Source organism: Micromonospora sp. WMMC241 (genome assembly GCF_027460165.1).
Classification (GTDB): Bacteria; Actinomycetota; Actinomycetes; order Mycobacteriales; family Micromonosporaceae; genus Micromonospora; species Micromonospora humi.
In genome coordinates this window covers 2,564,474-2,620,841 of sequence record NZ_JAPZBF010000001.1, presented here as the reverse complement: position 1 = coordinate 2,620,841, position 56,368 = coordinate 2,564,474, and the positions used below count along the sequence as shown (strand labels likewise).

The 56,368-nt window shown below is 74.8% G+C and carries 54 protein-coding genes (2 of these 54 cut by a window edge); 28 read left to right on the top strand and 26 right to left on the bottom strand.

Going from position 1 to position 56,368, the window contains the following annotated elements; translation table 11 throughout:
- The 14 genes from O7598_RS12120 to O7598_RS12055 all read left to right on the top strand — a co-directional run.
- A protein-coding gene (locus O7598_RS12120; protein ID WP_269691428.1) for a glycine zipper family protein crosses the window boundary here: on the top strand, positions 1-276 show its 3' end. 333 nt of this gene lie to the left of the window's left edge; the window shows 276 of its 609 coding nt (coding positions 334-609); the start codon falls outside the window, past its left edge; the stop codon is at positions 274-276.
- Entirely contained in the window at positions 273-956 is a 684-nt protein-coding gene (locus O7598_RS12115; RefSeq protein WP_269691427.1) for a carboxypeptidase-like regulatory domain-containing protein, read from the top strand. The genes O7598_RS12120 and O7598_RS12115 overlap by 4 nt, the downstream gene beginning before the upstream one ends.
- A gap of 16 nt (positions 957-972) precedes the next feature.
- A complete protein-coding gene (locus O7598_RS12110) occupies positions 973-2,229 on the top strand; it encodes a phage tail sheath family protein (protein WP_269691426.1) in 1,257 nt (418 codons plus the stop codon).
- Between the two features lies 1 nt (position 2,230).
- Positions 2,231-2,713: a phage tail protein gene (locus O7598_RS12105; RefSeq protein WP_091055932.1), complete on the top strand. Its 483-nt coding sequence runs from the start codon at positions 2,231-2,233 to the stop codon at positions 2,711-2,713.
- Positions 2,714-4,169: 1,456 nt separating this feature from the next.
- A complete protein-coding gene (locus O7598_RS12100) occupies positions 4,170-4,454 on the top strand; it encodes a hypothetical protein (RefSeq protein ID WP_269691425.1) in 285 nt (94 codons plus the stop codon).
- Positions 4,454-5,215: a CIS tube protein gene (locus tag O7598_RS12095; protein WP_269691424.1), complete on the top strand. Its 762-nt coding sequence runs from the start codon at positions 4,454-4,456 to the stop codon at positions 5,213-5,215. The genes O7598_RS12100 and O7598_RS12095 overlap by 1 nt, the downstream gene beginning before the upstream one ends.
- A 66-nt stretch (positions 5,216-5,281) precedes the next feature.
- Positions 5,282-6,853 (top strand): phage baseplate assembly protein V, encoded by a 1,572-nt coding sequence (locus tag O7598_RS12090; RefSeq protein WP_269691423.1) that lies wholly within the window; start codon positions 5,282-5,284, stop codon positions 6,851-6,853.
- Positions 6,853-7,191, top strand: coding sequence for a hypothetical protein (locus O7598_RS12085; protein ID WP_269691422.1), 339 nt, complete (start codon positions 6,853-6,855; stop codon positions 7,189-7,191). Before O7598_RS12090 ends, O7598_RS12085 begins: the two co-directional genes overlap by 1 nt.
- Entirely contained in the window at positions 7,188-7,637 is a 450-nt protein-coding gene (locus tag O7598_RS12080) for a GPW/gp25 family protein (RefSeq protein ID WP_269691421.1), read from the top strand. Before O7598_RS12085 ends, O7598_RS12080 begins: the two co-directional genes overlap by 4 nt.
- Positions 7,634-10,276, top strand: coding sequence for a putative baseplate assembly protein (locus O7598_RS12075; protein ID WP_269691420.1), 2,643 nt, complete (start codon positions 7,634-7,636; stop codon positions 10,274-10,276). The genes O7598_RS12080 and O7598_RS12075 overlap by 4 nt, the downstream gene beginning before the upstream one ends.
- Positions 10,257-10,937 carry a phage tail protein gene (locus O7598_RS12070; RefSeq protein ID WP_269691419.1) on the top strand — a complete coding sequence of 227 codons (681 nt, stop codon included), beginning with the start codon at positions 10,257-10,259 and terminating at the stop codon, positions 10,935-10,937. The genes O7598_RS12075 and O7598_RS12070 overlap by 20 nt, the downstream gene beginning before the upstream one ends.
- Positions 10,934-11,854 (top strand): hypothetical protein, encoded by a 921-nt coding sequence (locus O7598_RS12065; protein ID WP_269691418.1) that lies wholly within the window; start codon positions 10,934-10,936, stop codon positions 11,852-11,854. Before O7598_RS12070 ends, O7598_RS12065 begins: the two co-directional genes overlap by 4 nt.
- Positions 11,851-12,327, top strand: a complete 477-nt coding sequence (locus O7598_RS12060) for a hypothetical protein (protein WP_269691417.1) — start codon at positions 11,851-11,853, stop codon at positions 12,325-12,327. The genes O7598_RS12065 and O7598_RS12060 overlap by 4 nt, the downstream gene beginning before the upstream one ends.
- A gap of 27 nt (positions 12,328-12,354) precedes the next feature.
- Complete coding sequence (locus tag O7598_RS12055) at positions 12,355-13,119, top strand: hypothetical protein (protein ID WP_269691416.1); 765 nt, start codon at positions 12,355-12,357, stop codon at positions 13,117-13,119.
- On the opposite strand, the gene O7598_RS12050 is transcribed toward O7598_RS12055, so the two are convergent.
- The 8 genes from O7598_RS12050 to O7598_RS12015 all read right to left on the bottom strand — a co-directional run bounded on the left by O7598_RS12050 (position 13,112) and on the right by O7598_RS12015 (position 20,504).
- A complete protein-coding gene (locus O7598_RS12050; RefSeq protein ID WP_269691415.1) occupies positions 13,112-13,726 on the bottom strand; it encodes a bifunctional 4-hydroxy-2-oxoglutarate aldolase/2-dehydro-3-deoxy-phosphogluconate aldolase in 615 nt (204 codons plus the stop codon). The two genes, O7598_RS12055 and O7598_RS12050, sit on opposite strands and share 8 nt — an antisense overlap.
- Positions 13,723-14,706 (bottom strand): sugar kinase, encoded by a 984-nt coding sequence (locus O7598_RS12045; RefSeq protein ID WP_269691414.1) that lies wholly within the window; start codon positions 14,704-14,706, stop codon positions 13,723-13,725. The genes O7598_RS12050 and O7598_RS12045 overlap by 4 nt, the downstream gene beginning before the upstream one ends.
- A complete protein-coding gene (locus tag O7598_RS12040) occupies positions 14,703-15,548 on the bottom strand; it encodes a PmoA family protein (protein WP_269691413.1) in 846 nt (281 codons plus the stop codon). The genes O7598_RS12045 and O7598_RS12040 overlap by 4 nt, the downstream gene beginning before the upstream one ends.
- On the bottom strand, positions 15,545-16,153 hold the full coding sequence (locus O7598_RS12035; protein ID WP_269691412.1) for a hypothetical protein: 609 nt from the start codon (positions 16,151-16,153) through the stop codon (positions 15,545-15,547). Before O7598_RS12035 ends, O7598_RS12040 begins: the two co-directional genes overlap by 4 nt.
- A complete protein-coding gene (locus O7598_RS12030; RefSeq protein ID WP_269691411.1) occupies positions 16,150-17,013 on the bottom strand; it encodes a carbohydrate ABC transporter permease in 864 nt (287 codons plus the stop codon). The genes O7598_RS12035 and O7598_RS12030 overlap by 4 nt, the downstream gene beginning before the upstream one ends.
- On the bottom strand, positions 17,010-17,990 hold the full coding sequence (locus tag O7598_RS12025; RefSeq protein WP_269691410.1) for a carbohydrate ABC transporter permease: 981 nt from the start codon (positions 17,988-17,990) through the stop codon (positions 17,010-17,012). Before O7598_RS12025 ends, O7598_RS12030 begins: the two co-directional genes overlap by 4 nt.
- Before the next feature lie 29 nt (positions 17,991-18,019).
- Positions 18,020-19,360, bottom strand: a complete 1,341-nt coding sequence (locus tag O7598_RS12020) for an ABC transporter substrate-binding protein (RefSeq protein ID WP_269691409.1) — start codon at positions 19,358-19,360, stop codon at positions 18,020-18,022.
- A gap of 97 nt (positions 19,361-19,457) precedes the next feature.
- A complete protein-coding gene (locus O7598_RS12015; RefSeq protein ID WP_269691408.1) occupies positions 19,458-20,504 on the bottom strand; it encodes a LacI family DNA-binding transcriptional regulator in 1,047 nt (348 codons plus the stop codon).
- 238 nt (positions 20,505-20,742) lie between these two features.
- On the opposite strand from O7598_RS12015, the gene O7598_RS12010 reads away from it, so the two are divergent.
- The 9 genes from O7598_RS12010 (at position 20,743) to O7598_RS11970 (ending at position 33,674) form a co-directional block, all read left to right on the top strand.
- A complete protein-coding gene (locus O7598_RS12010; RefSeq protein WP_269691407.1) occupies positions 20,743-22,071 on the top strand; it encodes a Gfo/Idh/MocA family protein in 1,329 nt (442 codons plus the stop codon).
- Between the two features lie 17 nt (positions 22,072-22,088).
- On the top strand, positions 22,089-23,522 hold the full coding sequence (uxaC, locus tag O7598_RS12005; protein ID WP_269691406.1) for a glucuronate isomerase: 1,434 nt from the start codon (positions 22,089-22,091) through the stop codon (positions 23,520-23,522).
- Positions 23,519-24,820, top strand: a complete 1,302-nt coding sequence (locus tag O7598_RS12000) for an enolase C-terminal domain-like protein (protein WP_269691405.1) — start codon at positions 23,519-23,521, stop codon at positions 24,818-24,820. Before uxaC ends, O7598_RS12000 begins: the two co-directional genes overlap by 4 nt.
- Positions 24,811-26,301 carry a mannitol dehydrogenase family protein gene (locus tag O7598_RS11995; RefSeq protein WP_269691404.1) on the top strand — a complete coding sequence of 497 codons (1,491 nt, stop codon included), beginning with the start codon at positions 24,811-24,813 and terminating at the stop codon, positions 26,299-26,301. The genes O7598_RS12000 and O7598_RS11995 overlap by 10 nt, the downstream gene beginning before the upstream one ends.
- A complete protein-coding gene (locus O7598_RS11990) occupies positions 26,298-27,482 on the top strand; it encodes a Gfo/Idh/MocA family protein (protein WP_269691403.1) in 1,185 nt (394 codons plus the stop codon). Before O7598_RS11995 ends, O7598_RS11990 begins: the two co-directional genes overlap by 4 nt.
- Before the next feature lie 16 nt (positions 27,483-27,498).
- Entirely contained in the window at positions 27,499-28,848 is a 1,350-nt protein-coding gene (locus O7598_RS11985; RefSeq protein WP_269691402.1) for a pectate lyase family protein, read from the top strand.
- Between the two features lie 233 nt (positions 28,849-29,081).
- Complete coding sequence (locus tag O7598_RS11980) at positions 29,082-29,492, top strand: ATP-binding protein (protein ID WP_269691401.1); 411 nt, start codon at positions 29,082-29,084, stop codon at positions 29,490-29,492.
- 102 nt (positions 29,493-29,594) lie between these two features.
- The gene (locus tag O7598_RS11975; RefSeq protein WP_269691400.1) at positions 29,595-32,888 is read left to right on the top strand and encodes an ATP-binding protein; all 3,294 of its coding nucleotides are present in this window, start codon (positions 29,595-29,597) and stop codon (positions 32,886-32,888) included.
- A 57-nt stretch (positions 32,889-32,945) separates the two neighbouring features.
- Entirely contained in the window at positions 32,946-33,674 is a 729-nt protein-coding gene (locus O7598_RS11970) for an HD domain-containing protein (protein WP_269691398.1), read from the top strand.
- 438 nt (positions 33,675-34,112) lie between these two features.
- Here the strand turns inward: O7598_RS11970 and O7598_RS11965 are convergent, their stop codons facing one another.
- The 6 genes from O7598_RS11965 to O7598_RS11940 all read right to left on the bottom strand — a co-directional run bounded on the left by O7598_RS11965 (position 34,113) and on the right by O7598_RS11940 (position 40,626).
- A complete protein-coding gene (locus O7598_RS11965; RefSeq protein ID WP_269691397.1) occupies positions 34,113-34,538 on the bottom strand; it encodes a barstar family protein in 426 nt (141 codons plus the stop codon).
- Positions 34,539-34,567: 29 nt separating this feature from the next.
- Positions 34,568-35,008, bottom strand: coding sequence for a ribonuclease domain-containing protein (locus tag O7598_RS11960; protein WP_269691396.1), 441 nt, complete (start codon positions 35,006-35,008; stop codon positions 34,568-34,570).
- Between the two features lie 176 nt (positions 35,009-35,184).
- Positions 35,185-38,094: a M36 family metallopeptidase gene (locus O7598_RS11955; RefSeq protein ID WP_269691395.1), complete on the bottom strand. Its 2,910-nt coding sequence runs from the start codon at positions 38,092-38,094 to the stop codon at positions 35,185-35,187.
- Positions 38,095-38,231: 137 nt separating this feature from the next.
- A complete protein-coding gene (locus O7598_RS11950) occupies positions 38,232-38,843 on the bottom strand; it encodes a hypothetical protein (protein ID WP_269691394.1) in 612 nt (203 codons plus the stop codon).
- Entirely contained in the window at positions 38,840-39,700 is an 861-nt protein-coding gene (locus tag O7598_RS11945) for an alpha/beta fold hydrolase (protein WP_269691393.1), read from the bottom strand. The genes O7598_RS11950 and O7598_RS11945 overlap by 4 nt, the downstream gene beginning before the upstream one ends.
- Complete coding sequence (locus O7598_RS11940; RefSeq protein ID WP_269691392.1) at positions 39,700-40,626, bottom strand: oxidoreductase; 927 nt, start codon at positions 40,624-40,626, stop codon at positions 39,700-39,702. The genes O7598_RS11945 and O7598_RS11940 overlap by 1 nt, the downstream gene beginning before the upstream one ends.
- Here O7598_RS11940 and O7598_RS11935 point away from each other — a divergent pair.
- Positions 40,625-41,275, top strand: a complete 651-nt coding sequence (locus tag O7598_RS11935) for a TetR/AcrR family transcriptional regulator (RefSeq protein WP_269691391.1) — start codon at positions 40,625-40,627, stop codon at positions 41,273-41,275. The genes O7598_RS11940 and O7598_RS11935 overlap by 2 nt on opposite strands.
- 33 nt (positions 41,276-41,308) lie before the next feature.
- Here the strand turns inward: O7598_RS11935 and O7598_RS11930 are convergent, their stop codons facing one another.
- Positions 41,309-41,770: a rhodanese-like domain-containing protein gene (locus O7598_RS11930; protein WP_269691390.1), complete on the bottom strand. Its 462-nt coding sequence runs from the start codon at positions 41,768-41,770 to the stop codon at positions 41,309-41,311.
- A gap of 71 nt (positions 41,771-41,841) precedes the next feature.
- Here O7598_RS11930 and ftrA point away from each other — a divergent pair, with 71 nt between their 5' ends.
- The gene (ftrA, locus tag O7598_RS11925; RefSeq protein ID WP_269691389.1) at positions 41,842-42,840 is read left to right on the top strand and encodes a transcriptional regulator FtrA; all 999 of its coding nucleotides are present in this window, start codon (positions 41,842-41,844) and stop codon (positions 42,838-42,840) included.
- Between the two features lie 177 nt (positions 42,841-43,017).
- Here ftrA and O7598_RS11920 read toward each other — a convergent pair whose 3' ends face one another.
- Together O7598_RS11920 and O7598_RS11915 are read right to left on the bottom strand one after the other, a co-directional pair.
- Positions 43,018-43,563, bottom strand: a complete 546-nt coding sequence (locus O7598_RS11920) for a hypothetical protein (RefSeq protein ID WP_269691388.1) — start codon at positions 43,561-43,563, stop codon at positions 43,018-43,020.
- Positions 43,564-43,567: 4 nt separating this feature from the next.
- The gene (locus tag O7598_RS11915; RefSeq protein WP_269691387.1) at positions 43,568-44,206 is read right to left on the bottom strand and encodes a hypothetical protein; all 639 of its coding nucleotides are present in this window, start codon (positions 44,204-44,206) and stop codon (positions 43,568-43,570) included.
- A gap of 402 nt (positions 44,207-44,608) precedes the next feature.
- Here O7598_RS11915 and O7598_RS11910 point away from each other — a divergent pair, with 402 nt between their 5' ends.
- Positions 44,609-45,460 carry a hypothetical protein gene (locus O7598_RS11910; RefSeq protein WP_269691386.1) on the top strand — a complete coding sequence of 284 codons (852 nt, stop codon included), beginning with the start codon at positions 44,609-44,611 and terminating at the stop codon, positions 45,458-45,460.
- Between the two features lie 253 nt (positions 45,461-45,713).
- Here O7598_RS11910 and O7598_RS11905 read toward each other — a convergent pair whose 3' ends face one another.
- A complete protein-coding gene (locus O7598_RS11905) occupies positions 45,714-47,504 on the bottom strand; it encodes an ABC transporter ATP-binding protein (protein ID WP_269691385.1) in 1,791 nt (596 codons plus the stop codon).
- Between the two features lie 78 nt (positions 47,505-47,582).
- Between O7598_RS11905 and O7598_RS11900 the strand changes: the two genes are divergently transcribed.
- Positions 47,583-48,002, top strand: a complete 420-nt coding sequence (locus tag O7598_RS11900) for a MarR family winged helix-turn-helix transcriptional regulator (RefSeq protein ID WP_269691384.1) — start codon at positions 47,583-47,585, stop codon at positions 48,000-48,002.
- Positions 48,003-48,011: 9 nt separating this feature from the next.
- On the opposite strand, the gene O7598_RS11895 is transcribed toward O7598_RS11900, so the two are convergent.
- The 8 genes from O7598_RS11895 to O7598_RS11860 form a co-directional block, all read right to left on the bottom strand.
- Positions 48,012-48,626, bottom strand: coding sequence for a TetR/AcrR family transcriptional regulator (locus tag O7598_RS11895; RefSeq protein WP_269691383.1), 615 nt, complete (start codon positions 48,624-48,626; stop codon positions 48,012-48,014).
- An 88-nt stretch (positions 48,627-48,714) separates the two neighbouring features.
- Complete coding sequence (locus O7598_RS11890; protein ID WP_269691382.1) at positions 48,715-49,986, bottom strand: ABC transporter substrate-binding protein; 1,272 nt, start codon at positions 49,984-49,986, stop codon at positions 48,715-48,717.
- A 39-nt stretch (positions 49,987-50,025) separates the two neighbouring features.
- Positions 50,026-51,147, bottom strand: a complete 1,122-nt coding sequence (locus tag O7598_RS11885) for a branched-chain amino acid ABC transporter permease (RefSeq protein ID WP_269691381.1) — start codon at positions 51,145-51,147, stop codon at positions 50,026-50,028.
- Positions 51,144-52,022, bottom strand: a complete 879-nt coding sequence (locus O7598_RS11880) for a branched-chain amino acid ABC transporter permease (protein WP_269691380.1) — start codon at positions 52,020-52,022, stop codon at positions 51,144-51,146. Before O7598_RS11880 ends, O7598_RS11885 begins: the two co-directional genes overlap by 4 nt.
- Positions 52,023-52,044: 22 nt before the next feature.
- A complete protein-coding gene (locus tag O7598_RS11875) occupies positions 52,045-52,761 on the bottom strand; it encodes an ABC transporter ATP-binding protein (protein WP_269691379.1) in 717 nt (238 codons plus the stop codon).
- Positions 52,758-53,573 carry an ABC transporter ATP-binding protein gene (locus tag O7598_RS11870; RefSeq protein ID WP_269694846.1) on the bottom strand — a complete coding sequence of 272 codons (816 nt, stop codon included), beginning with the start codon at positions 53,571-53,573 and terminating at the stop codon, positions 52,758-52,760. The genes O7598_RS11875 and O7598_RS11870 overlap by 4 nt, the downstream gene beginning before the upstream one ends.
- Before the next feature lie 70 nt (positions 53,574-53,643).
- The gene (locus O7598_RS11865; RefSeq protein WP_269691378.1) at positions 53,644-54,864 is read right to left on the bottom strand and encodes an RNA polymerase sigma factor; all 1,221 of its coding nucleotides are present in this window, start codon (positions 54,862-54,864) and stop codon (positions 53,644-53,646) included.
- Positions 54,861-55,211, bottom strand: coding sequence for a YciI family protein (locus tag O7598_RS11860; RefSeq protein ID WP_269691377.1), 351 nt, complete (start codon positions 55,209-55,211; stop codon positions 54,861-54,863). The genes O7598_RS11865 and O7598_RS11860 overlap by 4 nt, the downstream gene beginning before the upstream one ends.
- Before the next feature lie 136 nt (positions 55,212-55,347).
- On the opposite strand from O7598_RS11860, the gene O7598_RS11855 reads away from it, so the two are divergent.
- Positions 55,348-56,368: the 5' portion of a flavin monoamine oxidase family protein gene (locus O7598_RS11855; RefSeq protein ID WP_269691376.1), read on the top strand. The gene runs 287 nt beyond the window's last position; only the first 1,021 of its 1,308 coding nucleotides appear in the window; it begins with the start codon at positions 55,348-55,350; its stop codon lies beyond the right edge, outside the window.

Genomic DNA, 56,368 nt, shown 5'->3' with positions numbered 1-56,368 from the left:
GCCACCACCATCGGCACCGTCTGCGCCGGGTCCAGCCCGGGCATCCAGCGGCACGAGGACGTGCACGTGTTCCAGGCCCGACTGCTCGGCCCGCTCTACCTGCCGCTGGTCGCGCTCAACTACGCACTGTTCACCATCGCCCCGGTGTGGCTGCTCTGGCACGACCACACCAACGCGCCGATCAACCGGTTCACCCGCTACTTCGAGATCGGCGTCTACCCGCACGTCTGGAACGAGGCCATCGCGTACCGGATCCAGGGGACGCCGCCGCGATGACAGGCGCGATCGAGGCGGCCGTCGCGGACGTCACGTCCTGGCTGGCCGGGGCGGCGGGTGAGCCCGTCCCGGTCGGCCCGCCACGCGACGACCCGGACGGCGGCCTCACGGTCTGGCCGCTGGACCTGCGGCCGGCCCGGCAGACCGCGACCGGCGGCGCGGCGCGCGAACCGTACCGGTTCGTGCTCCGGCTGCTGGTCAGCGGCGGCGGGCCGGCGGCGCTGCCGGCGCTGGACCGGGTGCTCGCCGCGGCCACCACCGGCACCGGCCGGCCGGAGCTGGTGCTGGACGCCGGCGACCCGGCACTGTGGCGGGCGCTCGGCGTGGCGCCCCGACCGGCGCTGCTGCTCGACGTGCCGGCGCGGATCGACCGGCCGACGCCCACCGCGCCGCCGGTGCGGCAGCCGCTACGGCTGCGGCAGCTCGACATGCGCACCCTCGACGGCCGGGTGGTCGGGCCGCAGGACCAGCCGCTCGCCGCGATGCGGGTGGAGCTGGTCGGCACCGCCCAGGCCACCGAGACCGACGCCGCCGGCCGGTTCCGGCTGGTCGGCGTGCCGCACGACCCCGACGCACCGGACCGTCCGGTGCGGATCCGGCTGGTCGGCCGGGGGCGCGTGCACACCGCCGAGCTGGACCCGGCCGGCGACGACCTGGTCGTCGTCCACGCCCCCGACTGACTCCCCAGGAGGACCGATGCCCACCTACTTCTCCCCCGGCATCTACGTCGAGGAGGTGCCCTCCGGGGCCCGCCCGATCGGGCCGGTCGGCACGAGCACCGCCGCCTTCGTCGGGGTCGCGCCGAACCGCACCGCGCACGTCGACCGGCCGCTGGCGGTCAACAGCTGGACCGAGTTCCTGCGCCTCTACGCCGACGGCGAGCACCTGGAGAGCACGCCGCTGGCCCGGGCCGTGTTCGGCTTCCTGGACAACGGCGGCACCCGCTGCTGGGTGGTCAACGTGGGCGAGGGCGGCCAGCTCACCGGCACCGGCGGGCGGCGCGGCGGGCTGCAGGTGCTGGAGGCGATCGACGAGATCTCCATCCTGGCCGCGCCCGGCTACCACGACCCGGTCTCGCACGAAGCCCTGATCAGCATGGCCGAGCGGCTGCGCACCATGGTCGCGATCTGCGACCCGCCGCCCGAGGTGGCCGACGTCTCCCGGCTCACCCGCGTCGCCACCCCCGCCAAGCCCGCGTCGGGGCCGTCGGCCGGTAAGCCCGCCTCGCCCGACAAGCCCGCCGAGGGTACGCCGAAGGACGCCGACGACGAGCCGCCCGGCACCGGCGGTGACCGGCCCCGGCAGTCCGACTTCGCCACCTTCTACTTCCCCTGGATCCGGGTCCGCGACCCGCTCGGCGGCGACCTGGTGCTCACCCCGCCGAGCGGGCACGTGGCCGGCATCTGGGCCCGCACCGACGCGCTGCGCGGGGTGCACAAGGCGCCGGCCAACGAGCCGGTGCGCGGCGCGGTCGACCTGGCGTACCGGGTGACCCGGCCGGAGCACGACGTGCTGAACCCCAAGGGCGTCAACGTGATCCGGTTCTTCGCCGGCGAGGGCATCCGGCTCTGGGGCGCCCGTACGCTCGCCGCCGAGGCCAGCGAGTGGCGCTACCTGAACGTGCGCCGGCTCTCCATCTCCATCGAGCAGGCGATCGCCAACGGCACCCGCTGGATGGTGTTCGAGCCGAACGACTTCACGCTGTGGCGCTCGATCCGGCGCGACATCGGCGCGTTCCTGACCCGGGTGTGGCGCGACGGCGCGCTGCTCGGCCGCACGCCGGAGGAGGCGTTCTTCGTCAAGTGCGACGAGGAGACCAACCCGGCCGACGTCCGCGACGCCGGGATGGTGGTCGCGCACATCGGCATCGCGGTGGTCAAGCCCGCGGAGTTCGTGGTGTTCAAGCTGAGCCAGTGGGCCGGCGGCACCGAGACCGAGACGATCGGAGGCTGACATGCCGACCACTGCGACGCCGCAGCCGGGCGCACCCGTCGACCCGTACCGGGCGTACCACTTCAAGCTGCTCATCAACGGCGTCACCAACGGGCACTTCACCGAGGTCAGCGGCTTCGAGGTGGCGATTCCGTCGCTGGCCTACCGGGAGGCCGGCAACGAGCGCATCCGGGCCGTGCCCGGGCAGGTCGAGTACGCCCCGGTGACGCTGCACTTCGGCCTGACCAACGCCCGCGAGCTGTGGGACTGGGTGAACGCGGCGGCGAAGGGCACTGTCAACCGGCGCAACGTGTCGGTGGTGCTGCTCGACCCGGCCGGCACCGCCGAGGTGCTGCGCTGGAACATGATCAACGCCTGGCCGACCCGGTGGCGGGGCGCCCACCTGAACACCCTCTCCCAGGAGATCGCGATCGAGGCGCTGACCCTGGCGTACGAGGGACTGGAGCTGGAGTCCGGCAGTGCGGCCGCCCCGGCGACCGCGTGACCGGCTGGCCCGCGCCCTGCGGGCCACCGCCGACCGCCTGACCGCCCCCGGCGCCCCCGCCCACTCCGCACCCGCCGGGAGCCGGTCCACACTCGCCGGCGAGCTACCGGCGCGCCGCCCCGGCGAGCCACCCGAGCACTGGCTCCGCCTGGTCGCCGCGCACGCCCCCGGCCTCCTGCACGACCTGCCCCACCTTTCGCCCGTTCTCGGTGACCAAGGAGTCCACGTCGACAGCGGCCACGCCGCCGACACGAACTCCTTGGTCACCGACCGGTCGGTGGCGGGCCGGCTGGCCCGGCTGTGGCGGGCGTGGCGGGGGGACGGCGCCGGCTGGAGATCTTGGTACGAAAGGGCCCTCCTGGGGGCCGATTCCTACCAAGATCTCCCGTCCGTACCGGCTGATGGGACGGGTGTCCCATTCAGCGGTTCCGGTGCCGACGCGGTGCGTTCCGACGCGGACGACGTGTCGGCGTGGATCGCCGCGGGGTTCGCCGGACCGGACGGCGCCGGCCCGCGCCCGTCCCGGACAGGACCGCGGCCGACCGGAGCCGGACCGGCGTGGTGGGGCCGGACCGCCAGGAGTCGCGCGACCGGAGCGTCGTCCCGGCGCGCGCCCGAGGTCGGACCGGCCAGCGGCGCCGGCCCGCGGACAGACGGGGGTGGTCTTCCGACCCGCCACAGCACGCCGAGGCGGGACGGAACCGGACCGGGCGGCGCGTGGGAAACCGACGGCGTCGACGGGCCGGGCGGGACGTGGGGGCCCGCCGCCGCCGGACCGGGCGGCACGTCGGGCGGACTCGACCACGCCGGCGCGTCGGGTGCGCCCGGCCGTGCCGGCACGTCGGGCGGACCCGACTATGCCGGCGGGTGGGGCGGACCCGGCCATGGCGGCGGGTCGGGCGGACCCGGCCATGGCGGCGGGTCGGGCGGACCCGGCCATGGCGGCGGGTCGGGCGGACGCGGACCGGCCGACGCGTGGGAGCGGGGCGTAGGAGGAGCGGCCGGCCCATGGGGACGGCGCGTCGGTCCCGCCGGCACATCGGGTCCCGGTGACCCGGCCGGACCGGGCGGAGTGGGGGGAACCGACGGCGCAGTCGGGCCGGGTGGCTCCACGGGGCCGGGCCCGTCCGGGGGACACGGCAGACGGGGACGGGCCGACGCGACCGGAGCGGCCGGCGGAGACGGGTCGCCGGGGATCAGCCGGGCGGGGTGGTCGTTACGGCGCACGGGACGGCTCGGCCGGGACGGTGAGCGGGCGGGCCCGCCCGACGGCAGCCGCGCCGACGCCACCGCCGGGCCGGACCGGGGAGGGTGGCCGGGCGTCCGTCCACTCTCGTTCGCCCCGGCACGGCATGGTCCGGCGGCGGCCGACGGGTCGGGCGACACCGGCCGTCACCCGGCGCGGACCGATGCCGGGCACCGGGCCGACGACCGGTCGCCCGACGGGGAGCGCCGGGTGCCGCTGTCGTCACGGCAGCAGCGGGCGACGCAGCCGGCGGCGAGCGCGGTGGACGACGGCGGCCGGCGGCGTCCGTCGAGTCCGTGGCCCACCCTGCCGGACGAGGCCGGCGTCGGGTCACGCGGCACCGGACGGGTGGGCGGGACGCGGCCGGCGGCGGAGATCGGGGCGGCACACCGGGACCCGTGGCCGGCGCTGCCCGACGAGCCGGCGCCCCGGCCGGCGGTCGCGGGCGCGACCTGGCGGGAGAACCGGCTGGACCGGGAACAGGCGGGTGGCTGATGGAACGCGTCGCCTTCCTCGTGGACGAGTCCGGCACCCGGGTCGACTGCCTGCTCAACCCGGAGACCGTGCAGGTCACCCGGCTGGCCGGGGTCCGGCCCCGGGGCGGCCCGGACGGGCCGTTGACCGGCGCCGGCCTGGCCGACGACCCGCTGGTCTTCACCGGTGGCGGGCGCACCGAGCTGGTGCTGGACCTGCTCTTCGACGTCGACTTCGTGGAGTCGCCGGCCCGCCCCGAGGACGTCCGGGCGCTGACCCGGCCGCTGTGGATGCTCGCCGAGAACTCGGCGGTGGAGCACGGCTGGCCCCGCCCGCCGCTGGTGCGGCTGGTCTGGGGCAAGACCTGGAACGTCCCGGGCGTGATCGCGGCGATCGCGGAACGGTTCGACGCGTTCACGCTCACCGGCACGCCGCGCCGCTCCTGGCTGCGGTTGCGGCTGGTCCGGGTGGCGGAGACCGCCGACGCGGCCCAGGCCGGCTTCGAGGAGGAACTGGCCACGGCGAGCACCCCCACCGTGGCACCCGGCTCCGCGGTGGTCGCCGCCGCCGACGGCGCGGCCGAGCCGGGCTGGTCCGGGGTCCGCTTCGACCTGCTCGCGCACGACGCGTTGGGGTCGCCGCTGCGCTGGCGGCTGCTCGCCGCGCACAACCGGATCACCGATCCGCTGGCGGTGCCGGCCGGCACCGCGCTGGCGGTACCGGCGATCGGCGCCACCACGCCGCCGCCCGAGGCCGCCACCACGACGGGAGGCACGCCGTGACCGCAGGCCACACCACGACGGGAGGCACGCCGTGACCGCAGGCCACACCACGACGGGAGGCACGCCGTGAGCCGGGCCGCGACGGTGACAGTGGACGGGCGGCCGTTGGCCGACCCGACCCGGCTGCGCGGGATCCGGGTCGCCGCCCGCCTGGACCGGCCGACGCAGTGCGAGCTGGCCCTGGCCACCGCGCCCGGCGCGGGCGCACTCGACCCGGCGGTACGCCCCGGCGCCGCCCTCGACGTGCGCCTGGACGGCCACCCGGACGCCCTGTTCGCCGGCGAGGTGACCGCCGTGGAGGTGGAGTACGCCGGTGACGGCGCCGCGCTGCTCCGGATCCGGGCTTACGACAAGCTGCACCGGCTGCGTAAGCGGCAGGAGCTGCGGGTGTTCGAGTCAGTGACGGCCGCCGAGCTGGCCTCGGAGCTGTGCGCCGGGCTGGGCCTGAGCGTGGCCGCCGAGACCGACGGGCCGCGCCTGGAGCGGCTGCTGCAGCACCGGCACACCGACCTGGAGCTGCTGTGCGAGGTGGCCGGCCGGGCCGGGCTGCACCTGGCCGTGGACTCCGACCGGCTGCGGCTGCTCACCCTGGACGGCCACGGCGAGCCGGTGCCGTTGACCCTCGGCGAGAACGTGCACGCGCTGCGGGTCACCGAGAACCTGGACCGGGCCGGCGCGGAGTGCGCCGCGCTGGGCTGGCATCCGCAGCGCGCCGAGGCGCTCGGCCAGCGGGCCGGCGAGGCGCGCAGCGGACGGCGGATCCCGCTGCGTCCGGAGCCGGGCGACGTCGGCGCGGACGGGGTGCGGACCGCGGTGGACCAGCCGGCGCGCAGCGACGACGAGCTGGCCGCGCTGGCCCAGGCGGGGCTGGACGCGCGGGTCGCCGCGCTGGTCACCGCCGAGGGCACCGCCGAGGGTGACCCGGCGTTGCGGCCGGGCCGGCGGATCGCGCTGGCCGGCGTCCCGGAGCCGGTGGCCGGCGTGTACGTGCTCACCGAGGTGGTGCACACCGTCGACGCGGACGGCCACCTGACCCGGTTCTCCACCGCCCCGCCGGAGCCGCCCCCGGTGGCCGCGCCCCCGCCGGCGACGGTCACGCTCGGCACGGTCACCGACGTCGACGACCCGGACGGGCTGGGCCGGGCCCGGGTGACGCTGCCCGCGTACGGGGACCTGGACGCCGGCTGGCTGGCCGTGCTCTGTCCGGGCGCGGGCCGGGGCAAGGGCATCGTCGCGCTGCCCGACCCGGACGACACGGTGCTGGTGGCGTTGCCCGGCGGCGAGCCGGCGTCGGGCGTGGTGCTCGGTTCGCTGTTCGGCGCGGTCGAGCCCTACGACGCGGGGATCGTCTCCGGGCGGTCCCGGCGGTGGTCGATGCGGACCGGCACCGGGCAGTCGATCGTGATCGACGACGACGGGCGCACGCTGCGGCTGGCCACCGACGCGGGCAGCTTCGTCGAGCTGCGCCCCGAGCTGACCACCGTGCACGCCGCCGGCGACCTGGTGCTCTCCGCGCCGGGACGGGCCATGGTGGTGCGCGCGAAGACCGTCGACTTCCTGCACGCCCCGGCGGCCGAGGACGCCGAGACCGCCGCCGCCCAGGCCCGTACCCTCGCCCGTTCCTCCGGAGGTGGCTGATGCGCTGGATCCACCGCGACTCGCTGATCACCTGCGGGCACGACGGGCGGGTGACGAACCGCCCGTCGCAGCAGTGGGTCACCGTGCGGGGCGTGCCGGCGCTGGTGCGGCCCGACCCGGAGGGACGCGACATCACCGCCTGCCCGAACTACGGCCCGACGATCAAACCCTGCCTGCACACGATGACCGTGACGGTCGGCTACAGCGCCTGGGTGCGGGTGGACCGGCAGCCGGTGGTGCTGTCGCACCTGGACGGCCTCACCGACGGCACCCCGCCGGGCACCGTGCACCACCAGGTCCGCGACCCGCGGCAGATGTTCCTGGGGGCGGACCGGTGAGGGCGTTCCGCTTCGTCGGCGCCGGCTTCGACGCCGGTCGCGCCGGTGGTCTCGCGCTGACCGCCGCCGGCGGGCTCGCCATGACCGAGGGCGACGAGACGGTACGCCAGGCGCTGTACCTGCTGCTGTCCACCACCCCGGGCGAGCGTCTGATGCGTCCCGGATACGGGTCGCGGTTGCACCGGCTGGTCTTCGCGCCGAACGACGACACCACCGCCGGGCTGGCCATCCACTACGTGCGGCAGGCGATCCGGCGCTGGGAGCCGCGGGTGGAGGTGCTCGACGTGGACGCCGGGCCGGACCCGGACGACCCGTGGCGCCTGGTGATCCGGCTGGACTACCGGGTGCGGGCCAGCCTCTCCCCCGGCCAGCTGGTGTTCTCCGTCGACCTGCTGCCGCCCGACGACGACCCCGGCGACCGGCCGGACGAGGAGGCCACGTCATGACGCTGCCGGTGCCGCACCTGGACGACCGCGCCTTCCTCGACCTGGTCATCGAGGCGCGGGAACGGATCCGCCGTTCCTGCCCGGACTGGACGGACCTGTCCGCGCACGACCCGGGGATGGCGCTGCTGGAGGCGTTCGCCTACCTGACCGAGGTGATGATCTACCGGCTGAACCAGTTGCCGGAGAAGGCGTACGTCGCGTTCCTGAACCTGCTCGGCGCGACCCGGCACCCGCCGGCGGCGGCCTGGGCGGACGTGCGCCTGACCCGCACCGGCGCGGACCGCGCCGCGGTGCGGGTGCCGGCCGGGACCCGGGTCGCCGCGGCCCGCGGCGCCGACCCCCGGCCGGTCGTCTTCGTGACCACCGAGCCGGTGGTGCTGCCCGCCGGCGAGACCGAGGTGACGGTACGCGTGCACCACTGCGAGCCGGTCGAGGCGGAGCTGCTGGGCACCGGCACCGGCCAGCCCGGGCAGACGTTCCGGGCGGCCCGCGCGCCGCTGACCCGCACCACCGAGGCGCTGGACCTGCTGCTCGGGGTGGAGGTGCCGGCCGGTTCGGTGGAGCTGGGCGCCGCCGCCCGCGAGCACGAGGGCCGCACGTACGAGATCTGGCGGCCGGTGGACAGCTTCGCCGGCCTCGGCCCGCAGGCCAAGGTCTACCTGGTGGACCGGGCGTCCGGGGTGGTCACGTTCGCCCCGGCGCTGGACCTGCGCCCGGTCGCCGGGACCGGACCGGACGCGGGGACCGGGAGCGCCCCGGCCGACGAGGGGACGGCCGGGGCGACCACGGTGGCGGCGGTGCCGCCGGCCGGGCGGCAGGTGCGGCTCTGGTACCGGTGCGGCGGCGGGCCGGCCGGGAACGTGGCCGCCGGCGTGCTGACCAGCCTGCGCGACCCGCTGCCGGGACTGAAGGTGGACAACCCGCTGCCGGCCACCGGCGGTCGGGAGCTGGAGTCGCTGGATTCGGTGCTGGCCCGCGGGCCGTACGAGTTCTTCGCGCAGCAGCGCGCGGTGACCGCGCGGGACTTCGAGATCCTCGCCACCGGCTCCGGCGCGGTGGCCCGGGCCCGCGCGTTCACCCGGGCCACGGTCTACAGCTTCGCCCGGCCGGGCGAGGTGGAGGTGGTGCTGGTGCCGTACGTGCCGGAGGCGGCCCGCCCCGGCGGCCGGCTGCCGGTGGCGGTGCTGCGCGAGCACGAGGTGGAGGAGGCCCGCCGTCGGGTCGAGGCCGACCTGGAGCGGCGGCGCGCGCTGGGCACCGCGGTGCGGGCCGGTTGGGCCCGCTACAAGGCGGTCTCGGTGCGGGCCCGGGTGGTGGTGCGCCGCGAGGAGGACGTCGACGCGGTCCGCCGCCGCATCCACGACCGGCTGCACCAGACGCTGAGCCCGCTGCCCACGCCGCTCAACCCGACCGGCTGGGCGTTCGGCGAGCCGCTGCGCGCCTCCAACGTCTACCGGATGCTGGAACACGCCGAGCCGGGCGTGCGGTACGTCGAGTCGGTGCGCTTCGTGGTCGACGAGGCGCCGGACGCGCAGGTCCGCACCGTCGCCGTGGACCAGTACCAGCCCGACACCTGGTACGCCGGGCGCGGACCGGTGCTGTTCCGCTCGACCGACGCCGGCGCGGGCTGGGAGCCGGCCGGCCGGTTCGACGACGAGACGGTGGTCCGGGTGGCGCCCGCCCCCGCCCCGGTACGCCCGGGCGTGGTGCCCCGGGCCGGCTCGGTGGCGGTGGTGACGGCCCGCGACGCCGGTGGTTCCCGGGTGCGGCTCAGCACCGACCTGGGCGAGACCTGGGCGCTGCTCACCGACCTGGAGGCCGGGGTGCGGGACCTGGCCTGGATCGACCGGGACGGCACCGGCGCGCTGCTGCTGGCCACCGACGCCGGCCTCTACGAGGTGCCGCTGCTGCCCGGCGCGGTGCCGTTGCAGATCCTGGTCGACCCGGCCGACGCCGACCGGGGCTTCTACGCGGTGCGGTCGTTCGTCTCCGAGCGCGGCGCGCCCGGGGTCGCGGTCGCCGCGCAGGCCGGCTTCGGGGTCTACCTGTCCACCGCGGCCGGGCGCCCCGGCACGTTCGGCCACGTCGGCCTGGCCAACGTGGACAACCGGGTCCTCGCCGTGCAGTACGACGGCCCGGCCACGCTGCTGTGGTGCGGCGCGGGCGAGCCGCACCCGAAGAAGCCCGGCCAGGGCTGCCACCGGACCCGGCTGTTCGAGTCGGACGTGCAGTGGCAGTCGATGGCCGCCGGCTGGATCGGCGGCACCTGCCGGGACCTGGCGTTCAGTGGCCCGCTGGCGCTGGCGGCCACGCAGAGCGGCGGGGTGGTCCGGCTGGACACCCTCGCCGGGCAGCCGCAGTGGCGGTCGGTGTCGGTCAACTGCGGCCTGCCGCTGCGGGACCGGACCCGGTTCTCACCGGTGGACGCCATCGCCGCCACCGCGCCGTCCGGGAGCGGTGACCGGCTGGTCCTGGCCGGCGGCGAGCGCGGCGTCTATCGCAGCGGCGACGGCGAGGACTGGACGGCCAGCGCCAACCAGTCCACCGCCGACGTGGTCACCGTCCCCGGCACCTGGCTGCTCTGCTCCGGCGAGCACGACATCGAGGTGGTGCGGCAGGATGCGTCGAACGGCGATTGAGCGGCTGCTGCCGGCCGCCTACCAGCGGGCCGCCGGCCCGGGCAGCGTGCTGGGCGCGCTGCTGGACGTGATGGAGGCGCTGCACGCCCCGGACGAGGCGGTGCTCGCCGACGTCGACGCGCTGTTCGGGCCGTACCGGACGCCGGACGGGTTCGTGGCGTACCTGACCCGCTGGGTGGCGATGGACCACGTGGTGGCCGCGCCGCGCGCGGACGCGCCGCTGCCGCTGCCGTTGGGCCGGCTGCGTGACCTGGTCGCGCACGGCGCGCTGCTGGCCCGCTGGCGGGGCACGCCGTACGGGATGCGTACCGCGCTGGAGCTGGCCACCGGGGTGACCGGGTTCGTGCTGGACGAGCCGACCGATCGGCCGTTCCACCTGGTGGTGCGCGTGCCGCCGGCCGCCGCGGACCGGCTGGCGCTGGTCACCCGGATCGTCGAGGCGGAGAAGCCGGCCGCGGTCACCGTCGAGGTGGTCGCCGCCGACGACGTCGCCGACCCCGCGCCGTCCCCCGCCGAACCGCCGCCCGCCGAGCCGCCGCCGCCCGCCGAACCGCCGCCGCCCGCCGAACCGCCGCCGCCGACGGCGGAGCCGGTGCGCGCGGTCGGTCGGGCGCACGTGCCCCCGCCCCCGCCCCACGATCCGCCCGAGGAGCCGTCATGACCACCGAATGGACCGTCGTCGCCGCCGCCGAGCAGTTCACTCTGGACGCCCGCAACGCCGGTGAGCTGACCTTCACCGTGTCGAACCCGGGTGCGGCGCCGGACACCGTGGTGTTCGACGTGGCACCGGGCGAGGGCAGCCAGCGCGCCTGGTTCACGGTGGCCGAGCCGCAGCGGGTGGTGCCCGGGCAGGGCTCGGTGTCGGTCCTGGTCCGCCTCGCCGTGCCGGCCGGCACCCCGCCCCGGCGCTACGACATGACCGGGTTCGCGTACTCGGCGAACACCGCCCCGGAGGAGAGTTCCCGCTCCAGTGGCCGGGTGACCTACGACGTTCGGGCGGTGGTGGCGCCGAAGCGTTCGCCGTGGCCGTGGCTGGCCGCCGCGGCGGTGCTGCTGCTGGTGGTGACCGGCGTGGTGGTGTGGCTGGTGACCCGCGGGCCGGACGCTCCGCCGACGCCGCAGGCCCGGCCGGTGACGGTGGAGGCGGAGACGCTCGTCGCCGGCGCCCAGGTCACCTCGAAGACCGCCGCCAAGGCGGAGGTGGTGGCGCAGGACAACTGCTGCGGCGTGACCTGGTCCGGCGACAAGCAGCTCTTCTTCCTCGGCAAGGCGGTCGGCGACCGGGTGACCGTGCGGGTGGACCTGCCGTCGGACGGCACCTGGCGGTTCGCCACCGTGCGCACCACCGCGCCCGACTACGCGAACACCATCTGGCTGGTCGACGGCAAGCAGGTCGGCGACACGTTCTTCGGCTTCAGCCCGACCGTGGCCGTCACCGACGAGCCGGAGGTGGCCACGCTGGAGCTGACCCGGGGCGCGCACGAGCTGACGCTGGTGGCGGTGAGCAAGACCCAGGGCACCGACTCCTACTTCGCCGGGGTGGACCTGGTCCGGTTCACCCCGGTCGGCCAACCATGAGCGGCCGGCAGAAGGTGCTGCTGATCGCGCTGGCCGTGCTGCTGGTGGTGCTCTGGGTGGTGGCCGTGGCGGGGCAGCGCGACGGCCCGGGCGACCCGTCCGCCGGGCCGGGCCCGCTGGCCCGGCTCGGGCGCGGCGCCGGGGCGGTGGACCCGGCGACGGTGACCGTGGCGTGCGTACCGCCGGCCGCCGAACCGACCGCCACCGCCGACGGGGTGGTGGTCGGCTTCGGCGCCACCTGCCGGCTGCGGGTCGCCGACCCGGGCGCGCTGCGCACGCTGGTGCTGCGCGGCGCGACGCCGTTCGAGGTGACGGCCCGCGCCCCCGGCGACGCGGACGTCACGGTCACCGACGAGGTCACCGCCGGGCCGGACGGCGCGACGGTGGCGAAGGTGGCGGTGGACCGGGAGACCGAGGTGGTCCTGCGGTGCCCGGGAGGTGGCGGGTGCACGGTCACTGTCGCCCGGTCCTGACCGGGCCCGCCGACACGGAGGCGCGACATGGGTGAGCTGCGGAAACCGTTCCTGCTGCTGGCGTTGTTCGCGATCGCGCTGGTGGTCGCCGTGGAACTGGGCGCGGCGGCGCTGACCGGCGGCGGCGACGCGGGCTCCGCGCTGCGCGGCAGCGCCGGGCAACTCGGCGTCGAGCTGGGCGACGTGGGCGCGGTGGCCGAGCCGTCCGGGCGGGGCACCGGTTACCTGGCGCTGATCGACGTGGTGGCGCTCTGGACCACCGGGCTGTTCGCGCTGAGCCTGGTGCTGCCCGACCGGGTGCAGGGCCGGGTGCAGGGCGTGGCCACGCTGGTCTTCTCGATCGTGCTGCTGCTGGTGTCGCTGGTCCTGCTGATCGTCGCGTTCGTCGAGCTGACCGTGATGGTGTCGCTGTTCCTGGCGCCGCCGTTCGGCACGCTCGCCTACCTGGCGGTGTGGGGGTTCTTCCCGGTCGACGACGCGGCCGTGCTGCTCGGGCTGGGGCTGCTGCTCAAGCTGGTCTGGGGCGGGCTGCTGCTGGCCGCCCAGCCACGTTTCGCGCGCAACAAGGGGCTGGTGCTGCTGGCGCTGACCACGCTGCTGTGCACGGTGGTGCTCCAGTTCCTGCACGGCCTGCTGCCGGTGATCCTGGTCAGCATCCTCGACGACCTCGGCGCGGTGGTGTTCGCCGTGGTGGCGTTGATCTGGGCGCTGGTGCTGCTGGTCGGGTCGATCCCGGCGATCGTCAAGGCGGTGCGCACCACGGCGACCACGTCCGGCCGCACGGTCACCTGACCGGACGGCCACCGGCGAGTTCGGCAAGGCGCGGGAGCTGGGCGGGGTCGGTGAGCGCCGAGCCGACCGCCACCACCCGGACGCCGGCGGCCAGGAAGTCCCCCGCGTTGCCGGCGTCGATGCCGCCGGTCGCCACGAACCGGGCCTCCGGCAGCGGCCCGGCGACCGCCCGGAACCAGGCCGGACCGAGGCTGACCGCCGGGAACGCCTTGAGCCAGACCAGGCCGTGGTCGAGTGCATGCTGCGCCTCGGTGGGGGTGGCCACGCCGGGCAGGTGCGGGATGCCGTAGCTGTGCGCCGCGTCGGCGACCGCCAGGTCCAGGCCGGGCGCGACGGTGAACGCCGCGCCGGCGCTCACCGCCTGGCGGACCTGGGCCGGGGTGCGTACGGTGCCGGCGCCGACGAGCCGGTCCCGCCGCCGCCCGGCCGTCGCGGCGGCGCGCAGCGCGGGCACCGCGCCCGGCGTACGGATCGGCACCTCCACCACGTCGATGCCGAGGTCCCAGGCCAGCTCCGCGAGCCGGACCGTCTCCTCCGGCGGCAGGTCGCGCAGGATCACCATCACCCGCGCGTCGCCGAACAGCGGTGCGAAGTCGTGCCCGGTCATGTGCCGCTCCCTCCGTCGTGGCGCCGTGCCGGCGCCGCCCACTCCCGGTCGCTCAACGCCAGCGCCCGGGCGATCCGCGCCGGGTCCGGCGGTGGCGCGTTGTCGCCCGACGCGGCCAGCACCGGCGCCGCGGTGAGGTGACCCAGGCGCAGACAGGATCGCAGGTCGACCCGGCGCAGCAGCCCGGCGAGGAAGCCGGCGGCGAACGCGTCCCCGGCGCCGACCGGCTCCACCACGTCCACCGGCAGCGCCGGCACGAAGACCGCCGGCCCGGTACGCGCCAGCGCGGTGGCGCCGACCGCGCCGTCCTTGACCACCACCAGTTCCGGCCCGGGCAGCAGGTCGCGCACGGCGACCGGGTCGGCGGCGCCCCACAGCGTGTCGGCCTCGTCCTGCCCGACGAGCACCACGTCGGCGCGGTCGGCCAGGTTCCGCAGCACCGGCCCGGCCCGGTCGGCGGGCCAGAGCGCCGGACGGTGGTTCACGTCGAAGGTGAGCCGGGCACCCGGTGCCGCCCGTCCGGCCAGCGCGTGCGCGAGCAGGTCCCGGCAGGAGTCGGAGAGCGCGGCGGTGATCCCGGACAGGTGCAGCAGCCGCACCCCGGCCAGCCGCGGGTCGGCGAGGTCCGCCGCGCCGAGGCGGCTCGCCGCCGACCCGGCCCGGTGGTAGTGGACCCGGGTGCCGGCCGGGCCGGGATCCTTGAGGTAGACGCCGGTCGGCGCCTCCGGGTCGACGGTGACCAGGTCGACGTCGACCCCGGCGGCGGCGATCTCGGCGACCACCCGGCGGCCGAACGGGTCGTCGCCGACCCGGCTGACCCAGGCGGCCCGGTGCCCGAGCCGGGCCAGCCCCATCGCCACGTTCGACTCGGCCCCGCCGACCCCGACCAGGAGCCGGGCGGCGTGTTGCAGCGGCCCGCCGTCGTCGGGGGTGAGCACCACCATGGTCTCCCCCACGCAGGCGACCTCCGGCCCGGTCATGAGGGGGCCTCGGCGAGGCGGGCCGGGACGGCCGCCGGGTCGAGGTGGCCGTCGACGACGAGCACCCGGTGGCGGTTGCGGCGGGGCACGCCGGCGGCGACCACCGCCGGCCGGTCGAAGGCGTACGCGACGCAGACGCCCGGGTACATGGCGGTGCGGACGAACCAGCGGTCGCGCGGACCCAGGCCGCCGAACACCAATGTGTACGCGCCGCCGCCGGGCGCGGTGCCGGTGAGCGCCAGCCACGGCGCGGCCGAGCCGTTGACCGCCTCCTCGCCGGTCGCCTCGCCGGTGAAGACGTGGGGTTCGGCGTCGGCGACCGCCCGCCAGAAGAAGCCGCCGTACCCGGCGCCGCCGGGGCGGCCGTTGGTGGCCGGGCTGCCCAGGTGGACGTCGGCGCCGGTGGCCGACGCGAGCGTGCTGGACAGCGTCAGCCACCACCCGTCGTCGCCGGCCGGGGCGGCGGTGAGCCGACGGCGTTCGCGCAGCAGCGGCCGGCCGTCCCGGTCATGCCACCGCAGGTCGTGGTCGAGCCGGTCGGCGGCCCGTTCCCGCCAGGCGGTGTGGGCGATGACGCCGTGGTCGTCGCGCCAGGTGTAGCCGCTGCCGCGCACGTAGGTGCGACCGCCCCAGAGGTTCGCGCCGTCGACGTCCGGCACGGCCAGCGACGCGCCGAGGTGCCAGACGTGGTCGGCGGGGAGCGCGTCGGTGACCGGGACGCCGGCGCGGGTCCGCACCGGGTGCAGGTAGGGCCGAGGGCCGTGCCGGGGGTCCAGGTCCGGCCGGAGGACGTAGCGGGCCACCTCGACGCCGGCCACCGTCAACCGCTCCGCGTCGGTCATGACGGCTCCGGCACGGCAGACCGGCGGCGGGCGTCGAGCGCGTGCAGGGCCGCCAGGGCGTACCCGCCGAGGATCGGCACCGCCACCGGTGTCACCAGCGCGGCGAGCAGCGTGGCCAGCGCACAGGTCCCGGCGGCGGCGGCCCAGACGCCGGGGTGCCGCGCGCAGGTGCCGGCCGCGTGCCGGGCGGCGGACCGCCAGCCCCGGCCGCCGGTGCGGCCGACCGCGACGGCGACCAGGCCCGCGTACCCGAGCACTGCCGCGACCACGACGGCGGTGACCGCGAGCGCGGGCCTGCCGCCGGGCACCCGGCCGCCGGCCAGCGCGAGCAGGTCGGCGGCGAGCAGCGCGACGACGGCGAGCGCGACGACGCTGACCGCCGCACCCGCCGGCAGCGCCCGGCCGAACCGGGCCAGGCTGGTCCGGGCCGGTGGCCAACTCCCGGTGACCGCCCGGTCGTGCAGCGCGGCGGCGGCGGTGGCGACCGCCGGGGCGAGCGTGAGCAGCGGCAGCGCGGCCACCGCCACGACGAGGCCGAGCAGCGCCAGGTCGGCCGCCTCGGCCACGGTGTCCCGCCAGTCCCGACGGGGGCGCTCGGCGGTCATCCCTTCAACCCGCTGGTGTTGATGCCCTCGACGAGCATCCGCTGGAAGGCGAGGAAGAACAGGAACACCGGCAGCAGCGACAGCACCGACATGGCGAACATCGGGCCGACCGCGCTCTGGCTGGTCGAGTCGATGAACAGGGTCAGCGCCACCGGGACGGTGTAGTCCTCCAGGGTGGACAGGAAGACCAGCTGCCGGAAGAAGTCGTTCCAGGTCCAGATGAACGAGAAGATCGCGGTGGTGACCAGCGCGGGGCGGCTCAGCGGCAGGATCACGTGCCGGAAGACGCCGTACGGGGTGGCGCCGTCGATCTTGGCGGCCTCGTCCAGCTCGCGCGGGATGCCGCGCATGAACTGCACCATGAGGAAGACGAAGAACGCCTCGGTGGCCAGGAAGTGCGGGATGAGCAGCGGCAGGTACGGCCAGTCGCCGCCGACCAGGCCGAGGCTGCGGAACAGGATGTACTGCGGGACGATCAGCACGTGCCCGGGCAGCAGCAGGGTGCCGATCATGACGATGAACCACACCTTGCGCAGCCGGAACCGCAACCGCCCGAGGGCGTACGCGGCCAGCAGGCAGGACACCGCGTTGCCGACCACGGTGAGCAGGCTGACCATGGCGCTGTTGAGGAAGAACCGGCCGAAGCTGATGTCGAAGTTGGTCCAGCCGTCGACGTAGTTGCCGGGGGTGAAGTCCTCCGGCAGCAGGCCGATGTTGTTGACGATCTCGGCCTGCGACTTGACCGAGGTGCCGAGCATCCAGACCAACGGGTAGAGCACCACCGCCACGATCGCCACGAGCACCAGCAGGCGCAGCGCCTGCCGGTTGCCCGGCCGCCGGCGGGCGGTTAGGGCCGTCATGAGTCGTCTCCGTCCGAGTAGTGCACCCAGAACCGGCCGGTGCTGAAGAACACGGCGGTGACCAGCGCGATGGCGAGCAGGAACACCCAGGCCATCGCCGAGGCGTAGCCCATCTCCAGATCGGTGAACCCGGAGATGTAGAGCTTCAGCGTGTACATCAGGGTGGAGTCGACCGGGCCGCCGGTGCCGTTGCTGAGCACGAACGCGGCGGTGAAGCCCTGGAAGCCGTGGATGGTCTCCAGCACCAGGTTGAAGAAGATCACCGGGGAGAGCATGGGCAGGGTGACCGCCCGGAACCGCCGCCAGGCGCCGGCGCCGTCCACGGCCGCCGCCTCGTACAGCTCGGTGGGCACCTGCTTGAGCCCGGCCAGGAAGATCACCATGGGCGCGCCGAACTGCCAGATCGCCAGCACCATCAGCGTCTGCAGGGCCCAGTCCGGGTCGGCGACCCAGGGCAGCCCCTCGACGCCGAAGAGGGCGAGGAACGAGTTGAACGCGCCGTCGCGGTTGAACATGTTGACCCAGACGATGGCCAGCGCCACGCTGCCGCCGAGCAGCGACGGCAGGTAGAACAGGCCGCGGAACAGCCCGACGCCGCGCCAGGTGCGGTTGAGCAGCAACGCCACGCCGAGCGCGGCGGCCAGCTTCAGCGGCACGGCGACCAGCGCGAACGTCAGCGTGACGCGCACCGCGTGCCAGTACGACGGGTCGGCGGTGAACATCCGCTCGTAGTTGGCCAGCCCGACCCAGCGCACCTCGGACAGCGGGGTGAGGATGTCGTAGTCGGTGAAGCTCAGCCAGAGCGAGAGCAGCATCGGGAGCGCCGTGATGCCCATCAGTCCGATGAGCCAGGGCGAGAGGAAGACGTACCCCGCCAGACCCTCGCCGTACCGGGCCCGGCCGGCCCCGCGCCGCGTGGGGCGGGGGCCGACCGGTCCGGTCCGGGGGGTCCGGCCGGGCGCCGTGGTGAGGGCCACGGGCCGGTTCCTTTCTTCTCGTCGTCGGGTCAGGCGATCGCGGCTTTGCAGGCGGTGACGAACTGCTCCGCCGCCTGCGCCGGGGTGGCCCGGCCGTACTGGGCGTTCTCGGCGGCCTTGGTCAGCTCGGCCTTGACCTTGCTGTGGCCCTTGATCGGGACCTGTGGGGACGGGCCGAACTTCTGCGCCAGGTCGGACTCGACCTGGATGGACTGCTTCATGGCCGGGTCGGTGGCGGTCTCACTGACCTTCGCCCGCAGGTCCATGTTGGACGGCAGGCCCCGGTCGGTGCCGAGCAGCGCGACCGCCTCCGGGTCGTTGTTCAGAAAGTTGATCACGTCGACCGCGGTGTCGCGGTGCTTGCTGCCCTTGAACACCGACCAGTACATCGAGGCGCGGGCCCACTGGGCGCTCGGGTCGCCCGGGTACGCCACCACGCCCAATTCGTCCTTGGTGTTCTTCTTCAGGTCGGGCATCTGGTTGGCCCAGACCCAGGAGGTGGCCGCCTTGCCGGTGACCACGAGCTGCTTGGTGATGTCGGTGGCGTTGCCCTGGTGGATGACGTCCGCGGTCGGGGTCGCGCCCCGGTCGCGGGCGCCCTTCCACAGCTCGAACCACTTCGTCACGTCCTCGACGGTGAAGCCGAGTTCCTTGCCCTCGTAGAGGTCCTTGCCCTGCTGGCGCAGCCAGACCCAGAGCGCCTTGTAGTCGGCGCTGGGGTCCTGGGTGCCGGGCACCCTCGTCTTCTTCGCCACCTGCTCGGCCCAGGCGATGTGCTCCTCCCAGCTCATCCCGGTGGTCGGCTCCGGCAGCCCGTTCTTGACCAGCAGCGTCTTGTTGTAGACCAGCCCCTGGGTGTTCTCCCCGGCGGCCACGCCGGCGAGCTTGCCGTCGACCACGCCGTACTCCAGCAGGCTCTTGGGGAACTTCGACACGTCGAGCTTGCCGGAGTCGCGGTAGCTGCCCAGGTCGAGGGTGGTGCTGCGGCCGGCGTACTCGGCCAGGTAGTTGTCGTCGATCTGGAACAGGTCGGGCGGGTTGCCGCCGGCGGTGAGCGTGGCGAGCTTGTCGAAGTAGCCCTGGTTGGCCTGCCAGGTCTTCTCGAACGTCACATCCGGGTGCTTCTTGGTGTAGAGCGCCAGGGCGTCCTCGGTGAGTTTGGCCCGCGCGTCGCCGCCCCACCAGAAGATGGAGAGCTTGACCGGGCCGCCGTCGCCGGCGTCGTCGTCGCCGCAGCCGGCCGCGCCCAGGGCGAGCGGCGCGACGAGCGCGACCGCGGCCAGGCCGCGCACGAATCGACGTCGGGTCAGAAGGGTACGGTGATTCCGCCCGGCGGGTGCGCCGGCGGTGGGGGGCGTTGCGGGGTGCATCTGCGCTCACTCCTCGGCTGTGGGAGGCGACGACGTCACCGGTGGCCGTCCACGGGCCGCCCGGGTCCGCACCGCTATGCGGACCCGGGCCACCTCGTCAGGCCCCGGCGCCGTTTCGACCGGGCTCGGGAACGGGCCCGGTCGAGTCGCGGACGACCAGTACGGTCTGGAGCATTACCTGTGCGGTGGTGCGACGGTCGCCGGCCGCCGCGCCCCGGCCCCGGGCGCCGCGCGGCGCGTCGGAGTCGTGTTGCAGCAGCATGTCGACGGCCGTCCGGCCGGCGGCCGCGGTAGGCGTGGCCACCGTCGTCAACTTGGGGCGGGTGAGCCGGCTCAGCGCGATGTCGTCGACGCCGATCACGCTGACGTCCCGCGGCACCCGCAGCCCGAGCGCGTCGAGCCCTTCGATCAGGCCGAGCGCCATCAGGTCGTTGTAGGCGAGCACGGCGGTGACGCCGCTGCGGCGTACCGCCTCGGCCGTCGCGCCGCCGCCGGTCTCGGTGGGTTGGTTGGGCCCGAGCACGGTCAGGTCGGCGCCGCCGGCCCGGGCGGCGGCCGCCGCGGCCCGGCGCATCTCCCGGTTGGTCCAGGAGCCGCGCGGGCCGCCGAGCAGCGCGATCCGCCGGTGGCCGAGGCCGAGCAGGTGCTCGATCGCGGACCGCGCACCCTGCCCGACGTCCATCATCACGCAGGGCAGGCCGGCGACCTGGCGGTTTATCACCACCACCGGGACCTCACGGCTGACCTGTTCGATCAGGCTGTTGCTCATCCGGGGGCTGCACAGCAGCACGCCGTCGACCTGCTTGGCGAGCGCGTGGACCAGGTCCTCCTCGGCGAGCGGGTCCTCGTTGGTGTCGGCCACGAACACGTGGTAGTCGCGGTGCCGGGCCTGCCCCTCGGCCGCCTTGATCAGCGGCGGGAAGAACGGGTTGGCGATGTCGGCCACGATCAGGCCGATGTTGTGCGTCCGGCCGGTGATCAGGGCCCGGGCGGCCCGGTTGGGCCGGTAGCCGAGGTCCTCCGCGCAGGCCAGCACCCGGACCCGGGTCTCCGGGTTGACCAGGTGCGGGGCCGAGAACGTGCGGGAGACGGTGGAGATGTGCACGCCGGAGGCCCGGGCGACGTCCCGGATGGTGGCTGGCACGGTGGGCTCCCTCGTCCGATGTGGTGGGGGTCACGTGGGTGCCGCCAATTAATGCAAACGGTTGCTCCCATGTCAACGGTCCATTGTTACGTCTCGATTGCGTTACCGCTCCTGACGGGCGCATAAAAGCGCGCCAATGTGGATTCATGGGACGGGTTGTCCATCGACCGTTGACGACGTGTCAGCTGGCGTGGTTTCTTCGCTGCAAACCTTTGCAGGACTGCGGGAGGCCGACGTCATGTCACCACCGGCCCGGAAACGGGTCCGCCACGCCCTGGTCGGCGCCGGGGCACGCGCCGAGATGTTCGTCCGGGCGCTCGCGCTCGACCACGCCGACACCGCCGAGCTGGTCGCCCTGGCCGACGTCAACCGGACGAGGATGGACGCGCACAACCGCTGGCTGGCCGACCTCGGCCACCCGCCGGTGCCCACCTACGCCGCCGCCGACTTCACTCGGATGCTGGCGCAGGAGCGCGTCGACGTGGTGCTGGTGACGAGCGTCGACGTCACCCACGACGAGTACGTGGTGGCCGCGCTGCGCGCCGGCTGCGACGTGGTCACCGAGAAGCCGATGACCGTCGACGCGGAGCGCTGCCGGCGCATCCTGGACGCGGTCGAGGAGACCGGCGGGCGGGTCACCGTCGCGTTCAACTACCGCTACAACCCGCTGCACGAGCAGCTGCGGCGGCTGCTCGCCGACGGCGCGGTGGGCGAGATCGGCTCGGTGCACTTCGAGTGGCTGCTCGACGTGCGCCACGGCGCCGACTACTTCCGCCGCTGGCACCGTGACAAGGCCACCTCGGGCGGCCTGCTGGTGCACAAGGCCAGCCACCACTTCGACCTGGTCAACTGGTGGCTCGACGCCCGGCCGGTCGAGGTCTACGCGGCCGGACGACTGTTCTTCTACGGCGCGGACGGCCGCCGGCACGGCTACGCCCGCGACTACGACCGGGCACACGGCGCCCCCGCCGCCGCCGACGACCCGTTCGCGCTGCGGCTGGCCGAGCACCCTCGGCTGCGCGAGCTGTACCTCGACGCGGAGGCCGAGGACGGCTACCACCGCGACCGCAACGTCTTCGCCCCCGGCGTGACCATCGAGGACGACCTCGCGGTGCTGGCCCGCTACTCCACCGGCGCCACCATGACCTACCACCTCACCGCCTACGCCCCCTGGGAGGGCTACCGGGTGATGGTCAACGGCAGCCGGGGCCGCCTCGAACTGGAGGTCACCGAGAGCGACCACGTCAGCCCTGGCGGCGCGTCCGCGCTCAAGGGCGCGGCGCTGCACGGCGACGAGGCGGCCGTGGAGCGGGGCGCGGCCCGGCTCACGCTGCGGCCGTTCTGGGCGCCGCCGGTGGAGATCGGAGTGGACGGCTGGACCCGGCGCGGGCACGGCGGCGCGGACGCCCGGATGACCCGGGTGCTGCTCGGCGGCGAGACCGACCCGATGGGCCGCGCCGCCACCGCCCACGACGGGGCGCTCGCGCTGCTCACCGGCCTGGCCGCGAACCGCTCGCTGGAGACCGGCGCACCCGTCCGGGTCGCCGACCTGCTCACCCTGCCCTGACCGAGGAGCCCTCCCCCGTGCCGATCATCTCCCCCAGCGACCTGCTCCTGCCCGCCGAGCCCGGCCAGCGCGCGCTGGCACGCGAGCTGTACGCGCGCGCCGCCGAGCAGTCGATCATCTCCCCGCACGGGCACGTCGACCCGGCGCTGCTGGCCGAGGACCGCCCGTTCCCCGACCCGGCCCGGCTGCTGATCGTGCCCGACCACTACCTGACCCGGATGCTGCTCAGCCAGGGCGTCCCCCCGGCCGACCTGGGCGTGCCGAGCGTCGACGGCAGCCCGGTCGAGACCGACGGGCGCGCCATCTGGCGGCGGTTCGCCGCGCACTGGCACCTGTTCCGGGGCACCCCGTCGCGGCTGTGGCTGGAGCAGACGTTCCGCAACGTGTTCGACGTGGACACGCCGCTCTCCCCCGCCACCGCCGACACCGTCTACGACGCGCTCGCGGCCCGCCTCGCCGAGCCGGCGTTCCGCCCCCGGGAGCTGTTCACCCGCTTCGGCATCGAGGTGCTCGCCACCACCGAGTCGCCCCTGGACGACCTGGGCCGGCACGCGAAGCTCGCCGCCGACGGCTGGGGCGGCCCGGGCGGGCGGGTGGTCACCACGTTCCGCCCGGACGACGTGGTGGACATGGAGTTCGACGGCTGGGCGGCCAACGTGGACCGGCTCGCCGAGGTCTCCGGCGAGGACACCGGCACGTACGCCGGCTACCTGGCCGCGCTGCGGCGGCGGCGGGAGGCGTTCGCCGCCGCCGGCGCCACCTCCTCGGACCACGGCCACCCCACCGCCCGTACCCTCGACCTGGACCCGGCGGAGGCCGCCGCGCTCTACGACCGGGGGCGGCGCGGCCTCGCCGACGCGGGCGACGCGGAGGCGTTCCGGGCGCACATGCTGCTGGAGTTCGCCCGGATGTCGCTCGACGACGGCCTGGTGATGCAGCTGCACCCCGGCGCGGTACGCAACCACAACCGCTGGCTGCACGCCCGGCACGGGCGCGACGTCGGCGGCGACGTGCCGCAGGCCACCGACTACGTGCACGGGCTCGCCCCGCTGCTGGACGCACACGGCAACGATCCCCGGCTGACCCTGGTGCTCTACACGCTCGACGAGGACACCTTCACCCGGGAGCTGGCGCCCCTCGCCGGCGGCTACGCCGCGTTGCGCCTCGGCGCGCCCTGGTGGTTCCTCGACTCGCCGGAGGTGCTGCGCCGGTTCCGGGAGGCGGTCACCGAGACCGCCGGCTTCTACAACACCGCCGGGTTCGTCGACGACACTCGCGCGTTCTGTTCCATCCCGGTACGCCACGACGTGGCCCGCCGGGTCGACGCCGGTTTCCTGGCCCGCCTCGTCGCCGAGCACCGGCTGGACGCGGACGAGGCCGCCGAGACCATCGTCGACCTGGCCTACCGACTGCCCAAGCAGGTCTTCAAGTTCGGAGGTGAGCCGGCATGACCAGGATCGTCGACGTCGCGGTGCACGACGTGCGCTTCCCCACCGCCGCCAGCGGCGACGGCTCGGACGCGATCAACCGCGGCGACTACTCGGCCACCTACGTGGAGCTGACCACCGACGGCGGGCCGACCGGCGCCGGTTTCACCTTCACCAACGGCCGGGGCAACGAGATCACCTGCGCGGCGGTCCGCGCGCTCGCCCACCACGTACGCGGGCGCGCGGTCGCCGAGATCGCCGCCGAGCCGGTGGCGTTCTGGCGCTCGCTCACCGCCGACGTGCAGCTGCGCTGGCTCGGCCCGGAGAAGGGGGTCATCCACATGGCCACCGGCGCGCTGGTCAACGCGGTCTGGGACCTGCGCGCCAAGCTCGCCGGCAAGCCGATGTGGCGCTTCCTCGCCGAGATGCCCACCGACGAGCTGGTCGCCACCGTCGACTTCCACCACATCACCGATGCGCTCACCCCGGACGAGGCGGCGGCCATCCTGGACAAGGGACGCGACGGTCTCGCCGAGCGGCTCGCCGGGCTGGAGCGCGACGGCTTCCCCTCGTACACCACCTCGGTGGGCTGGCTCGGCTACCCCGACGAGCAGGTGCGGGCGCTGACCCGCGACGCGTACGCGGCCGGGTGGCGCGCGGTGAAGATGAAGGTCGGCGGGCGACTCGACGACGACCTGCGGCGGGCCCGGATCATCCGGGCCGAGATCGGCCCGGACGCGTTGCTGATGATGGACGCCAACCAGGTGTGGGACGTCGACGAGGCGATCGCCGCGATGGCGGCGCTGGTCGAGGTCGACCCCTACTGGATCGAGGAGCCGACGCACGCCGACGACGTGCTCGGGCACGCCCGGATCGCCCGCGCGGTGACCGAGCTGTCCGGCGGCCGGTGCCGGGTCGCCACCGGCGAGGTGGCCGCCAACCGGGTCGTCTTCAAGCAGCTGTTGCAGGCCGAGGCGATCGGCGTGATGCAGGTCGACGCGTGCCGGGTCGGCGGCGTCGACGAGGTGCTCGCCGAGCTGCTGCTGGCCGCGAAGTTCGGGGTGCCGGTCTGCCCGCACGCCGGCGGCGTCGGCCTGTGCGAGTACGTGCAGCACCTGGCCGTCTTCGACCACCTGCGGGTGAGCACCGGGCTGGACGGCCGGATGGTCGAGTACGTGGACCACCTGCACGAGCACTTCGTCGACCCGGTCCGCACCCGGGGCGGGCGCTACCTGCTGCCCACCGCGCCCGGCTACAGCGCCGCGATGCGGCCGGAGTCGATCGCCGAGTTCCGCTTCCCGGAGGGACCGGCATGGCGCTGACCGTCGACACCGGCCGGCTCGGCCTGGCCACGCTGCGCCGGCTGCCCGAGGAGAGCCGGCCGCTGGTGCGCCCCGGCACCGTGCCGGCCGGCATCGTCCACCTGGGGCTCGGCGCGTTCCACCGGGCCCACCAGGCGGTGCACACCGAGGCCGCGGTCGGTGCGGCCGGCGGCGACTGGGGCATCGTCGGCGTCGCGCCGCGCAGCACCGACGTGGTGCAGGCGCTGGCCGCGCAGGACGCGTTGTTCAGCGTGACCACGCTCGCCGCCGGGGGCACGTCGACCCGGGTGGTCGGCGCGCTGGCCGGGGTACGGCACGCCGCGAGCGACCCGGACGCGGTGGTCCGCCTGCTCGCCGACCCGGCGATCCGGGTGGTCACGCTGACCGTGACCGAGAAGGCGTACCAGCTCGACCCGGTCACCGGCGCGCTGGCCGCCGACGCGGAGCTGACCGCCGACCTGACCACCGACCGGCCGCCGCGTACCGTGCCCGGGCTGCTGGTACGCGGGCTGCTCGCCCGCGCCGCCGCCGACGCCGGGCCGCTGGCGCTGGTCAGCTGCGACAACCTGCCGGCCAACGGACGCCGGCTGCGCAGCCTGGTGGACCAGTGCCTGGCGCTGGCGCGTACGCCCGACGCGACGCTCGACCGGGTGGCGGCGCTGGTCTCCTGCCCCGGCACCATGGTCGACCGGATCGTGCCGGCCAGCACCGACGAGACCCGGGAGGGCGCCCGGCGGGCGCTCGGCGTGACCGATCTGGCGGCGGTCGCGGCCGAGCCGTGGTCGCAGTGGGTGATCGAGGACGACTTCCCCGGCGGCCGTCCCGCCTGGGAGCGGGCCGGCGCGGTCCTCACCGACGACGCCGGCCCGTGGGAGCGGTTGAAACTGCGCGCGCTCAACGGGGTGCACTCGGCCACCGCCTACCTGGGCGCCCTCGCGGGCGCGGAGACGGTCGTCGACGCGCTGGCGCTGCCGCGCCTGGACGCGGTGCTGCGCCGGCTGGTCGCCGAGGAGATCGCGCCGAGCTTCACCCCGCCGCCGGGTGTCTCCGTGCCCGACTACGGGGAGCAGGTGCTCGCCCGGTTCGCCAACCCGGCCATCCGGTACCGCACGGCGCAGGTCGCCTCGGACGGCTCGCAGAAGCTGCCGCAGCGGGTGCTGCACACGGTCGCCGACCTGCGCTCGGCCGGCCGGTCGGCGCGGTGGAGCGCGCTGGTGGTGGCGGCCTGGCTGCGGTTCCTGCTCGGCTACGCCGACGACGGCCGCCCGCTGCCGCTGGACGACCCGCTCGCCGACCGGCTGCGCGCGGCGCTGGCCGAGGGCCGACACACCCCGGCCGGCGTGGTCGACGCGGTGTTCGCGGTCCGCGAGGTCTTCCCCGCCGAGCTGGCCGCCGACGAGGAGTTCCGCGCGGACGTGACCGGCTGGCTGACCGCGCTGGAACGCCACGGCGTCCGCGCCACCCTGGCGGCCGCCCGGTGACCGGCGGCGTGCCGCCCCGGGTGGCGCTGGTCGGGGCGAACGGGCACGGACGCTGGCACCGGCGGGTGATCGCCGCGCTGCACGCCGCCGGCCGGCTGCGCCTGGTCGCCCTGGTCGACGTACGCCCGCCGGAGCCCGAGCCGGACACGCCGACGCCGCCCGGGACGGCGGTCTTCACCGACCACCGGGCGATGCTCGCCGCGTCAGGCCCCGACGTGGTGGTGATCTGCACGCCGCCGCACACCCACCTGCCGATCGCCCGGGACGCGCTCGCCGCCGGCGCCGACCTGCTGCTGGAGAAGCCGCCGGTGCTCGACCTGGCCGAGCACCGGGAACTGCTGGCCGCGTCCGCCGCCGCCGGGCGGGCGGTGCAGGTCAACTTCCAGGCGCTCGGCTCGGCGGCGCTGGCCGAGCTGACCGGCGCGCTGACCGCCGGCCGGCTCGGTCCGGTCACCGGCGTCGCCACGGTCGCCGCCTGGCAACGCCCCGATGCCTACTACACCCGGTCCCCCTGGGCCGGGCGGCGCTCGGTGGACGGCCGGCGGGCGCTCGACGGCGCGCTGGCCAACCCGCTCGCCCACGCGCTGATGCAGTGCCTGGCGGTGGCCGAGGCGGTGACGGGCGCGCCGGTGCGGCCGGCCCGGATCGAGATCGAGCGCTACCGGGTGCGCCCGATCGAGGTGGACGACACCGCCATCCTGCGGCTCACCCCGCACACCGGCCCGCCGGTGCTGGCCGCGCTCACCCTGGCCGCCGAGGAGCACGTCCCCGGCGACGTGCTGGTCACCGGCGAGCGGGGGCGGGCGGTGCTGGAGTACCCGACCGACCGGCTACGCCTGCCCTCGGACGACCGCCCGCGCGTCGTACCCGGCCGGCAGGGGCTGCTGGCGAACCTGCTCGACCACCGGGCCGCCGGGGCGCCACTGATCGCGCCGCTGGCGCGTACCGGGCCGTTCACCGTGGTGCTGGACGCGCTGCGGGACGCGCCGGAGCCGACGTTGCTCGGCGGCGACCTGGTGCGCGTGGTGGGCGACGGCCCGGAGCGGGTGCGGGTGATCCGGGGCGTCGACGAGGTGCTGCGGGCGGCGGCCGAGACCGGGGCGCTGCCGTCCGAGGCCGGGGTGCCGTGGGCGACCCGGCCGTACGACGTGGACCTGCCGACACCACCCACCACCACCTGACAGGACGGAACGAGTCATGCGTAGACGAACAGTCGGCGCCGCGGTCCTCGCCGCCGCGCTCACGCTCACCATCGCCGCGCCCGCGCCGGCCGCCCCCGCCGGGCAGCACCCGTCCCGGGCGGCAGAGCTGATCGGCCGCCAACCTTTGGCGGCGAACGACGGCTGGGCCGCCGAGGGTGCCGGCACCACCGGCGGCGCGGCCGCCGCCGCGGACCGGGTGCGCGTGGTGCGTACCCGCGCCGAGCTGGTCGCCGCGCTCGGCGGCGACAACGCCACGAACGCCACCGACGCCACCCCGAAGATCGTGTACGTGGCCGGCACGATCGACGGCTTCGAAGGATCCGACGGCACGCCGCTGGACTGCGCCGACCTGGCCGACCCGGAGTACTCGCTGGCGGCCTACCTGGCCGCGTACGACCCGGCGGTCTGGGGACGGGTGAACCCGGCCGGCCCGCTGGAGGCGGCCCGGGTCCGTTCGGTGACCGCCCAGACCGCCCAGACCCAGATCAACGTCGGGTCCAACACCACGATCGTCGGGCTGCGCGGCGCCCGGCTCACCGGGCTGACCCTGATGATCGACCGGGTCGCCAACGTGATCGTGCGCAACCTGGAGTTCGCCGACGCCCGGGACTGCTTCCCCGCCTGGTCCCCCACCGACGGCGACACCGGCAACTGGAACTCCCAGTACGACCAGATCTCGGTGCGGCGCAGCGAGCACGTCTGGGTGGACCACAACACGTTCACCGACGGCGACAACCCGGACCGCGCCCAGCCCGTCTACTTCGGCCGCCCCTGGCAGGTGCACGACGGCTCGCTCGACGTCACGCACACCGCCAGCCTGGTCACCGCGTCCTGGAACCGGTTCGTCGGCCGGGACAAGCTGATGCTGATCGGCTCCTCCAACACGGTCGGCCCGGACGTCGGCCGGCTGAAGGTCACCGTGCACCACAACCTCTTCGACGGCGACCTCCAGCGCCTGCCGCGGGTGCGCTTCGGTCAGGTGGACGTGCACGAGAACCACTACCGGCTCGGCGGCGCCGGCTTCGAGTACGCCCTCGGCGTCGGCGTGCAGTCCGCGATCTACGCGGAGAACAACTTTTTCACCCTGGCCGACGACGTCGACCCGGCGGACCTCATCCACGACTGGGGCGGCACCGCGCTCACCGAGCGCGGGAGCTGGGTCAAGCGGGGCGACCGACTCCCCCGGCCGATGGACCTGCGCGCGGCGTACAACGCGGTCCACGACCCGGACCTCGGCGGCGACGCCGGTTGGACGCCCACCCTGCGCGCCGCCCCGCCGCTGCCGGCACCGCTGGTCCCGCTGGTGGTCGGCGTCGGAGCCGGCGCCGGCCGGCTGCCGCTCTGACCCACTCCCACCCGCCGCCCGGGCCGGCGTCTCCCCGCGGGGACGTCGGCCCGGGCAGTTCCTCCGGGGGTGTCGGCTGACACGCCGGCCGCGATGCGCGATGATCACCTTTGACGGACCGTCCGTCGGTGGCATGAAACGGCGGCCACCGGGGACAAGAGGGTGACAAGCAGGGGGTGGCAGCGCGAGTGGGCGCCCAGGCCCGGGGACGGGCACGGGACGGAGGGCCGGACGTGACGGATGGGACGTCGGGCCAGGTCCTCACCATCGACCTCCCGGCCGATCCCAGCCGGCTCGCGCCCACCCGGGAGCGGCTGCGCGCCTGGTTGCACGCGCAGGGCGTCGACGAGTGGGACGTCGAGACCGTGCTGATCGCCACCGGGGAGGCCTGCGCCAACGCCATCGAGCACGGCTACCGCTTCGCCCCCGAGGGGATCACCACGCTCCGGGTCGAGCTGCGCGGCGACCGCCTGGAGATCGAGGTACGCGACCACGGCGGCTGGCGCCCCACCGACGGCGAGGACGCCAGCGACCGGGGCCGAGGGCGGCTGATCATGGCCCGGGTGATGGACGAGGCGACCATCGTCGGCACCCCGGAGGGCACCTGCGTCCGCCTGGTCAAGCGGCTCGCACCTGCCGGCTGACGCAAACCCCGTCTGCCCAGCTCGGAGGCGGGTTAGCCTGGATCCGAGGTGAGAATTCTCCGCCTTTGCTCGTACGGCGGCGGGCAGAGGGGGGTGCGACGGATGCGCGGTCCGCTCTGGCGCGGGTGGCTGTGGACGCCGCGTACCTGGGTCGAGGTGACCTTCCGGCGGGCCGCCACCTGGTACACCGGCCGGTCCCAGGAGGAGTGGCGGCTCGCGGCGGCCCGGCCGGCGGCCCCGGCCCGCTGGTGGCACCAACCCTGGTGGTGGTACGCCCTCGCGGCCGTCGTCAGCGTGACACTGCTGGTCTGGGCCGCCACCCAGTTCCTGCTCCCGTTGATCTACGTCGTCTTCGGGGCCGACTGGGCGACCACACCCCTGGGGCCGGGCAGATGGCTGGGTGACTCGTGCGGCACCGGCGACGCGCAGTGCAAGAAGATCTCTGGCTTTCTGGCCACGTTGTTCCCGTTTCCGCTCGCCCTCGCGCTCTTCTACCTCTTCACCCGGCTCCGGGTCTACCCCGCCTACCAACGGATCGCGCGGCAGGAGCCCGAACGGCTGGTCAGCACCTCCAACGACGTGCTGGCCGACGTGGTGGGGCGGGAAGAGCTGTGTGAGGTGTTGATCGAACGTGTCCGCGACCCCGACGTGCGGTGCCCGATGGTGCTGGTGGGCGGCGTAGGTGCCGGCAAGAGCGCGGTCCTGGTGAAGCTCGCCCACGAGCTGGCCGACCGCGGGATCGTGCCGATCGTCCTGCGGGCGCGGGAGCTGGACGTCACCCTGGGGGTGGACTTCGAAAAGGAGGCGCAGCACCGCTTCACCGACCTGATCGACCCGAACCTGTACAGCGGCGGGCAGGCCGACCGGCTCTGGCGTCAGCTGCGCTGGGGCAACAAGGTCGCGGTGCTCGTCGACGGCTTGGAGGAAGTCGGCCGGACCGAGGGACACGGCGACGAAGGCCGGCACGACAGCGTGCTGCGGGACGCCTTCACCAAGGCCGCCGACAACCGGCTGCCGTTGGTGGCCACCACCCGACCCTACGATCCGCTGCGGAGCATGCCGGCCGTCATCGTGGGTCTGGAGCCGCTGAGCGAGGGACACGCCCTCACGTTCGGCCTGGGCGAGGACGAGCGGGTACCGGGGCCGGCTCTCGTCGCGAGACTCGTCGCCGACGCGGACGCGACCGAGTCACCGCTGTACCTGAAGGTGATCCGCGACCTGCACCGGTTCCGGCGGCTGCCCGAAGGGCTGGGTGGCCCACCGGGCCCGGGGCAGGCGCGCCGGCCGGTCGACCGGTCGGCGGTCCGCCTGGAGCTCCTGCGCGCGTGGCGGAGCGCCGTCGTGGAGGGATACGTCTGCGAGGACTTCAGCCACGACCCGGACGAACGCCGGCACGCCCTCGACCTTGTGTCGGCCTTCGCCTGCGTGGGTGTGCTGCGCGACTCGCTGGACGTCAGCTACGACGAAGTCGAGGGCTGGAAGCAGTCGAACCATCAGTACCACTTCCTGTGCCGCGCGGTGGAGCGCCGGATCGGGGGCGGGCTTGACCTCGACGAACGCGCCGACCTGGTCACCGCCGTCACCACCGCCGGGGAGTTCTCGGTCATCGGGCTGGAGCCACGGGGCCTGCGCTTCCAGCACGGAGTCGTCCAGGCCTTCCTGGCGGAGCAACTGCTGACCGCCCCCGGCGTCTACCCCCGGATGCTTGACGAATCGTTGCGGGGCCAGCCGAGCAAGGAGATGCTGATCGCGCTGACCCTGTGGTCCCGGGAGGGAGAAAGGTCGCTGCGGTCGCACGGGTCCCGCCTCCGATCGCTTCGGCGGTTCGTCGGCCCGGCCGAGGGTGACCCGGTGGGTCGTCTGGTCCACCGCCTCGTCACGCAGGCCCGCCAGGAGCCGAACAAGTGCTGGCAGCTCGAGATGTACGGCGCCGCCCTCGAGATCGACACGTCCGCCGACCCACCCGCGCACAACATGATCACCGAGGACATCCAGAAGCGCTGGCCCACATTCGAGGAGGGAGATCTCAGCGACCGCCCTCTCGACGAGGCCAAGCTGAGTCTCGTCCGGCGCTGGGGGGATGCGGCCCGGCTGATCGGCGACCGACGTCGCCGGCCGACCGAGGGTCCGTACGTGGAGCATGCGCCCGGGTACGACAGCCTGTTCCGTCTGGCCCGGCAGGAGAGGTCGTACCGGGTCCGCCTCGCCGCCGCGCGGGAGATCGGGACAGGCGGCGAGCCCGCCACGCGGGCCCTGCACGCCGTCGGCGGTCTCGGGCCGCTGCACCTGGACGCGGACGCCGACGAGTCGGCGGCGTGGGAGCAGCAGGTCCGCGGTTGGGCGGCGCCGCTGCTGCATCTGTCGACGCAGCGCGACACCGAGGCCCCGACGGGTTCCCCGGCCGCCGAGGAGTCCGAACGCTACCTGCGTGACTGGCTGCGGGAACTGGCGGCACACCGGCCGACCGGCGGTGGCCGTCGGATCCACCTCGCCGGTGAAATCGCCCTCGCGCAGGGTTTCCGGCTCGCCGCCAACGTTCGCCAACTGCCCCTCGGCCGACCGAACACGGACCGCAGCTTCCTGATCGAGAAGGCCGAGGAGGCACTCACCCACGCCCGGTTCTGGTACAGCCACCTGGTCCTGATCCAGTCTCTGACCCTGCTCTCCCTGCCTCTGGACCCCCGCGAACCGCTACCCCCGCGCGGCCACGGCGCCAACCCGGTCGGGCTGGTGCAGCACTGGCTGCGCCTGGCCGGCAGCGGGGTGCCCGACCGGGAGCGCTGCGACGCCCACCCGTTCCTGCGAGCAGCGGGCCGGTTGTGCGTGTCGGCGCTGGTCACCCGGCAGCCCGAACGGTTCTGCTGGATCGACGAGGCGGAGACGGCCAGTCGGGTCGGCTCGTGTTGCCCGTCGCCCGAGGTCCGGCACCTGCAACGGCTGTGGATCCCGGACTCGATGGGATGGAGCGTTCTGAAGCCGCCGGCGGAGCGCCTCCTCGCCGACGTGATGGTGTTGCTCAATCTCGCCGATCGGGGAGCCACCCTCGGGGCCCGTGAGGAGAGGTTGCGGCGAGCCGACCGGTGTGACCTGCCGCCGTGTCTGACCAGTGACCGCGGCCCGCTGCAGCCGAACCGCAGCGTGCACCGCGAGGAACCCTGCGCACCGGGCGGCACGTGCCTGGACGACTGCGCCTTCCGCCTCTGCCCCCTGCCGGCAAAGGGCGAGCCGCTGCGGTACCGGATGGACCAGAACTTCTGCGCGCGGCAGGCCGACCTCGCCAGTTGGTGGTACGCCCTTCGAGCCCGGGCGCCGTGGCAGAGCGTGCCGACGGCCGGGTCACAACGGTTCTGGCGGCAGATGTCCTGGCGCGACCTGCCCCGATGGCGGCGCTGGTGACCCATGGCGTCGGCCAGCCGACATCCACAGCGAGCGAAGATCAGCTATAAGGGACGCATGGAGTTTCCCGCGTACCTCGCCACCATGCCGATGCACGCGATCACCGAGATCCACGGCGAGCCGGGCCTGCTGGCCCGCTTCCGCCTGGAGGTCGAGGCGTTCGACGAGTCCGCGCGCGCCCGGCTGACCGAGGCGCTGGACCTCGCCGCCGACCTGCACCGCGACGACCGCCGGGTCCGCGAGCCGTACCTGAACCACCTGCTGCGGGTGGCCATCCGGCTGATGCACCACTACCAGGTGCGCGACGTGGAGGTGATCGTCGCCGGGCTGCTGCACGACGCGGTCGAGGACCACCCGGCCGAGCTGGCCGGGCTGGCCGGGCTGCCGGCGGGCGGCGACGTGACGGGGGCGGCGCTGGTCACGCTCGCCGAGCGGTTCGGCCCGCGGGTGGCGCGGCTCGTCGCGGCGGTCACGAACCCGGCGTACGACCCGGGGCGGGACCGGGACGCGCAGTACCGGGAGCACGTGGCGGCCAGCCTGGACCGGGAGCCCTGGGCCCGGGTGATCAAGGTGTCGGACTTCACCGACAACGGCGTCGGCGTGATCCACATGGTCGGGCCGAAGGTGGCCCGCTCGGCCGCCAAGTACCGCCCTCTGGTGCCGGTGTTCCGCGAGCTGATCGCCCGCCCGGACACGCCGCTGTCCGCGCCGGTCAAGGGGCACATCTTCGCCCAGCTCGACCTCGCCGAGGAACGCTTCAGCGCCATCCTCGACCACCCGAACTGACCCGCCGACACACCGTCCCGCCCGCACCCACCCGCGCGGCCGGCCAGCCGGTCCCTCCTGATCCAGCGCCTTTGGAGCTGAGAGCAGGAACGACTCGTGCGATGCCACGGCATCAGCCCGAGGTCCGCCCCGACAGTGTGCGCCAGACCCGGCCCGGTGCGGTGAGCCCGGACGGCGACGGTGCGGACGGCACGAGCCGGTCCCGGAGACGTCGCTGAGTCGTTTCTGCTCTCAGCTCCAAAGGCAACCAGAGCGACCCCCGTCCCCGGCGGCCACGGGCTGACCCCGTCTGCCGGTCGGCGGCCTCAACCGGGTCGCACCATTGGCCCTCCGCCGACGTGGCGACGGCCGCGACCGCCCGATCACGCCACGTCCCCGGACCGGCGGGCGAGCGTGGCGGCAAGGCCGGGCCGGGCCGGGCGCATCGAGAGTGGCAGGTCAGGTGACGTCGGGGGCGCCGACGTGGCCGCCGAGGGCGGCGGCGATGCGGTGGCGCAGGGCGGGCAGCCGGTCGGGGTGGTCGCGCAGCACCACCCGCAGGGTGCCGTGACCGCCGGCGGCCGCCGCGCCCAGCACGTCGAGCAGCGTGCCGAGCTGGGCGGGCGGCTCGTCGGCGAGCAGGTGCGCGGCGTCGCGCACGACGAGGGTGAGCGGACCCTCCTCGAGCCGGTCGGCGAGGGCGTCGGCCAGTGCGTCCCAGTTGCGGCCGTACCAGTCGGGCAGCGGCAGGGCTCGGGCGAGCGTCTCGTGCAGCGCCGCCCGGGTGCGGGTGGCCGCGCCGGGCACCGGCACGCCGGCCGGTTCGGACGCCGAGCCGGCGTCGAGCGTGAGCCAGGCCGGCGGCTGCGGGGACGCTGCGCCCATGGGATCTTGTCCTTTCCGGAAGGCGGCGCTCAGAGCCGGTAGAAGTTGCCGTAGTGGTCGGGTGAGAACCAGGTCGTCCCGGTGCTCCTGTTGACCACGATCCGGTACGCGTCGCGGGAGGCGTTGCAGGCGCGCGGGTAGACGTCGTACTCGTAGTAGGTGGCGTTGGTGGGCAGTTGGCCCTCGCGGTTGTAGAACTGCCCGCCGGCGAAGTTGCACTGGCCACCGGTCCAGGAGTACCAGCCCCGGCTGGTCGGGAAGCTCTTGGCCGACCACCCGGAACGCGCGGTGCGGGCGTCCGCGCAGCGCGACAGCGTGCAGGAGCTGTAGACGGCGGCCTCGGCGGGGTCGGCGAGCCGGGTGGAGACCGTGGCGGGAGCCACGAGCGCGGCGGCGGCCACGGCGGTGATCAGGGCGGACGCGGCCAGGGCGCGGCGGACACGGGTGGCGGCGGCGCGGAACGGGGTCAAGGGATCCTCCTTGAACGAGCCGACAAGGCATCGACCAACGTCATTGGCTGGTCGGCGCTCAGTCTGCCGAGGATCCTGCCCGGCGTACAGCCCTCACCCGGCGACCGTGCTCGAAATCCCGGGTGAACAGGCGGTGGCGGGTGCGGACGGACCGAGCCGCCCGCACCCGCCCGTGCTCAGCGCGCGAACGCCTGGAACTCGGCGATCCGCACGTTCTGCGCCTGCGGGCTGGCCGTCGCGCAGTCGGTCGCCGCCCGCGGGTCGGCGTCCTGCTCACCGGCGTAGTCCGGCGCGCCGGTGCACTGGTTGGTCAGCACCTCGACCCGCAGGTGGGTGGCCGTGGTGCGGGGGATGTCGAACGAGCGCAGCACCAGCTCCGGCGCCCGGGGCCGCGGCGCCACCGCCGGGAAGGCGTCCGGCCGGCTGGTGAACACCGGCCGGAAGTCCGCCGCGTCGGCGCAGGTCACCGCGCCCCTGGCGGTGCACGCCAGGACCCGGAACTGCCGCACCGCGGAATACCGGCTCTGGGTGCCGGCGTCCGCGTCCCCGGCCACCGGGGGCCGCAGCATCGCGCTGACCTGCACCCGGCGTACCTGCTGGAGCCCGCCGGCCAGGTCGACGGTGACCTGCCGCCCGGCGACCGGCGCGCCCAGCGACGCCCAGTTGGTGGCCTCGTCCTCGTCGACGATCGACGCCAGGTTGATCCCGTCGCCGGCGACCGTCGCGCCCGTGCCGCCCGAGGCCAGGTTCGGTCGCAGCGCCACCGCGAGGGTGCGGGTCTTCCCGGCCCTGACCGTCACCGGGCCGATCCGGGTGTGCCCGTAGCCGGGCGCCCGGAGCACGAACTCGTACGTGCCGGGCACCAGGTCCACCCGGTCGGTCAGCGGGGTGGCCGCGTCGGTGTCCGCGACCGGCACCGCCCGGGCCTGGTAGCGCCCGACGAACAGCTGCGCGCCCGGCACCGGCCCGCCCGCGCCGAGCGGCAGCAGCCGCAGCGAGCCCTCGCGGGCGTACGGCGAGGTGAAGCCCGGCGTCGGGTCGGGGTCGGCGTTGCCGACGCTGGACGCGGTCTCGCCCAGGCCGCGCGCGGCGAACGCGTTCCAGAGCAGGTCCTGGTTGGCCCCGCCGAACCGGATCCGGTCGGCGGCGAGCATCGCGTCGCGGGCGTCGACCATGCTGACCTGGCTGACCGCCATCAGCAGGAACGAGTCGACCACGAGCTGGATCCAGCGCCGGTTGCCCGGGCAGGCGGTCACCGGCCGCTGGCCGTTCGCGCAGGCCTTCTGCACGGCCGGCGTGCCGGCGCCCCAGCGACGCATCATGGCGGCGCGGATGTCGGTGTTGGTGGCGCTCCACACCTCGCCGGACGCGTGCACCTGGAGGCCGGTGACGTCGTAGTCGACCGACGAGTAGTTCAGCGGGCTGGCGCTCATGTTGTAGTTGCGGATACCCGCGTTCGGGTCCTGGGTGGTGTACTCGCCGATGGTGAAGCCACGCCGGCCCGGCGCGGCGTAGCCGTGCTCGTGGAGGTACTCCATGGCGAGCTGGTCCGACCAGCTCTCGCTCATGCCCTGCGGGGAGCTGACCCCGGCGCTCGGGCCGGCGATCATGCGGTTGGTGACGGCGTGGCCGTACTCGTGGGCGATCACCGACATGTCGAAGTCACCGTCCACGCAGGGCGCGTAGAACGAGCCGGCGACCGGCTGCCACAGGTACATGTTGGTGGTCGGCGCGACACCGTCCGGCGGCGTGATCTGGTTGGCGTTGTTGCGCGCCGGGAACGTCGGCGGGCCGCCGCTGACGCCGCCGGCCTGCGCGTTGCCCTGCTCGGCGTCGCCGCCGAGGCCGCCCCGGCCGAGGTTGTCCTGCTGGAGGTTCCAGGTGTCCTCGGTGAAGCCCAGGTGGTAGGTCCAGTCGTGCATCCGGTTGTGCATCCCGAACAAGTTGGCCCGGGCCGCGTCGATGTCGTTGGCCTGCGGCGAGGTGAACACCTCCGGGTCGCAGCGCCGTTCCTGCCACTGGTTGGTCCACGGGTAGGCGTAGGTGCGGTCCGGGCGCGGCGTGGCGGTCTCGGTGCCGACGCTGAACGGGTCGTTGCTGAACCAGTTCTGCACCGCGATCGCGTTGTTACCCTTCGTCGTGGTGGTGGACGCCCCGGTGGCCGGGTCCACGTCCCACGCCGGGTGCCCCGGCACCCCGACCACCTCGCGGCAGCCGGCGGCCGGCGCGGCGCACCAGCGCACCCGGGTGTCGACCGAGGACCGGTCCACCCGGGGAGAGTTCGGGAAGACGTCCCAGGACGGGTTGTCCTCCGCGTGGTCGATCAGGTCCTCGCGCACCAGCACCGCGCCGTCGCGGGCGTCCACGTAGGTGGCGTAGGCGGCCGGGTCCGCGCCGGTGGTGTCCGCGCCGACCACGACCTCCCAGGCCGCGCGGGGCCCACGGTCCGCGGTGGGCACCGCGACCAATGAGGTACGCGACACCTGCGCGTCGGCGCGGCCGGCGTCGGCGACCGCAACCCGTCGCGCCTGGGCGGCGTCGATCGTGGCCGGTGCCGGCGCCCCGCCGTCACGCGAGAGCGAGGAGCTGACGTGCCAGACCGACCCCTGGCGTACGCCGACCGCCAGCATGCCGTCGACGGCGGCCGGCAGCTCACCGAAGCGCTGCCGGAACAGCACTGTCGCACCCTGCCCCATCGGCGCCACGGTCAACTGCTCCAGCGCGGCGGCGCCCTCCGCGGTCAACCCCAGCACGTCCCGGTTCGCCGCCACGTACGCCCGGGCCGCGGCGGCCGGGTCGGCGGGCAGGCCGGTGGCGAGCGGCCGGCCGGTCGAGGTGAGCGTGGCCGGCGTACCGAAGTCGGTCCAGCGGACCCGCGCGCCGAGCGCGGCGGCCCGGTCCCGCTGCCGCGCGCTTGCCGCGACGCGGCCCTTGCGGTTGTCGGTGGCCTTGGTGTCGTGCCGGTCGCCCGGCAGGTGGTCGGGTGAGGCCTGGGTGTGGGTCTCTTCCCGGGGTGCCGCCTGACCGCCGGCAGCCGCGGTCAGGACCATGCCGGCTGCCATGAGCAGCGCGGTGGTCCCCGTCAACGCACGGGATGGTGTGCGCACGGTCCCTCCTGTCATCGTCGAACGGCGATGTCCGTCCCGACATCCGACCAGGATGATCGTCCCGCCGATACCAGCCGAACATCCATTAATGACAGTGCGTCGATTCGTGGGACGTCCTATGCCGCCGGTCCACCACGGCTCTGTCCCGGAGGGAGCCGTCGGGTCAGCGCCGCCGGCTCCGCCGGGCCGGGCTTCGCGAGCAGGTGCCGCACCTGCTCCACCGAACCGCCGCGCACACCGAGGCTCTCCCGGGCCGCCCGGTAGAACCGGTCACGCCCCAGGTCGGCCCGCTCGATCATGCCCGACACGTCCGTCGGCGGATCAGGCAGCGCCCGGGCGGCCGACTCGATGTCGCGGACCGCGTGCCGCCACTCCGCGGCCGCGCCGACGGTGGCCTCGTCGCCGAGCAGGAGCACCGCCTCCCAGGCCAGGGTGTGCCGGACGTCCGCCTCGGCGAGTCGGGCCCGCCCCTCGTCCCGGTCCAGCGCCGGCCGCCGCGCCCCGGGACGGTGTTCGCTGAGCATCTGGGTCGCCACGGCGTGGATCTCCTTGACTGCCTTCGTCAGTTCCACGTACGCGTCGAGCCGCCGCTCGTCCCAGCGGACGGTCTGACTCCGACGCCAGCGGGTCCGCTCGTTGAGGCCGGTGGCGAGCATGGTGCCGGCCGTGCCGACCAGCACACCGAGCAACGCCGGCAGCTGCGTGGCGAGGTTCCCCAGCACGCTCATCGCACCCCCTGAGGACGGTGGCGCGCCAGGAACGTGGTCACCGCGTGGCGGAAGCCGCCTGGATCCTCGACCCACGGCAGGTGGCCGGCGCCGGCCACGCTCACCCGCGCACAGTTCGGCAATGCCCGGTGCAGCGAGTCGACACCCCAGCGCGGGCGGATGTCCTCGGTGCCGTCGACGATCAGCACGGGCAGGTCGAGCGCCCTGCACCGCGCTGCGAGGTCGGACTCCCTCAGCTCCCGCTTCACCTCGGCGCCGATGACCCGGTTGCAGTCCCGGTTGACGCCCAGCCAGGGCGTGGCCATGGCTTCGGCGTGCCGCAGGGCGGTGTCGGGGTCGGCGAAGTCGGCCGACCACTGCAGCACCGCCCACTCGCGTTCCTCGGCGGGCGTGCGGTCGCGGGCGCCGAGCGCCTCCCACCGGCCACGGTGCGCGCCGAGCCGCAGTCGCAGGTTCCGCTCGTAGTGCGGGTGCCAGCCGCGGTCGGGGTCGATGCCGGTGCCGGAGACGTAGATCAGGTGGCTGACCCGGTCCGGGTGCGTGAGGGCGTACCGCAGCGCCAGGTGCGCGCCCCACGAGTGGCCCAGCAGCGCCACCCGAGGGCCGCCGAGTTGCTCGCGGACCACGTCGAGGTCGGCGACGAAGCGCGCGATCGTGTACGGCCCGCGCCGTTGCGAGCGCCCACAGCCGCGCTGGTCCCACCGGACGGTGCGGGCGTCGTCTTCGAGAAGCCGGGCGACCGGTTCGAGGTGGTCCCAGAGGCCCGGGCCGCCATGGCAGAACACCAGCGGCGGTCCCTCGCCGGCCCGGTCGGCCCACAGGCGACACTCGTCCTCGGTACGCACGACCACGGCCATCAAGGACAGTATGACGGTCCGCCGGGGCGGGTGTGCGCCCTGTCAAGTGGGCAGGTGACGCCGGTCAGTTCCTCGGACAGGGCCCACAGGCGGCGGGCGAGCGTGCTGTCCCGTGCGGTTCTCGACCGGCCGACCAGCGTGGGGGCGCCGCGTCCCTGCAGGAGGCCGGCCGGGCCGGCGTAGCTTCCGCCCGGTACGTCCGCCACGGCCGCGTAGAGGGTGGGCAGCGCGCCGTCCTCGTCGCTCTGCGAGAGGCGCTCGGTGACGGTCGCGCGGAGCCGTTGGAGCGGGGACCGCTCGTGGTCGAGATGCGCGAGGAGGTTGGTGGCTGCCATCCCGGGGTGCGCGGCGGTCGCGAGCACCGGCGAACCGACCTCGGTGAGGCGGCGCTGGAGTTCCGCGGTGAACAGCAGGTTCGCCAGCTTCGACTGGGCGTACGCGGCGAACGCCCGGTAGGGCCGCCGTTCCCAGTTGAGGTCGTCGAGGTCGATCCTCCCGGTCCGGTGGCCGTTGGAGGAGACGGTGACCACCCGCCCCCGGATCCTCGGCAGCAGCAGGCTCGTGAGCGCGAAGTGCCCGAGATGGTTGATGCCGATCTGCAGTTCGAAGCCGTCGGTGGTGCGGCCGAGCGGGGGAACCATCACGCCCGCGTTGTTGATCAGCACGTCGATCGGGTCGGTGAGATCCGCGGCGAACGCGCGGACCGAGGCGAGGTCGGCGAGGTCGAGTCGCCGGACGACGACGTCACCGACCATGGTCGCGGCGGCGGCCCGCCCTCTGGTGAGGTCGCGGACGGCGAGCACGGTGCGGGCGCCCCCGGCGGCGAGCGCGCGGGCGGCGGCGCGACCGATGCCACTGTTGGCGCCGGTCACGACGACGGTGCGGCCGGTCATGGTGGGGAGCTGCGCGGTCGTGAATGTTGTCATGGACAACAATGTGGGCATCGTTAACAATGCTGTCAACGGCAACATCTCGGCTACCATGGGCGCCGTGCCCGCGTACCACCATGGAAACCTCCGGACGACCTTGCTCGCCGCCGCCGAACACAGCCTGCGCCGACACGGCGCGGACCAGCTCTCGCTGCGTGAACTGGCCCGCGAGGCCGGCGTCAGCCACGCCGCGCCCCGCCGCCACTTCCCGGACCGCCAGGCGCTGCTGGACGCGCTCGCCGAGGCCGGGTTCGCCCGGTTGGACGCGGAACTGCGCGCGGCGCTGGACGCCGCGGGCGAGGAGTTCGCACCGCGCCTGCACGCCGTCACGGCGGCCTACCTGAGGTTTGCCACCGAGGACACCGCGCTGCTGGAGCTGATGTTCACCGGCAAGCACCGCGAAGGCGCCGAACGACTCGTCGCGGCCGCCGCCGCGCCGTTCGGGCTGCTGGACGCCCTGATCCGGCAGGGACAGGCAGAGGGCGTGCTCGAGCCCGGCGACTCGCAGCGCACGGGCATCGTGCTGTTCGCGACCATGCAGGGCATCGCCACCCTGGTCAACGGCAACCTGGTGGCACATGAACTGCTCGACGGGATCGCGGAGACCGCCGTCGACCAGTTCATGCGCGGATCCCGGCGCCGTTAGCGCGGTCCGGCCGTCGCGCCGGCTGCGGTCGCCTCAGCAGCCACAGCCCGCCGTCGGCCGGATCGGGGCGGTCAACGGGTCGACCGGCCCGCTGACCGCACCGACGGCGGTCTCCACCGGGAACCCCTCCCGCACCCAGTACTCGTATCCGCCGAGCATCTCCTTGACCTGGTGACCGAGTCGGGCGAAGGCAAGAGCGGCGCGCGTGGCGCCGTTGCAACCCAGCCCCCAGCAGTACGTGACGACCACCGCGCCCGGCGGGACCAGGTCCGCCGCCCGCGTCGGGATCTCCTCGGTGGGCAGGTGCACGGCGCCAGGCAGATGCCCTTGGTCCCAGGCCTGGGCACTGCGCGAGTCCACCACGAGCAACCCCGCCACGGCGGCGTGCAGATCGGCGTGCACGTCGCTGACGTCGGTCTCGAAGCTCAATCGGGCCGCGAAGTGGGCGGTGGCGGCAGCGGGATCGGCCGGGGCGACGGAGAGTACGGAAGACATGCCCTCGATGCTGGCCGGTCCGTCGGGCGGTCGGCAGTGGCGAGAGTGCCGACATCCGCTAAGTTCGCGCCATGACCGTGGTGTCCGCGCGGGACAGCGCCGGCCCGAGCGTTACGGTGCTGGCCTACGACGGGATGTCCGCCTTCGAACTGGGCATCGTGACGGAGGTGTTCGGGCTCCCCCGGCCGGAACTCGGCGTCGAGTGGTACGACCTGGCGGTCTGCGCCGAGCACCCGGAGCCGGTGCGGATGCTCGGCGGCGCCACGCTCGTCACCGCCAACGGGCTGGAGGTGTTCGAGGCGGCGCAGACCGTGATCATTCCCGGGGTCGGCGACGTGCACGGCGCGCCCTCACCTGCCGTGATCGCTGCGCTGCGCGGAGCGCGTCGACGAGGTGCCCGGATCGTCTCGATCTGTTCCGGCGCCTTCGCCCTGGCCGCCGCCGGGCTGCTCGACGGCCGACGCGCCACCACCCACTGGCGTTACGCGGAGCTTCTGCAGCGGCGCTTCCCCCTGGTCCGGGTCGACCCGGACGTGCTCTACGTCGACGACGACGGCGTGCTGAGCAGCGCCGGCAGCGCGGCCGGGCTCGACCTGTGCGTCCACCTGATCCGCACCGATTTCGGCCCCACCGTCGCCAACGCGGTGGCCCGACGGCTGGTCATCCCGCCGCACCGCGACGGCGGCCAGGCACAGTTCATCGAGACGCCGGTCGCGGTCGGCCACGACGACGACCGGATCAACCGGAGCATGACGTGGGCGATGAGCCACCTCGACCGACCCCTCACCGTCGACGGGCTGGCCCGGCAGGCACACATGTCGACCCGCACCTACCTGCGTCACTTCAAGCGCGCCAGCGGCACCAGCCCCATCCGGTGGCTGATCGCCCAGCGGGTCCAGGCGAGCCTGGCGCTGCTCGAGACGACCACCGCGTCGATCGACGAGATCGCCACGGCGACGGGCTTCGAGACTGCCGTGACCTATCGGCATCACTTCGCGCGGGCGATGAAGACCTCGCCCTCGGCGTACCGGCGGGCCTTCCGGGTCGCGGACGGGACCGTCGGCGGATGAGCGCCGAGGAGATCCCGCTCGCCGGCGGGAACGTGTCGGCACCGGTTGGACCTGGCTGACCGGTTAGGTCCTGGACCAGCGTGGCGTCGCCGCCGCGAAGCGCGAGATCTTCGTCCAGCTCGCCGGGCTGCGGTCGGCCGAGGAGCCGGTGCCGCCCCGCCGGACGGGCCGGGCGGCTCAGCCCCAGGCGCAGTCGAACAGGGTCCGGACGTCGGCCTCGGTCGGCTCCAGCGCCCGGGCCGCGAGATAGGCGGACAGGTCGCGGAAGTCGGCGGTGGCGTTGTGCACACACGTCGCCAGCGCGCCGTCGAGCAGGTCGAGCGCCGCCATCGCGTCGGGCGCGGCCGGGTCCGCCATCGGCGGCGTGCGGACGTCCCGGGTGAACACCACGTGGCAGGCATGCCGGTCGGCCGTGACGACGCAGCGGTAACGGCCGGCGTCGGTCAACTGGTTCCTGATGTCCGCCCAGACCGTCGCCTCGGCCACGTCCGCCACGTCCGCGCCGGCCGCGCAAGCCGCCCGGACGAGGCAGCGGGTCGGGTCGCCGGGGGTGCTCGTCACGTGGACCAGCGCCAGCCCGCCACCGTGGAAGACGGCGAAGCCCTGCACGTCGGGCGCGCGACGCAGGAAGTCGGGAGTCCACACCCGGTCGTACCGCCGCTGGGCCAGCGACCTGAGGAATTCGACGGTGCGGCCGGCGGCCCGGCGAGCCTCGACGCTCATGCGGTCAGTTCCTCCCCGCGACCGGCACGGCGAGCCAGCGGAACCGGCCGTGCCGCCCCGGCAGCTGAGTGAAGTCCTGCCAGTCGAGCCGGTAGTCGCCGCTCAGCTGACGCTCGTTCGGCGGGAAGTAGCGTCCGTCGACCCCCCATCGCAGGACGCCGGTGAGTCGTCGACCGTTGTGGAGCCGGAACTCGCGGTCCCGGGTTGGCTGGTCGACGGCGGGCGCCCGCCACAGCGCGTGGTCGTTGGTGAGCAGGAGGGCGAGGCCGTTCGTCCCGGCCGGCCCGGGCCGGCAGAGGTGTTCCAGCCGCTCGACGTCGGCGACGAAGCGGTTCCGCACGATCTCGGCGGCGGTGTGGCTACGGAGGCCGTACTCCTCGCCGGTGTGCGGGTCGGTGCCGTTCCAGCGAATGGTGACGTAGGCCAGTTCGATCGCCGTCCGGCCGCTCGGGCCGTGGCAGAGCAGGTCCAGGTGTTCGTTCTGCTCCTGCCGCACGGCGAGGCGGACCCGGAGGTCACCGTCGAGTTGGCGCAGCGTCCAGGCGAACGCGTGCTGGAAGTCGGCCTCGGAGTGGAACAGGGACCGCTCGGCGCCGAGTTCCGCCATGACGCTCGTGACCGGTACGGATCCGGCGATCAGCATTCACACCCCACAGTGACGACGAATCCTTCCGGCGGCGCCCCACCGCCGGAAGGATTGCGGAGCCTCACGCTACGAAGCGCCACCTAGCGGAATCAAGACATCACGCTGAGATCGGCGTCCGGTCTGGACGGTCGGTCCCGTCAACGGGACCGACCGCATGAGCACGTTAACAGACTCTCGGCCTTTCGTCCCGCCGATAGGACTAGCCGACCCGTCCTCCGAACGGCCGGTCACGTGTCGGGGCGCACCGTCCGCGCGGCTGCCGGCCACGGCCGGCGTCAGTTGTTAGTTTGGATCCCGGATCGCCGCGCGCGTCGATCCGTACACCCCTCGCCCGACCGGCCCGGGAGCCGCCGACCCCGGCTCCCGGGCGGACGGCTGCCGGCCGCGGAGAGGGGTGCGATGAGCGGAGAGCCGGAGCGCTCCGGCGCGCGGTCGACACCCGACGCACCCGTCGACGGGTGGCGGGGCCGCTGGACCGCCCGGGCCCGGACGCTCGGCGACGCGGCGCGCTCGCGTACCCGGAGGTTCTGGGCCGGCGCGCAGCCGACGCTGCGGCAACTGTGGTGGACCGAGGAGCCGGCGACGCCGGTGACCACTGTCGACAGGCGGTTCCCGGAGCCGCTGGTGGTGCCGGCGCAGGGGCAGGTCTACGTCTTCCTGGTGCGCACCACGTTCACCTGGTCCTCCGACACCGCCCGGCCGGAGCTGTTCGGCTGGTACGTCGACTACTTCCAGCCGCAGGCCACGCAGCGCCTGCACCGCCTGGCGCTGCGCTGCGCGGTCGAGGTGCCCCCGCACCGCCCGCGTGAGCTGCTCACCGCGCTGGCCGCGGCGCTCGCCGCCGACGATCCACCGCCCTGGACGTACGCGCGCGGGGAGGTGACGTTCGCCTGCGAGCCGGACGTCACGGTGCAGCTGGACGAGCGGGTCCGCCGACTGCTCCAGCCGTACTGGGAGCAGCGCATCGCGCTGGAGTGCGAGCGCGACCTGGCCCGTCGGCGTGCCGAGTACGCGCACGAGCGCGACCGCGCCACCCCACCCCGCCCCCACCCACCTCGCCCCGACCCACCTCGCCCCGATCCGGCGATCCCGGTCCGACCGCCCCGGGACAGCACACGCCCGGCGAGCCCACGCCGCGGACCACGCCCCAACGCCCCGGCGGAGTCGTTCACCCCGCTGGAGCCACTGCTACCCCCACCCACCCCACGCCCAGCCCCCGACCAGAACCCACCCCCACCCCCTGCGCGTTGATCATGAAGTTGACGGCAGATGTTGACCGTTTTGTCGCCGCCAACTTCATGGTCAACGCGGCCAGCGCCGGGATCGGGGCGGAAAGTACAAGATCCGTGAGCCGGGCGGCACCTGAACGTCTCCTCCGTCGATCTTGGACTTGTGGCACCTCCGATAGCCGCCATAACCGACATGACAGGCACCACAAGTCCAAGATCGACGGGGCGAGGCGAGGGCGGGGCGCGGGGCGGGGCGAGGGGCGAGGGGGCGCGGGTTAGCCGAGCAGGGTGGCGTAGCGGCCCTGGTGGTCTAGGAGGGTGTGGTGGGTGCCGGACTCGACGATGCGGCCGTGGTCGAGCACGGCGATCCGGTCGGCGTCGCGGACCGTGGAGAGACGGTGCGCGATGGTCACCACGGTGCGGCCGCGGGCCAGCTCGTCCAGGGCCCGCTGCACCGCGCGCTCGGTCTCGGTGTCCAGCGCGCTCGTCGCCTCGTCGAGGACCAGGATCCGCGGGTCGCGCAGCAGCGTGCGGGCGATGGCCAGGCGCTGCTGCTCGCCGCCGGAGAAGCGGTGGCCGCGGGAGCCGACCATGGTGTCGTACCCGTCGGGCAGCGCGGCGATCAGGTCGTGGATCCGGGCGGCGCGGGCGGCGGCCTCGATGTCGGCGTCGGTGGCGTCGGGGCGGGCGTACCGCAGGTTGTCGCGCACGGTGGCGTGCAGCAGGTAGGTCTCCTGGCTGACCACGCCCACCACGGCGGCCAGGTCGGCCAGGCTCACGTCGCGCAGGTCGACGCCGTCGATGGTGATCCGGCCGGCGTCCGGGTCGTGCAGGCGGCTGAGCAGGGCGGCGAGCGTGCTCTTGCCGGAGCCGGTCTCGCCGACCAGGGCCAGGCTGGTGCCGGCCGGGACGTCCAGGCTGACGCCGGCCAGCGCGGCGGTGTCGCTGCCCGGGTAGCTGAAGGTGACGTCCTCGACGCGCAGGTGGCCGCGGACCGTGGCCGGGTCCAGTGCCGCCGGGCGGGCCGGCTCGGCGACCTCGACCGGCAGGTCGAGGTATTCGAAGATGCGGGCGAACAGCGCGAGCGAGGCGGTCAGCGTGACGCCGACGTTGAGCAGGCCCATCAGCGGGCGGAACAGGTTGCCCTGCAGCGCGGTGAACGCGACCAGCGTGCCGATGGTGAGCGTGCCGGCGGTGCCGGGCAGGCCGGCGCCGAGGTAGATCACCGCGGGGATGGCGGCGAAGACGATCGTCATGGCGGCCATCCGCCAGCGGCCGGCCAGCTCGGAGCGCAGTTCCAGGTCGACCAGGCGGGCCGAGGAGGCGGTGAACCGGTCGACGAGCGCCGCGCCGGTGCCGAGCGTCTTGGCCAGCCGGACGCCGCTGACCGACAGCCCTTCCTCGATGGTGACGGTGAGGTCGGCCAGTTCCCGCTGGCGGCGGGCGGTGATCTCCCGGCGCAGCCGGGCGACCCGGCGGGTGAGCCAGAGCGCGGGCGGCAGTACGACCAGCGAGACGAGGGTGAGTCGCCAGCTCAGCGCCAGCATGGCGACGGTGGTGGCGACGACGGTGGTGAGGTTGGCGGCGATCGAGGTGGCGGTGGAGGTGACCACCGCCTGCATGCCGCCGATGTCGTTGGTGATGCGGGACTGCACCTCGCCGGTGCGGGTGCGCACGAAGAAGCCGATCGACTGCCGCTGGAGGTGGGCGAAGACGTCGGTGCGCAGCCGGTGCATGACCTCCTGGCCGACCCGGGTGGAGATCCAGGTCTGGGCGACGCCGAGCACGGCGGTGACCGCGGCCACCGCGACCATGGCCGCGACCAGCCAGGCCAGCAGCGTCAGGTCACGCTCGGGCAGGGCCCGGTCGATCACGGTACGCAGCAGGAACGGCGAGGCCATCGCGATGATCGAGGACGCCACGATGATCGCCACCACGGCGGCGAGCGGGCCGCGGTGGGCGGTGAAGAGGCCGCCGATGCGGCGCAGCGACACGTCGCGGGCCTGTGCCTTCTCGGCGGCGGACACGGTTCGGCCGGCTCCGCGGCCGTCGGGGATGTGATCCAAGGGGTTCTCCTCTGTCCGGATAATGCTGAGGTTACCTCATCATGAGGGAACAACAGGAGATGCTGCTACCGTATTCCCGTGGACGGCAGCGACGAGGAGAGCCTGGCCGAGACGTTCTGGGCGGTCACCCGGCGGCTGCGCCACCAGACCAAACGCGCGCTCGAACCGTGGGAGATCAGCCCCGGGCAGGCGCGGGCGCTCGGCGTGCTGCTGCGGCACGGCGCGCTGCGGCCCGGCACGCTCGCCGAGCACCTGCGCATCGCCCCCCGCTCGGCCACCGAGGTCATCGACGGCCTCCAGGAACGCGGCCTGGTCGAACGGCGGCCCGACCCGGGCGACCGGCGGGCCACGCTCGTCGCCCCGACCGCCGAGGGCGACCGCGTCGGCACCGCCATCCAGGCGGCCCGGGCCACCGAGGCGGAACGGTTCTTCGCCGCGCTCGACCCGGGCGACCGGGCGGAGCTGACCCGAATCCTGCGCCGGCTCCGGGAGGAGTAGGCCGCCCGGTCAGCGGGAGCCGGCGGTGAGCAGCGCGCCCAGCGTGCGGGCCATGACCTCCCGGGCCGCCCCGACGTCGAGCCCCATGGCGTCGCGCATCATCGACCACGCGGCCCAGGTGGCGGCCACGGTCAGCGCGTCCAGCAGCCGCGCCCGCCCCGACCCGGCGTGCGCCAGCTCGGCGGCGAACACGGTCTCGATCTCCTCCCGGACCCGGGCGATGGCCGCCTCCCGGTTGCGCCGCAACTGCGGCGAGAACGGCTCCCGCAGCGCCGACGCGCGGGCCGGCGGCGCCAGCACCTCGAGCAGCCGGGCGCGCTGGCCGCAGAACTCGGCGATGCGCACGGTGAGCGGCAGCTCCGGCGGGACGGGCCGCCAGAGCGCGGCCTGCCGTTCGCCGATCCGTCGCCCGGTGGCGGCGAACAGCGTCTCCATGTCCTTGAAATTGGTCCACAGGGTACGCAGCGACACGCCGGCCCGCTCCGCGATCCGCTCCCCCGTCGGCCGCAGGTCGCCGGCGTCGATGAGGGCCAGGTGCGCCTCGACGATCGCGGCCCGGGTCCGCTCGGCCCGCGCCGCCCGGCCGTCCACCCGCGCCGGCGGGTCGCTCTCCACCTCGATCACGGACGGCTCCCTGCGCTCGGCTACCGGCGGCAACTCTACGTGCGCGCCGTCGGACGGCCGGCACCCGCCCGACGGCACGCCCGGCCGCTCAGGCGGTCGGCACCGCGTCCGTCGGCGGGGTGGCCGGCGCCTCGGTGAACTCGGTGACCGCCGCCTCGCCGTCGTCGGTGGTGTACGTCGGGCCGAAGTAGGTCTGCGCACCACCGCTGACCCGGCTCAGCCGGACCCCGCTGTAGCCCGCGTGCACGCCCTCGGCGTACCGGAAGGGGGTGAGACCGGGCCCGCGGAAGCCGCCCTTGCGCACGGCCTCGACCAGCTTCTCCCGGGTGGGCTCGGGCCCGGCGGCGAGCAACGCCTGCACGAAGGTGTAGGCCATCGAATAGCCGTAGACCGCGTTGCCGTCGATCGGGTTGCCCGCGTTGAACCGCTGGTGGATCTTCGTGAACTCCCGGATCCACGGGTTGGCGGTGTCACCCACCATCGGCAGGTAGTTGTCGGCGACCATGCCCTCGAGGATCACCTTCTTGTCGCCGAGCTGGGCGGCGAGCGTGGTGTAGTCGGCGCCCACGTTGGACACCACCCACTGCGCCCGGAAGCCCTGCCCGGCGGCCTGACCCATGGCCAGGGCGGTGAACCCGGGGATGCTCGCCGAGATCACCACCTGACAGCCGGCCGCCCGCAGCGCGCCGATCGCGGGCCCGACCTGCTGGTTGGTGGTGGTGTACGTCTGCTTCGCCGCGACCGGGCCGAGCACCTGTTCCACCCCGGCCAGCGAGTCCCGGCCGAAGTCGTCGTTCTGCCCGAAGTGGCAGACCTTGGCGCCGGGGAACTCCCGCTTGACCCAACTGGCCAGGATCTTGCCCTCGACCGTGTAGTCGGGCTGCCAGCCGAACGTGGTCGGGTACTTCTCCGGCTGGTTCCAGTTGCGGCTGCCCGAGGCGACGAAGAGGTCCGGCACCCGCTGGGCCTTGACGAACTCCAGCACGTTGGTGTGCGTCGGCGTGCCGAGCCCGCCGAGCAGCGCGAAGACCTTGTCGTCGAGGACCAGCTTGCGGACCACGTTCTCGGTGTTGGCCGGGTTGTAGCCGTCGTCCATGACCTTGTAGACGATCTTCCGGCCGTGCACCCCGCCCTTGCCGTTGACGTGCTCGAAGTACGCCTTCACCGCGGCGGAGATCTTCGAGTAGCCGGGCGCGGCGGGGCCGGTGAGCGGTTGGTGGGTGCCGATGACGATCTCGCCGTCGGTGACGCCGGGGACGTTCTCGGCGGCCTGCTTCGCGTCGTCGGCGCAGGCCGGCAGCGTGGCCAGCAGGGCCAGGCCGGCAACGGCCGCGAGCACGCGGCGGGTGGTGGGGCGCATGGTTCTCCAATCCGGTGCGGGTGGTGGGGACCGGTGAGGTCAGCGGTCCGGTGCGCGGCGTACGGCGGCGCGGAGCCGGGTGGCGAGGGCGCGGACGCCACCCTGCAGTCCGCCCGGGGCGGCGAGCATGACGACGATGAGGATCAGGCCGAACACGGCCAGCGCGAGGTTGCCCTCCAGGCGCTGCGCCAGCCCGGCGGACAGGTCGAGGTGCTCGGTGAGCAGCGCGGGCAGGTCCTGCAGGGCGACCAGCAGCAGCGCGCCCCAGACCGCGCCGGCCAGGCTGCCGAGGCCGCCGATCACGATGGCCATGAGCAGGAACAGCGACAGGTCGAGGGGAAACTTGCCCGGGGCCACGGTGGCGGTGAGCACCGCGTACACGCCGCCGCCGAGGCCGGCGCAGCCGGCGCTGACCACGAACGCGAGCACCTGGGTGCGGGCCACCGGAATGCCGGCGAGCCGGGCCGCGACCTCGTCGTCGCGGACCGCGCGCAGCGACCGGCCGTACCGGCTGCGCACCAGGTTGGCCAGCAGCAGCATGGTGAGCAGGGCGGCGGCGAGCGCGATCCAGGCCAGCCAGCGTTCCGGCTGGAAGTACGGACCGAGCGCCGCCGGTGGGGCCTGCGCCGGGAAACGCAGCCCCTGCTCACCGTTGAACACCCCGGTGAAGATCGTGGTGACGGCCGGCACCAGCGTCGCCACCGCCAGGGTCACGCCGGCCAGGTAGGGGCCGCGCAGCCGGGCCGCGGCCAGCCCGACCACCAGCCCGCCCAGCGCGGTCACCGCGACGGCGGCCAGCAGCGAGCCCGGCAGGACCCACCACCCGCCGACGGCCCGCTCGTCGAGGCCCCGCTGCACCAGGGCCACCGTGTAGGCGCCGGTGGCCATCAGCGCGCCGTGGCCCAGGGAGAGCTGGCCGTTGAGCCCGACCAGCACGGTGTGCCCGGCGGTGACGCAGAGGAACGCGCAGACCCGGGCCACCTGGAGGTTCTCGTACGGCGGGAGCTGGTTGGTGAGCAGCACGACGAGCGTGCCGGCGAGCACCGCCCCGGCGAGGTGCCGCAGCAGGGTCGACCCGCGCGGGCCGCCGCCGGCGGGCGCGCCGGGCAGCAGCCGACGCAACGGGGCCGGCCTCGACGGTCCGGTTCGGGTGGTGGTCACACGTGCCTCGCTCTCGCCGCGGAGAAGAGCCCGCCGGGGCGGACCAGCAGGACGGCCAGCAGCAGCACCAGCACGGCCAGCGGGGTGGTGTCCGGGCCCAGGTAGCCGGTGACGTACGACAGGATCAGCCCGACCAGCAGCCCGCCGACGACGGCGCCGACCGGGCTGTCCAGCCCGCCGACCACGGCGGCGGTGAACGCCACGACGAAGACCAGGTCCATGGCGTGCGGGTGCAGGCCGAGGCCGGTGGGGACGACGAGCATGCCGGCGAGCGCGCCGACCCCGGCGGCCAGCGCCCAGCCGAGCGTCAGCATCCGGCCGACGCTCACGCCGAGCAGCCGGGAGACCTCCGGGGCGAACGCCGCCGCCCGCATCCGCAGGCCGACGGGCGTCCGGGTGAACAGCAGCGCGAGCAGCACCACGACCGTCAGCGCCGCGCCGAGCACCCAGAGGTCGTAGGGGGACAGCGCGGCGACCCCGCCGACGGTGAGCGCGTCGGTGTCGAACGGCGCCGGGGCCGGTCGGTAGCCGTTGCCGAAGACCATGCCGAGCACCGCCTGGACCAGCAGCACCAGACCGAGCGCGACGATCACCTGGTTGAGCGGGCCGGCGGGACCGACGAAACGCATCAGGACCCGTTCCACCAGCGCGCCCAGCGCGAGCCCGGCCAGCACCGCGGCGGCCAGGCCCAGCCAGTAGGACCCGGTCGCGGCGACCACCGCGTAGCCGACGTACGCGGTGGCGACGGCCATCGCCCCCTGGGCGAAGTTGACCACCCGGGCGGCCCGCCAGATGAGCACCAGCGCGAGCGCGAACGCCGCGTACACCGCGCCGGCGGCCAGCCCGTCGAAGGTGAGGAACCAGAACCGCTGCATCCGCGACCCTTCCGCTCGCCGGTCAGAACCCGAGGTACGCGTGCCGCAGCCGGTCGTCGTCGCGCAGCCGGGCCGCCGGCGCGGCGGTCACCACCCGGCCGAGCGACATGACGATCCCCTGGTCGGCGACGGAGAGCGCGGTGCGGACGTTCTGCTCGACCAGCAGCACGGTCAACCCCTGCTCGTCGCGCAACCGGCGCAGCAGCGCCATGATCTGCGCGGCCACCGCGGGGGCCAGCCCGAGCGACGGCTCGTCGAGCAGCAGCAGCCGGGGGCGGGCGATCAGCGCCCGGCCGAGCGCGAGCATCTGCCGCTCCCCGCCGGAGAGCTGGTGGCCGAGGTGGTCACGGCGGCGGGCCAGCGCCGGGAAGATCTCGTACACCTCGTCGCGCGCCCGCCGCGCGTCGGCCCGGTCCCGCCGCCAGAGGCCGCCGAGGCGCAGGTTCTCCGCCACGGTCAGCTCGGTCACCACGCCGCGGCCCTCCGGCACGTGCGCCAGGCCCCGCCGGACCAGGTGTTCCACCCGGACGCCGCGCAGGTCCTCCCCCGCGTACCGGATCCGGCCGCCGGTGGGGCGCAGCAGACCCGAGAGGGTACGCAGCAGCGTGGTCTTCCCGGCGCCGTTGGCGCCGAGCACGGCGGCGACGGTGCCGGCCGGCACGGTGAACGCCACGTCCCGCAGCACCGGCACCGGGCCGTAGCCGGCGCGGAGCGCCTCGACTTCCAGCACCGCGGTCACGGCGTGCCTCCGGCTTCGGCCGGCACGTCCGCGCCGAGGTAGGCCTCGGTGACCCGGGGGTCGTCGCGGATCCGCTCCGGCGTGCCGGCGGCGATCACCCGGCCGAAGTCGAGCACCACCAGCTCGTGGCAGACGGACATGACCAGGTCCATGTGGTGTTCGACGAGCAGCACGGCGCAGCCTTCGGCGCGTTGCGGCAGGGCCCGGACCAGGTCGGCCAGCTCGGCCACGTCGTCGGCGCCGAGCCCGCCGGCGGGCTCGTCGAGCAGCAGCAGCCGGGGCCGGGCGATCAGGGCGCGGGCCAGCGCGACCCGCTTGCGCACCGGGTAGGGCAGGGTGGCGGGTGCGGCTGCGGCGTGCCTGTCGATGCCCAGCTCGGCGAGGAGGGCGAGGGCCTCGGCGCGCAGCCGCCGCTCGTCGCGGTCGCTGGCGGGCAGGCCGAACAGCGCGGCGGCGAAGCCGGCGCGGGCCGCGTGGCTGGCACCGGCCGTCACGTTCTCCAGCACGGTCAGGCCGGGGAACAGGCCGACGCCCTGGAGCGTGCGGCCGATGCCCAGCCGGGTGAGCCGGTGCGGACGGGGTCGGAACGGGCGCCCGTCGAGGGTGAGCGAGCCTCCGCTCGGCCGGACGAAGCCGCAGACCACGTTGAACAGCGTGGTCTTGCCGGCGCCGTTGGGCCCGATCACCCCGACCACGCGGCCGGGCGGCACCCGCAGCGAGACGTCGTCGAGCGCGACCAGGCCGCCGAAGCGCACGCCGACGTGGTGCAGCGCCAGACCGGGGTCGTCCGTGGGGGTGGCCGGTGGGCTCATCGTCACCTCGCGCGGTCGACGGCGCACGGAAACTAATTACACTGCGAGTGTACTTTTCTCCGCCGTCGCGTCAATGCCCGTCGATCCATCCCGGCAGCCGGTCGCGGGCCCGGGCGAGGAACGCCCGTTCCGCCGCGTTCCCGGTGCCGGCGATCGCCGCGTCGTACGCGGCCCGGGCCTCGGCCGGCCGGTCGAGCCGGCGCAGCAGGTCGGCCCGGACGGCGTGCCACACGTGGTAAGCGGCCAGATCCAGCCGGTCGACCTCGGCCAGCGCGGCGGCCGGTCCGCGTACCTCGGCCAGCGCGACCGCCCGGTTCAGCGCCACCACCGGTCCCGGCGCGCGGGCCGCCAACTGGTCGTAGAGCGCGAGGATCTGGGTCCAGTCGGTGTCGGCGGCGGTCGCCGCGTCCGCGTGCACCGCATTGATCGCGGCCTGGATCTGGTACGGGCCGGGGCGGTCGCGCCGCAGGCAGCGCCGCACCAGGTCCTGCCCCTCGGCGACGAGTGCCCGGTCCCACCGACCCCGGTCCTGTTCGGACAGCGACACCGCCACCTGGTCCGGCCCGGTGCGGGCGGCCCGCCGCGCCTCGGTGAGCAGCATCAGCGCGAGCAGCCCGAGCGCCTCCGGCTCGTCCGGCATCAGCGTCACCAGCAGCCGGCCCAGCCGGATCGCCTCGGCGCCCAGCTCGGCGCGGCCCAACCGCTCCCCCGCGCTGGCGGTGTGCCCCTCGTTGAAGATCAGGTAGATCACGGCCAGCACCCCGCGCAGCCGGTCGGGCAGGTCGGCGTCGCCCGGCACCCGGTACGGGATCCCGGCGTCGCGGATCTTGGCCTTGGACCGGGACAGGCGCTGCGCCATGGTCGACTCCGGCACCAGGAAGGCCCGGGCGATCTCGGTGGTGCTCAGGCCGCCGAGCAGGCGCAGCGTCAGCGCCACCCGGGCGGCGGGGCGCAGCGCCGGGTGGCAGCAGGTGAAGATCAGGCGCAGCCGGTCGTCGGGCACGGGCCCCTCCTCGGTGGGCGGGTCGGCGGCGTGCAGCAGGGCGGCCTCGGCGTGCCGGGCGGCGCGGGTGGACTCGCGGCGCAGCCTGTCGATCGCCCGGTTGCGGGCGGTGGTGACGATCCAGCCGGCCGGGCTGGGCGGTGTGCCGTCGACGGCCCACCGCCGCACCGCGACCGTGAACGCCTCCTGGACCGCCTCCTCGGCGAGGTCGATGTCGCCGAGGAGGCGGGTCAGGACGGCGACCGCGCGGCCGTACTCGGCCCGGAAGACCCGTTCGACAGCGGTCATCCCTCGCCCTGGAACGGGCGGACCTCGATCGGCAGGGTCGTGGCGCGGGCGTAGCGGCGACCCCAGTCGAGCGCGGCGTCCAGGTCAGGCGCGCGGATGATGGTGACGCCGCCCAGGTATTCCTTGGCCTCGGCGAACGGCCCGTCGGTGACCAGCACCTCTTCGCCGGCCGCGCGGAGCACGGTGGCGGTCTCCGGAGCGTGCAGCCCGTCGCCGAACACCCAGCTCCCGGCCTCGCGCAGCTCCCGGCCGATGGCCTCGACCTCGCGCATCACCGCGGCCAGGAACTCCGGGTCCGGCCGCTCGACGCCGGCCGGCTGGTACATGCTGATCAGGTACTGCTTCACGGGTTCCTCCTCGTGCCCCCGGGCGGCCCGGTGCCGCCCTCCACCCTTCACACGAACGGCGGACGCCGGTTTCGACACGCCGGGATGCGGGATTCTCGCCGGGATCCGGGTATGCCGGCGCGTGCGCGGCGGCCGGGTGATCGTGGTGGGGGCGGGGTTCTCCGGGCTGGCCTGCGCGCTCGCCCTGGCCGGGGCCGGCGCCGAGCCGCTCGTGCTGGAGGCCCGGGACCGGGTGGGCGGCCGGACGCTGAGCCGCCCGCTGCCCGACGGCGGGTGGCTCGACCTCGGCGCGCAGTGGATCGGCCCCACCCAGGACCGAATGTACGCGCTGGTCGCCGCGTACGGCCTGGAGACCTTTCCCTCGCCGGCGCACGGCGCGCCCACGCTGCTGCTGGACGGCCGACCGGCGGCGGAGCCGGCCGGACTGGCCGCGCTGCTCGGCACGCTGGACGAGTTGGCGGCCGGGGTCGACCCGGCCGCGCCGTGGCGGGCCACCGGGGCGGCGGAGTGGGACCGGACCACGCTCGGCGGCTGGCTCGCCGCCACGGCGGGAGACCCGGTCACCGCCCGCTACGCCGGACGCCTGCTCGCCGGGGGCCTGCTGGCCGCCTCGCCGGACGAGGTGTCGCTGTTGCAGATGCTGTTCTACCTGCGCAGCGGCGGTGGTGCCGGCTCGCTGCTCGGGATGGCCGGAGGCGCCCAGCAGGACCGGATCGTCGGCGGCCCGGCCGCGCTGGCGCAGCGGATGGCCGCCGCGTTGCCGCCGGAGCGGCTGCGCCTGGGCGCGCCGGTGGACGCGATCGCCCAGGACGCCGCCGGCGTGCGGGTCCGCGCCGGTGACCAGGTGCACGCCGGCGACGCGGTGGTGGTCGCGCTGGCCCCGGCCCTGGCCGGCCGGATCCGGTACGACCCGCCGCTGCCGGCGCTGCGCGACGGGTTGACCCAGCGGATGCCGATGGGCGCGGCGCTGAAGGTGCACGCGCGCTATCCGGAGCCGTTCTGGCGGGCCGACGGCCGTTCCGGGGTGGCCACCACGGACACCGGGCCACTGACCGAGACGGTGGACAACTCGCTGCCCGGGCTGCCGGGCGGGGTGCTCACCGGGTTCAGCTACGGCGCGCAGGCCCGCGCGCTGCGCCGGCTGCCGGACGCCGCGC

Bases quoted from the DNA above. Each gene is read 5' to 3' on its own strand.
- O7598_RS12115 (WP_269691427.1), top strand. From the start codon at position 273: ATGACAGGCGCGATCGAGGCGGCCGTCGCGGACGTCACGTCCTGGCTG.
- O7598_RS12110 (WP_269691426.1), top strand. From the start codon at position 973: ATGCCCACCTACTTCTCCCCCGGCATCTACGTCGAGGAGGTGCCCTCC.
- O7598_RS12105 (WP_091055932.1), top strand. From the start codon at position 2,231: ATGCCGACCACTGCGACGCCGCAGCCGGGCGCACCCGTCGACCCGTAC.
- O7598_RS12095 (WP_269691424.1), top strand. From the start codon at position 4,454: ATGGAACGCGTCGCCTTCCTCGTGGACGAGTCCGGCACCCGGGTCGAC.
- O7598_RS12085 (WP_269691422.1), top strand. From the start codon at position 6,853: ATGCGCTGGATCCACCGCGACTCGCTGATCACCTGCGGGCACGACGGG.
- O7598_RS12075 (WP_269691420.1), top strand. From the start codon at position 7,634: ATGACGCTGCCGGTGCCGCACCTGGACGACCGCGCCTTCCTCGACCTG.
- O7598_RS12070 (WP_269691419.1), top strand. From the start codon at position 10,257: ATGCGTCGAACGGCGATTGAGCGGCTGCTGCCGGCCGCCTACCAGCGG.
- O7598_RS12065 (WP_269691418.1), top strand. From the start codon at position 10,934: ATGACCACCGAATGGACCGTCGTCGCCGCCGCCGAGCAGTTCACTCTG.
- O7598_RS12060 (WP_269691417.1), top strand. From the start codon at position 11,851: ATGAGCGGCCGGCAGAAGGTGCTGCTGATCGCGCTGGCCGTGCTGCTG.
- O7598_RS12055 (WP_269691416.1), top strand. From the start codon at position 12,355: ATGGGTGAGCTGCGGAAACCGTTCCTGCTGCTGGCGTTGTTCGCGATC.
- O7598_RS12050 (WP_269691415.1), bottom strand. From the start codon at position 13,726: ATGACCGGGCACGACTTCGCACCGCTGTTCGGCGACGCGCGGGTGATG.
- O7598_RS12045 (WP_269691414.1), bottom strand. From the start codon at position 14,706: ATGACCGGGCCGGAGGTCGCCTGCGTGGGGGAGACCATGGTGGTGCTC.
- O7598_RS12040 (WP_269691413.1), bottom strand. From the start codon at position 15,548: ATGACCGACGCGGAGCGGTTGACGGTGGCCGGCGTCGAGGTGGCCCGC.
- O7598_RS12035 (WP_269691412.1), bottom strand. From the start codon at position 16,153: ATGACCGCCGAGCGCCCCCGTCGGGACTGGCGGGACACCGTGGCCGAG.
- O7598_RS12030 (WP_269691411.1), bottom strand. From the start codon at position 17,013: ATGACGGCCCTAACCGCCCGCCGGCGGCCGGGCAACCGGCAGGCGCTG.
- O7598_RS12020 (WP_269691409.1), bottom strand. From the start codon at position 19,360: ATGCACCCCGCAACGCCCCCCACCGCCGGCGCACCCGCCGGGCGGAAT.
- O7598_RS12010 (WP_269691407.1), top strand. From the start codon at position 20,743: ATGTCACCACCGGCCCGGAAACGGGTCCGCCACGCCCTGGTCGGCGCC.
- O7598_RS12000 (WP_269691405.1), top strand. From the start codon at position 23,519: ATGACCAGGATCGTCGACGTCGCGGTGCACGACGTGCGCTTCCCCACC.
- O7598_RS11995 (WP_269691404.1), top strand. From the start codon at position 24,811: ATGGCGCTGACCGTCGACACCGGCCGGCTCGGCCTGGCCACGCTGCGC.
- O7598_RS11985 (WP_269691402.1), top strand. From the start codon at position 27,499: ATGCGTAGACGAACAGTCGGCGCCGCGGTCCTCGCCGCCGCGCTCACG.
- O7598_RS11975 (WP_269691400.1), top strand. From the start codon at position 29,595: ATGCGCGGTCCGCTCTGGCGCGGGTGGCTGTGGACGCCGCGTACCTGG.
- O7598_RS11970 (WP_269691398.1), top strand. From the start codon at position 32,946: ATGGAGTTTCCCGCGTACCTCGCCACCATGCCGATGCACGCGATCACC.
- O7598_RS11965 (WP_269691397.1), bottom strand. From the start codon at position 34,538: ATGGGCGCAGCGTCCCCGCAGCCGCCGGCCTGGCTCACGCTCGACGCC.
- O7598_RS11950 (WP_269691394.1), bottom strand. From the start codon at position 38,843: ATGAGCGTGCTGGGGAACCTCGCCACGCAGCTGCCGGCGTTGCTCGGT.
- O7598_RS11945 (WP_269691393.1), bottom strand. From the start codon at position 39,700: ATGGCCGTGGTCGTGCGTACCGAGGACGAGTGTCGCCTGTGGGCCGAC.
- O7598_RS11935 (WP_269691391.1), top strand. From the start codon at position 40,625: ATGGACAACAATGTGGGCATCGTTAACAATGCTGTCAACGGCAACATC.
- O7598_RS11940 (WP_269691392.1), bottom strand. From the start codon at position 40,626: ATGACAACATTCACGACCGCGCAGCTCCCCACCATGACCGGCCGCACC.
- O7598_RS11930 (WP_269691390.1), bottom strand. From the start codon at position 41,770: ATGTCTTCCGTACTCTCCGTCGCCCCGGCCGATCCCGCTGCCGCCACC.
- ftrA (WP_269691389.1), top strand. From the start codon at position 41,842: ATGACCGTGGTGTCCGCGCGGGACAGCGCCGGCCCGAGCGTTACGGTG.
- O7598_RS11920 (WP_269691388.1), bottom strand. From the start codon at position 43,563: ATGAGCGTCGAGGCTCGCCGGGCCGCCGGCCGCACCGTCGAATTCCTC.
- O7598_RS11915 (WP_269691387.1), bottom strand. From the start codon at position 44,206: ATGCTGATCGCCGGATCCGTACCGGTCACGAGCGTCATGGCGGAACTC.
- O7598_RS11910 (WP_269691386.1), top strand. From the start codon at position 44,609: ATGAGCGGAGAGCCGGAGCGCTCCGGCGCGCGGTCGACACCCGACGCA.
- O7598_RS11890 (WP_269691382.1), bottom strand. From the start codon at position 49,986: ATGCGCCCCACCACCCGCCGCGTGCTCGCGGCCGTTGCCGGCCTGGCC.
- O7598_RS11880 (WP_269691380.1), bottom strand. From the start codon at position 52,022: ATGCAGCGGTTCTGGTTCCTCACCTTCGACGGGCTGGCCGCCGGCGCG.
- O7598_RS11870 (WP_269694846.1), bottom strand. From the start codon at position 53,573: ATGAGCCCACCGGCCACCCCCACGGACGACCCCGGTCTGGCGCTGCAC.
- O7598_RS11865 (WP_269691378.1), bottom strand. From the start codon at position 54,864: ATGACCGCTGTCGAACGGGTCTTCCGGGCCGAGTACGGCCGCGCGGTC.